The organism is Streptomyces sp. NPDC015661 (genome assembly GCF_043077765.1).
In the GTDB taxonomy this organism is placed as follows: Bacteria; Actinomycetota; Actinomycetes; order Streptomycetales; family Streptomycetaceae; genus Streptomyces.
This window is the reverse complement of record NZ_JBIBST010000001.1, coordinates 392,556-448,289: the sequence shown is the minus strand read 5'-3', so window position 1 is coordinate 448,289 and position 55,734 is coordinate 392,556. Positions and strand designations below refer to the sequence as shown.

The following is a 55,734-nucleotide window of genomic DNA, read 5'->3' as shown; positions in this document are numbered from 1 at the left end:
AGCTGCACGCCCTGTGCCTGGCGGCGGCCGCGCACATCGTCGAGGAGAACCGGTTCGCCGAGCTCGGGATCACCGACCCGAAGCTGGCGGGTCTGGTCGCCGAGTCCTGGCGGCGCCGCGCCGAACTCCCCTCCCTGTACGGCCGCTTCGACCTGCGCTACGACGGCACGGGCCCGGCCAAGATGCTGGAGTACAACGCCGACACGCCGACCTCGCTGGTGGAGGCCGCGAGCCCGCAGTGGTTCTGGATGGAGGAACGGTTCCCCGGCGCCGACCAGTGGAACTCCCTCCACGAGCGGCTCGTCGACGCCTGGCGGCGCCAGGCCCACCTGCTGCCCCCCGGCCCCCTCCACTTCGCCCACTCGGACGGCGACGAGCTCGGCGAGGACCTGATGACGGTCGCGTATCTGCGCGAGACCGCCCAGCAGGCCGGGCTCGACACCGAGGCGCTCTCCGTCGAGCGGATCGGCTGGGACCGGCTCTCGCGCCGCTTCGTCGACGACCGGCTCCGCTTCATCCGCAGCTGCTTCAAGCTCTACCCGTGGGAGTGGCTGACCACGGACCGCTTCGGGCGGCACGTCCTGGACACCCTCGACAACGGCGGCGGCACCGGCACCACCTGCTGGATCGAACCCGCCTGGAAGATGCTGCTCTCCAACAAGGCGCTCCTCGCGATCCTGTGGGAGCTGAACCCGGGCCACCCCCATCTGCTGCCCGCCTACCTCGACGGGCCGCGCGAACTCGCCGCCACCACCGGCTGGGTCGCCAAGCCGCTGCTCGGCCGCGAGGGCGCGGGCGTCACCCTGCACGAGGCCGGTACGGAGCCCTTCGTGCGGGACGGGGAGGCCTGCTGCTACCAGGAGCTGGCCCCGCTGCCCGACTTCGACGGCAACCGGGTGGTGCTCGGCGCGTGGGTCGTCGAGGACGAGGCGGCGGGGCTCGGCATCCGGGAGTCGGCGGGACTCGTCACCGACGAGTACGCCCGCTTCCTCCCGCACGTGATCCTCTAGCCCGGCCTACTCGGGGACGTACTCCCGCAGCGGCGCCGGCTTCAGACCGGCCGCCTCCGCCGCGTCCAGGGCCCGCTTCAGGTCCTGCGTCACCGTCTCGTTGAAGTGCAGCAGGATGATGTCTCCGGCCTTCAGGGACGGCGTCGGCGGGGTCCACTGGCCCCAGGTCGTGAGGTCGTACGTCCACGTGACCAGGGCCTTCGCACCGCAGGCGCGGGCCGTGGTCCGGGTCGTCGCGTCGTACGTGCCGTACGGCGGGCGCAGCAGCCGCGGCCCGTCGCCGAACTGCGCGAGGTGCTGGTCGCGGGCCCCGCACACCTCCGCCTTCTGGCCGGCGGCGTCGAGGGTGGTCAGGTCGGGGTGGTTGACGGTGTGGTTCTCGACGCGGGAGCGGCCCTGGTCGAGCAGGGTGTGGAAGTAGCCGGAGTCGTACGAGTAGGCGCCGGGCAGCAGGAAGAGCGAGGCGGGCACCCGTCGGTCGAGCAGCAGCCGCGCGGCGGCGGGGTCGTGGTACCAGCCGTCGTCGATGGTGATGAAGACGACCGGGTCGGTGGTCTCCACGTGGGAGACCACCGGGACGGGCTCGGGCCAGGCCGCCTCCGGGGCGGCGTGCGCGGGTCCGGTGACCGCGCCGAGGAGCGCGAGCGGGACGAGGGCGGCGAGCGCGGCACGCACGGCGTGACGCAGACGGAGTCTCGGCATGGCGGCATCATTGGCCTAGACCAAGTCCGGTGTCAATGAGTCGAGTTGACCGCCCGCGGCCCTTCCTTCACCGCCCTCGAAACGGACTCCGTCAGTCCGACAGAACCCCCCTCAACTGCTCCAGACCCCAGTCCAGATCCTCCTTCGAGATGACCAGCGGCGGAGCGATCCGGATCGTCGAACCGTGCGTGTCCTTCACCAGCACCCCACGCTCCATCAGCCGCTCCGAGATCTGCCGGCCCGTCCCCTTCGTGGGCACGATGTCGACGCCCGCCCACAGCCCGCGCCCGCGCACCGCCTCCACCGCGCCGCCGCCCACGAGCAGCCCCAGCTCCGCGTGGAGATGCTCGCCCAGCTCCGCCGCCCGCTCCTGGAACTCGCCCGTCCGCAGCATCGCGATCACCTCCAGGGCCACCGCGCAGGCCAGCGGGTTCCCGCCGAACGTCGAACCGTGCTCACCCGGCCGGAACACCCCGAGCACCTCGCGGTCGGCCACCACCGCCGACACCGGCACCACTCCGCCGCCCAGCGCCTTCCCCAGGATGTACACGTCCGGCACCACCCCCTCGTGCTCGCACGCGAACGTCCGCCCCGTCCGGCCCAGGCCCGACTGGATCTCGTCCGCCATGAACAGCACGTTCCGCCGGCGGGTCAGCTCCCGCACCCCCGCCAGATAACCGGCCGGCGGGACCAGGACCCCCGCCTCGCCCTGGATCGGTTCGAGCAGCACCGCCACCGTGTTCTCGGTGACCGCCGTCTCCATCGCCGTCAGATCCCCGTACGGCACGATCTCGAACCCCGGCGTGTACGGCCCGAAGTGGTCCCGCGCCTCGTGGTCCGTCGAGAAGCTCACGATCGTCGTCGTCCGGCCGTGGAAGTTGTTCGCCGCCACCACGATCTTCGCGTGCCCGTCCGGCACGCCCTTCACCTCGTACCCCCACTTCCGGGCGGTCTTCACGGCCGTCTCGACCGCCTCCGCCCCCGTGTTCATCGGCAGCACCGCGTCCTTGCCGCACAGCTCCGCCAGCTGCGCGCAGAACTCGGCGAACCGGTCGTGGTGGAAGGCGCGCGACGTCAGCGTCACCCGCTCCAGCTGCGCCTTCGCCGCGTCGATCAGACGCCGGTTGCCGTGCCCGAAGTTGAGCGCCGAGTACCCGGCGAGCATGTCGAGATAGCGACGGCCCTCGACATCGGTCATCCAGGCGCCGTCCGCCGAGGCGACGACGACCGGCAGGGGGTGGTAGTTGTGAGCGCTGTGCGCGTCCGCGGAAGCGATCGCGTCTTCTGTCCTCGACACGGGATCTCCGTTCGTCCTGCGGCTCGGGGGAGGCTCGTCCCCAGGAGGCTGTGGCCCCTTTCTTATCGTCGCTCGGATGCCGGACAGGGAAACCTCGGCGACGGCGCGCCAGCCGAGCGGGTGCCTGGTCGGCCAGGCCGGGCTCGCGGCTCCCTGATCCAGCCCGGCCGACCGGGCACCCGCTACCCTGGAAACACGCACGGCGACTGGCGTACGGGGAAGCGACCCCGGGGGAGCCGTGCGCGCTCCACCACACGAGGTGCCGCTCGCCTGGGCATCACGGGCCCCAGGTCCCGTGCGCACCTCCGCCCCGGGACCGTTCCGCCGAACGCCCGGAGGACACCACCATGACCACCCCGCAGCAGCACCCCGCTCTCGCCGCCGCCGACCCCGAGCTCGCCGCCCTCGTCGGCGCCGAGGAACGGCTCCAGGCCGAGACCCTGCGCCTCATCCCCAGCGAGAACTACGTCTCCGCCGCCGTGCTCGAAGCCTCCGGCACCGTCCTCCAGAACAAGTACAGCGAGGGCTACCCCGGTCGCCGCTACTACGAGGGCCAGCAGAACATCGACCAGGTCGAGACCCTCGCCATCGAGCGCGCCAAGGCCCTCTTCGGCGTCGACCACGCCAACGTCCAGCCCTACTCCGGCTCCCCGGCCAACCTCGCCGTCTACCTCGCCTTCGCGCAGCCCGGCGACACCGTCATGGGCATGGCCCTGCCCATGGGCGGCCACCTCACCCACGGCTGGGGCGTCTCCGCCACCGGCACCTGGTTCCGCGGCGTCCAGTACGGCGTCCGCCAGGACACCGGCCTCATCGACTTCGACCAGGTCCGCGAACTCGCCCTCAAGGAGCGGCCGAAGGTCATCTTCTGCGGCGGCACCGCCCTGCCCCGCACCATCGACTTCGCCGCCTTCGGCGAGATCGCCCGCGAGTCCGGCGCCGTCCTCGTCGCCGACGTCGCCCACATCGCCGGCCTCATCGCGGGCGGTGCCCACCCGTCCCCGGTCGGCCACGTGGACGTCATCTCCACCACCACCCACAAGACCCTCCGCGGCCCCCGCGGCGCCATGCTCATGTCCACCGAGGAGCACGCCAAGGCCCTCGACAAGGCCGTCTTCCCCGGCCTCCAGGGCGGCCCCCACAACCAGACCACCGCCGCCATCGCCGTCGCCCTCCGCGAGGCCTCCCAGCCCTCCTTCCGCGACTACGCCCACGCCGTCGTCGCCAACGCCAAGGCCCTCGCCGAGGCGCTCCTCGCCCGCGGCTTCGACCTGGTCTCCGGCGGCACCGACAACCATCTGATCCTGATCGACCTCACCCCCAAGCAGGTCCCGGGCAAGATCGCCGCGAAGGCCCTCGACCGGGCCGGCATCGTCGTCAACTACAACACCGTCCCCTACGACACGCGGAAGCCCTTCGACCCCTCCGGCATCCGCATCGGCACCCCCTCCCTCACCTCCCGCGGCCTCACCACGGAGCACATGGACCAGGTCGCCGACTGGATCGACCGCGCCGTCACCGCCGCCGGCACCGGCGACGAGGACACCCTCACCGCCGTCCGCGCGGAGGTCGCCGCCCTGATGGCCGCCTTCCCGGCCCCGGGCCTCCCTGTCTAACGACCGGCCCGACCGGGCGCCGTCCCCGCGACGCGCAGGGCCTCCGCCCGGTCCGGTATGCCCTCCAGCCGGAGGATCAGGGCCCCCGCGCTCCCCGTCCACAGGAGCGTGGGGCCCGCCGACCGCACCGCATGGGTCCACACCGAACCGTCCCCCGACTCCAGCGGGAACGTCAGCCGGTGCGGGCGGGCGAACCAGTACGCCGACGTCCCGTCCGGCAGCGTCACCCCCTCCGGCTGCACCGGCACCTGCTTGACGAAGCCAAGCTCGAGCCGGCCCGGGAACTCGTCGAGCCGCACCGTCCGTCCCCCGTTGCGCCAGCACAGGCTGATCACCGCCCGGCCCCGCTCCGCCGCCCCCGTCACCGCGACCGCGTCCGGCGCTCCGAGGGCGCCGGGTATCAGCGGCTCGAAACCCGCCCTGCGCCCGGCCTCCGCCAGGGCCACCGGCTCGGGACACCCCGGCACCGCCCCGCCCGGCGACACCCGCCCGCCCTCGGGGTCGTACCGCACGGAGACCCCGCCGAAGCCGAACCAGTCCGCCACCGCCGCCCGCACGGGAGGTGTCAGCACCAGCACGATCAGCACGCCGGTCAGGCCCGCGACCAGGGCCCGCCACCGCGCCCGCGCCCGGGCCCGCACCCGGCCCCCCGCACGCGCCCACCACGGACGCCGGACCGGCGGCGGCACCCGCTCGGCGAGGAGCTGGGCGAGCACCCGCTCGGCCATCGTCTCGCCGTCCACGTCCGGCACCCGCAACCGCCGCCCCAGCCCCCGCAGCTCGCCCGGCAGCCCCGCCTCACCCGGCCCGTCCGGCACCCGCCCGTCCGGCTCCCGCCCGTCCGGCAGCCGCTCGCCCGGCTCCCGTCCGTTCGGCACCGGCCCGTCCGGCAGCCGCTCGCCCGGCACCCGCCCGTTCGGCACCGGCCCGTCCGGCTCCCGTCCATCCGGCAGCCGCTCGCCCGGCACCCGCCCGTTCGGCACCGGCCCGTCCGGCAGCCGCTCGCCCGGCACCGGCCCGTCCGGCAGCCGCTCGCCCGGCACCGGCCCGTCCGGCAGCCGCTCGCCCGGCACCCGTCCGTCCGGCACCGGCCCGTCCGGCACCGGCCCGTCCGGCACCCGCCCGTCCCGCAGCCGCTCGCCCGGCTCCCGTCCATCCGGCAGCCGCTCGCCCGGCACCTGCCCGTCCGGCACACGCTCCTCACCCACGCCCCTCACCTCCCTCCGATTCCGACTCCGCCGCCACCAGCACCCGCCCCAGCTTTCTCAGCGCCCGGCTCAGACGGGACTTCACCGTGCCCCTCGGCCAGCCCAACGCCAGGGCCGTCTCCGTCTCGTCCAGCTCCAGGAGATACCGGTGGATCACCACTTGCCGCTGCTCCTCCGCGAGGCCGTCCAGGGCCTCCCACAGCCGCCGGCTCCGCTCCCGCTCCTCGGCCGCGACGGCCGGGTCCGCCGACTCCGGTATCCGCGGCTCGCCGCCCAGCAGATCCGCCTCCCGCCCCGCGACGGCACGCTGCCGACCCGCCGAGCGCACTGTGTTCCTGGTCTCATTGACGACGATCCGCAGCAGCCAGGGACGGAACGCCGCACCCTCCTTGAAACTCCCCAGCGACCGGTACGCCTTGAAGAAGGCCTGCTGCACCACGTCCTCGGCCTCCGCGCCGGCGCCGCACGCCACGGCCGCCCTCAGCGCCACCGCCGTGTGTGCGCGGACCAGCTCCGCGTACGCCTCCGGCTCCCCGGCGCGCACACGGGCGATCACCGCGGCCTCGTCCTCGACCAGGCCCCCCTCCCGCGTCCTCACACTCTTGATACACCGGCAGTCGGGGATCGGTTCCCACACCTGAGAGAATGATGTGCATGGCCTCTGACAGTCCCCGTGTGCTCTCCGGAATCCAGCCCACCGCAGGCTCGTTCCACCTCGGCAACTACCTCGGCGCCGTCCGCCAGTGGGTCGCCCTGCAGGAGACCCACGACGCCTTCTACATGGTCGTCGACCTGCACGCGATCACGGTCCCGCAGGACCCCGCCGAGCTGCGCGCCAACACCCGGCTCGCCGTCGCCCAGCTGCTCGCCGCCGGTCTCGACCCCGAGCGCTGCACGCTCTTCGTCCAGAGCCACGTGCCCGAGCACGCCCAGCTCGCCTGGGTCATGAACTGCCTCACCGGCTTCGGCGAGGCGTCCCGCATGACCCAGTTCAAGGACAAGTCCGCGAAGCAGGGCGCCGGCAACGCGAGCGTCGGCCTCTTCACGTACCCGATCCTCCAGGTCGCGGACATCCTGCTCTACCAGGCCCACGAGGTCCCGGTCGGCGAGGACCAGCGCCAGCACATCGAGCTGACCCGCGACCTCGCGGAGCGCTTCAACGGCCGCTTCGGCGAGACGTTCACGATCCCCAAGCCGTACATCCTCAAGGAGACGGGGAAGATCTTCGACCTCCAGGACCCGACGATCAAGATGAGCAAGTCGGCCTCCTCGCCGAAGGGCCTCATCAACCTCCTGGACGACCCGAAGGCCACGGCCAAGAAGGTCAAGAGCGCCGTCACCGACACCGACACGGTGATCCGCTTCGACCCGGAGAACAAGGCCGGCGTCTCCAACCTGCTCAGCATCATGTCCACGCTCACCGGCACCTCCGTCGAGGACCTGGAGAAGAGCTACGAGGGCAAGATGTACGGCGCGCTGAAGACGGATCTCGCCGAGGTCATGGTGGACTTCGTCACGCCGTTCCGGGCCCGCACGCAGGAATACCTGGACGACCCGGAGACGCTGGACTCGGTCCTGGCCAAGGGAGCGGAGAAGGCGCGCGCGATCGCCGCGGAGACGCTGGCGCAGACGTACGAGCGGATCGGCTTCCTGCCCGCCAAGCACTGAGTCCAAGGACCCTGGCCGAAAGGGTGGTGCAGGCCGCACACTGGCGGCTGCACCACCACACAACGACTCGACGACGGACGACGGAGGAGAACGACGTGGGGACCGTAACGCTCGGCGTTTCGATCGCGGTCCCGGAGCCCTACGGCAGCCTGCTCCAGGAGCGGCGCGCCGGCTTCGGGGACCCTGCCGCGTACGGCATCCCCACGCACGTCACCCTGGTCCCGCCGACCGAGGTCCCCGAGGAGCGGCTGCCGGAGATCGAGGCGCACCTCGCGGGTGTCGCCGCCGACCAGCAGCCGTTCCCGGTGCGCCTGGCGGGCACCGGGACCTTCCGCCCGCTCTCCCCGGTCGTCTTCGTGAAGCTGGCGGAGGGCGTGCCCCTCTGCAACGCCCTGCAGCAGCGGATCCGGGACGAGGCCGGCCCCCTTGTGCGCGAGCTGCAGTTCCCGTACCACCCGCACGTCACCGTGGCGCACGGCATCTCCGAGGAGGGGATGGACCGGGCGTTCGAGGAGCTCGCCGGCTACGAGGCGGCCTGGACCTGCCGCTCCTTCGCGCTGTACGAGCAGGGCCCGGACGGGGTCTGGCGGAAGCTGTACGACTACGAGTTCGGCAGCGGCCGCCCGATCGCCGCGGTCCCCGCGCAGGGCGGCAGCCCGGTCGACACACCGGAACCCACGCCCACCGCCTAGCGGAGGTCCGTCACAGCGGCGCGCAGGCCCACCGCCTAGCGGAGTGCGTCACACCGGCGCGCAGGCCCACCGCCCGGCGCGGAGTGCGTCACAGCGGCGCCCACGCCCACCGCCCGGCGCGGAGTGCGTCACAGCGGCGCCCACGCCCACCGCCCGGCGAGGGGTATGTCACAGGGGCACCCGCCCCACCGCCAGGCGAGGGGTCCGTCACAGCGGCGCCCACGCCACCGTCCAGCGGCGTCCGTCACACCGGCAGGCGCCGGAACAGCGGCCTCGGCACGTGCCGTACGGCCGCCATCACCATCCGCAGCGCCCCCGGCACCCACACCGTCTCCGAGCGCCGCCGCAGCCCCAGCTCGATCGCGCCCGCGACCGCCTCCGGGGTCGTCGCGAGCGGCGCCTCCGCCAGCCCCTCCGTCATCTTCGAGCGCACGAACCCGGGCCGTACGACCATGACGTGCACGCCCGTGCCGTGCAGCGCGTCCCCGAGGCCCTGCGCGAACGCGTCGAGCCCCGCCTTCGACGAGCCGTAGATGAAGTTGGCGCGGCGGGCCCGCTCGCCCGCCACCGAGGAGAGCACCACCAGCGAGCCGTGCCCCTGCGCCTGGAGCGCGCCCGCGCACACCAGACCGGCCGAGACGGCGCCCGTGTAGTTGGTCTGCGCGACCCGGACCGCGGCGAGCGGCTCGGACTCGTCGCGGGCCTGGTCGCCGAGGACCCCGAAGGCGAGCAGCACCATGTCGATGTCGCCCTCCGTGAAGATCTTCCCGAGCCGCTCCTCGTGCGACTCCGTGTCGAGCGCGTCGAACGGCACGGTGTGCACGTCCGCCCCGAGCACGCGCAGCGAGTCGGCGGCGGCCGTGAGCGCGGGCGAGGGGCGGCCGGCCAGCCAGACCGTACGGGTGCGGCGCGCGATCAGCCGGCGGGCGGTGGCGAGCCCGATCTCGGAGGTGCCGCCGAGGACGAGCAGGGACTGCGGGGCACCGAAGGCGTCCTTCACGGGAACTCCTTGAGCTTCTAGAGACGGAGACGGCGGGCCAGGTCCGAGGTGAGGACGGACCGGGGGTCGAGCGCGGCGCGCAGCGCCCTGAACTCGTCGAGCCGGGGGTACATCGCGGCGAGCGTCTCCGGCCGGACCCGGGAGTCCTTGGCGAGGTAGACCCGGCCGCCGGCGCCCACGACCTCCTCGTCGAGCGCGTCGAGGAAACGGCCGAGGCCGGGGAGGCCGGTGGGGAGGTCGAGGGCGAGGGTCCAGCCGGGGAGCGGGAAGGAGAGCCAGCCGGGGTCGCCCGCGCCGAACCGTTTCAGGACGGCGAGGAAGGAGGGGCAGCCGCGGTCCGCGATCCGCCGCACGATCCGCCGCAGGGTGTCCTCCTCCCCGTACGGGACGACGAACTGGTACTGGACGAAACCGCCGGGCCCGTAGATCCGGTTCCAGTGCGGGACGCCGTCGAGGGGGTGGAAGAAGGCCGGAAGCGACTGGAGACGGCCGGCCGCGGCGCGGGGCGCCCTGCGGTACCAGAGCTCGTTGAAGAGCCCGACGGACGTGCGGCCGAGGAGTCCGCCGGGGACGTACGGCGGCGGGGCGGGCAGCCGGCCGGGCCGGAAGGCGAGCGGATCGCGGCGGGCCCGGTGGCGGCGGGGGAGCGCGTCGTACGGGGCGTGGTCGCCGCGTGTCAGGACGGCGCGGCCGGTCGCGGCGCCCCGGGCGAGCAGGTCGATCCAGGCGACGGAGTAGCGGTACGCGTGGTCGGTGGCCGTGAGCCGGGCCATCAGCTCGTCGAGGTCGGGGACGCGCTCGGTGTCGACGCGCATGAGGGAGGTCTCGACCGGCAGCAGCCGCAGGGTCGCGGAGAGGATCACGCCGGTCAGACCCATGCCGCCGGTGGTGGCGTCGAAGAGCGGGGTCCCGGGGAGCACGGTCCTGATCTCGCCGTCTCCGGTGAGGAGTTCGAGCGCGGTCACATGGCGGCCGAAGGAACCCGAGACGTGGTGGTTCTTGCCGTGGACGTCGGCGCCGATCGCGCCGCCGACGGTCACGTACCGGGTGCCGGGGGTGACGGGGACGAACCAGCCGAGCGGCAGCAGCGCCTCCATCAGCCGGTGCAGGCTGACGCCGGCCTCGCAGACGACGAGCCCGGCGGTGGTGTCCACGGCGAGGATCCGGTCGAGGCCGGTCATGTCGAGGACGGTGCCGCCGGCGTTCTGCGCGGCGTCGCCGTAGGCGCGGCCGAGGCCCCGGGGGACGGCCCCGCGGGGGCCGCAGGCCCGGAGCGCCTCGGCGACCTCGGCGAGCCCGCGGGGCCGCTGCACGCGCGCGAGGGTGGGGGCGGTGCGGCCCCAGCCGGTGATCGCTTCGCAGTCGTCGTCCAGGACGTGGGTCTCGACAGCCATGAGGGCGACCGTATAGCCGTGGTTATGGCTTATGCCGGTATTGCATGGCGGTTCGTCGAAATGGGTGATTAAAGGAGTGTCAGGAAAGAGACCTCGCGCCCTCGGCCGCGGCCCGCGCGAAAGTCACGTTGACCGACTCGAACGGCGAGGCCCGACAGGGGGCAACACGGATGCGCGACGCACAACGGGCCGAACCCGAGCGGCCGGGCGGTGCCGCACCCTCAGGGCCGGCCGGCCCGGCCGCGACCGGCTCCCCGGGCATGCCGCCGCACGCCGCCACCGGACACCACCCCGCCGCGGCACACCCGGCCACGACCGTGCCGACCGACGAGCCGTGGGACGACGCGGCCGCGCCACCGCACGAGCCGCCCGCTCACGCCTTCGACGTCCCGGTCGCGCCACCGCACGAGCCAGCCGTTCGCGCCTTCGACGTCCCGGTCGCGCCACCGGACGAGCCAGCCGCTCACGCCTTCGACGTCCCGGTCGCGCCACCGGACGAGCCAGCCGCTCACGCCTTCGACGTCCCGGTCGCGCCACCCGAGGAGCCGGGCTGGGTCCTGGCCGAGCGGCGGCTGCTCGCCGCTCTGCGGGGGTGTGGGCATCGGCCCGGGGTGGCCGTCGCCGCCCGAGGCCTCTCCTTCAGCGGCGAGCACGGCGCCCTCTGGCTCGCCGCCGGACTCGCCGCCGCCGCCCTCGACCGCCCGCGCCGCCACGACTGGCTGCGCGGTACCGCCCTCGTCGCCACCGCGCACCTGGCCAGCATGGGCGTCAAGCGGCTCGTACGGCGGCCCCGGCCGGCCCCGGGCGGGTACGAGCCCCTGGTGCGTACGGCCGGCCCGCACTCCTTTCCCAGCTCCCACGCCACCTCCGCCGCCGCCGCGGTCGTCGCCTTCGGCGTGCTCCACCCCACCGCCGGCCGGCTCGCCGCCCCGGTGGCCGGCGCGATGTGCCTCTCCCGCCTGGTCGTCGGCGTCCACTACCCGAGCGACGTCGCCGTCGGCGTCCTGCTCGGCGCCGCCACGGCCGCCGCGGGCCGCCGTCTCCTGGCCCCCGCCACCCCCACGCGCGCGCGTGGGGAGGGTCTCTCGTGACCGAGCGGGCCGGGGCCGCCGTTCTCGACGCCCCTCCACCGTCCACCGCACGCCCGCGCCGGCACGCGGTGGACGGGTGCTCGGTCTTGTCCGGACGGCCCGGCCCCGGCAGTGGGTCAAGAACGTCCTCGTCCTCGCCGCCCCCGCCGCCGCCGGCCGGCTCGGCTCCTGGCAGACCGGCGCCCGACTCGCCCTCGTCTTCGCCCTGTTCACGGCCGCCGCCTCCGCCGTCTACCTCCTCAACGACGCCCGTGACGCCGAGGCCGACCGCGCCCACCCGGCCAAATGCCGTCGCCCCGTGGCCTCGGGCCAGGTGCCCGTCGCCCTCGCCGCGGCCACCGGGACCCTCCTCGGCCTCGGGTCCGCCGTCGCCGCCGCGCTCCTGTGCGGCCCGCTGACGGCCGCCCTGCTCGTCGCGTACCTCGGCATGCAGGTCGCGTACTGCGTCCGCCTCAAACACGTCCTCGTCGTCGACCTCGCCGTCGTCGCCACCGGCTTCCTCATGCGGGCGATGATCGGCGGGGTCGCGCTCGGCATCCCGCTCTCCCGCTGGTTCCTCATCACGACCGGGTTCGGCGCGCTCTTCATGGTCGCCGCCAAGCGGTACTCCGAGGCCGTGCAGATGGAGGGCGCCGACGGCGCCACGCGCGCGCTGCTCACCCGGTACACGACGGGGTACCTCCGGTTCGTCTGGCAGCTGGCGGCCGGCACCGCCGTCCTCGGCTACTGCCTGTGGGCCCTGGAGGCGGGCCCGGTGGAGGCGTCCCTGCCGTGGCGTCAGCTCTCCGTGGGCGCGTTCGTCCTCGGGGTCCTGCGGTACGCCGTCTTCGCCGACCGCGGCGCGGCGGGCGCGCCCGAGGACGTCGTGCTGCGCGACCGGCCGCTCGCCGTCATCGGCCTCGCATGGGCCGTGCTGTACGGGATGTCGGTCGCGGTTCTGTGAGCTCCGGCAGGGGATTCTCGTATCCGGGCGATCCGACCAACCGGGCGATCCGACCATCCGGCCGATCCGACCACCCGGGTGATCCGACGGAGCGAGGAGTGGACGTACGACATGGACTGGCTGAGCAAGCTGCCCGTCATCGGCCCATGGGTGACCCGCCTCATGCGGACCCACGGCTGGCACGCGTACGAGACCCTCGACGAGGCGCACTGGACGCGGCTCGCCGCCGCGATCACCTTCATCTCCTTCATCGCCCTGTTCCCGCTGATCACGGTCGCCGCCGCGGTCGGCGCCGCGCTCCTCACGCCGGATCAGCTCGACCGGATCGAGGAGAAGATCAGCGACCAGGTGCCCGGGATCTCGGACCAGCTCGACATCGGCGGGCTCGTCGCCAACGCCGGGACCGTCGGACTCGTCGCCGGCGCCGTCCTGCTCCTCGCCGGCATCAGCTGGATCGGCTCCATGCGGGAGTGCCTGCGCGCGGTCTGGGGTCTCGACCCGGTCGAGGGCAATCCGATCCTGCTCAAGGGCAAGGACGCGCTGATCCTCGTCGGCCTCGGCGGTGTCGCGCTCGCCTCGCTCGCCGCGTCCTGGCTCGGCTCCACCGCGGTCGGCTGGAGCGCCGACCGCCTCGGCATCTCCGGCGAGGGGGCGGGCGGCTACCTGCTCCAGGGCGCGGCCGTCCTCGTCGCCGTCGTCGCCGACTTCCTGATCCTGCTGTACGTGCTGACGCTGCTGCCGGGCGTCGAACCGCGCCGCCGCGACCTGGTGGTGGCGGCGCTGATGGGCGCGGTCGGCTTCGAGCTGCTGAAACTGCTGCTCGGCGGCTATATGAAGGGGGTCGCGGCGAAGTCGATGTACGGGGCGTTCGGCGTTCCGGTCGCCCTGCTCCTCTGGATCAACTTCACCGCGAAGCTCCTGCTGTTCTGCGCGGCGTGGACGGCTACGGAGTCACGTCGGAAGAGGACGGAGCCGACCCCCGAGGGTCAGGAGTCTCCTGAGGCTCCCCGGACTCCTGGGGCTCCTGAGACTCCTGGGACTCCTGAGACTCCTGGGCGTCCTGGGCGTCCTGGGACTCCTGGGCGTCCTGGGAGTCCTGGGACTGGGAGTCCCGAAAGTCCTCGGAACGCCGGCGGCGCGTCGCCGACGCGGCCCGCGGCCAGCGGCGGTTGACCAGGAAGACGGCCGCGGCCAGCAGGACGAGGACGCCGCCCGCGATGGCCAGCGCGATCCCGATGCCGCCGGACCTGTCGGCGGCCGCCGCGTGGACGGGCTCCTTCGGGGCGTTCTTGCCGGGCGCCGGAGCCGTGCCGTCGTCGGGGGTGGCGGACGCCGTGCGCTCCGAGCGCGGCGGCACGAGCTCCCCGACCGGCGTCACCTTCCCGGCGGCCGCGAAGCCCCAGTCGAGCAGCCGGGCGGCCTCCAGGTAGACCGCGTGCTGCTCCTTCGAGGAGGGGTTCATGACGGTGACGAGCAGGACCTTGCCGTTGCGCTCGGCGACGCCCGTGAAGGTCGCGCCCGCGTGCGTCGTGTTGCCGTTCTTGACGCCGGCGATGCCCTGGTAGGGGGCGACGCCGATGTCGCCCGTGAGGAGCCGGTTGGTGTTCTGGATCTCGAAGGTCTCGCGCTTCTTGCCCGGCTTGGCCTCGCCGGGGAAGGCGGCGCGGGGCGTGGCGGCGTACTCGCGGAAGTCCGGCTTCCGCATGCCGTTGCGGGCGATGAGCGTCAGGTCGTACGCGGAGGAGACCTGGCGCGGGGCGTCGTAGCCGTCCGGGGAGACCACGTAGGTGTCGAGGGCCTGGAGATCGGCCGCGTGGTCGTTCATGTCCGCGACGGTCTGGTTGAGGCCGCCGTTCATGCTGGTCAGCACGTGGACGGCGTCGTTGCCGGAGCGGAGGAAGACCCCGAGCCACAGATCGCGGACGCTGTAGGTCTGCTTCTCCTTGATGCCGACCAGGCTGGAGCCCGCCCCGATGCCGGCCAGGTCCTGGTTGGTGACCAGGTGGTTCTGCGTCCTGTTGGGGAACTTCGGCAGCAGGGTGTCCGCGAAGAGCATCTTCAGCGTGGAGGCCGGGGCGAGCCGCCAGTGCGCGTTGTGCGCGGCGAGGATCTCGCCGCTCTCCGCGTCCGCGACGATCCAGGAACGGCCGGACAGTTCCTTCGGCAGCACCGGGGCACCGGGCAGCAGCTGCACCTGCGTCCCCGGCTTGCCGAGCAGCGCACCGCCGACACCGGACATCACGGCGGGAGGCTTGGGCTGCTTGTCCTTCCCGTCCTTTCCGTCCGCGTGGGCCGCGGGCGCGGCGGTGACGAGCGGCAGGAGCACGGCAGCGGCGACCGCCCAAGCGGTCTTCTTCGAAGCAGACACGGTCGAGAACGTACAGGTACGGCCGACCGAACCGAACCCCGGCAGGCGGTTCGCCCGCCCCCGTCCACCCGGAAGCGGGGGCCGTGAGACGGACGGTGATACTGGGGTCATGAAGCTCAGCCGCCGTGTCTCCTGGTTCCTGCTCGCCTTCGGTGTGTGGTCCTGGTTCATCTGGGTCACCTTCGTCAAGAACCTCTGGAACGACGGGAGCGGCCTCGCCTTCGACGACGCGGGCGACCCGACGGCCTACTTCTGGGTTCATCTGCTGCTTGCCGTCACGTCCTTTGTCCTGGGGACGGTGATCGGCGTGATCGGGTTGCGCGGGGTGCGCGCCGCGCGTCGCGCGGGCGCCTAGAAGAGGGGTTCCGGGGGCGTGGTCGTCTTTCTGCTGGTCCTGGTCGTGGTGCTCGCGCTGCTCGGCGCGGTCCACTGGTACGTGTGGCGGCGGCTGGTGCGCGACGTCACGGCGCCCGGCGGGCTGCCGCGCCGGCTCGGTACGGCCGCCGTCGTGGCCCTGCCGCTGCTCTCGATCGCCGCCCTCGTCTCCTCGCGGGCGGGCGCGCCCTTCCCGGTCCAGCAGGCGGTCGCCTGGCCCGGCTTCCTCTGGCTCGCCGTGCTCCTGTACCTGGTCCTGGCGCTGCTCGTCGGCGAGGCCGTCCGGCCGCTCCTGCGCGCCTGGACGGGGCGTCGTGCGACCGAGGCCGCCCCGGCGGAGCCCGTATCCGTACCCGCGCCCGCCCCCGCGTCCGCGTCCGTGACGCCGCAGGCGGAGCCCGCGCCCGCCCCCGCGTCCGCGTCCGTGACGCCGCAGGCGGAGCCCGAGCCCGCTCCCGCCCCCGCGTCCGTGACGCCGCAGGCGGAGCCCGAGCCCGCTCCCGCCCCCGCGTCCGTGACGCCGCAGGCGGAGCGCGAGCCCGCCCCCGCCCCGGCGTCCGTGACGCCGCGAGCGGAGCAGCCCGAGCCCGAGCCCGTGGAGCCCGCCCCCGAGCCCACCGATCTCTCCCGGCGGCTGTTCGTCTCCCGGGTCGTCGCCGGGTCCGCGGCCGCCGTCGCCGTCGGGACCGTCGGGTACGGCACGTACGGGGTACTGCGCGGGCCGCGGGTCAAGCGGGTCACCGTCCCGCTCGCCAAGATCCCGCGTGCCGCGCACGGTTACCGGATCGCCGTCGTGTCCGACATCCACCTCGGGCCGATCCTGGGCCGCGCCCACACCCAGCGGATCGTGGACTCGATCAACGCGGCCCAGCCCGATCTGATCGCGGTCGTCGGCGATCTCGTCGACGGGACCGTGGAGAACCTCGGCCCGGCCGCCGAGCCGCTCGCCCGGCTCCGTGCCCGCCACGGTTCCTTCTTCGTGACCGGCAACCACGAGTACTTCTCGGGGGCCGACGCCTGGGTCGACCACGTCCGTGAACTCGGCCTGCACCCGCTGCGCAACGCGCGCGTGGAGATCCCGGCCGGCTTCGACCTCGCCGGCGTCGACGACGTGGCGGGGGAGAGCGAGGGCCAGGGCCCCGACTTCGCGCGGGCCCTCGGCGACCGCGACCGGGCCCGGGCCGCGGTGCTCCTCGCGCACCAGCCGGTCGTCGTCCACGACGCCGTACGCCACGGCGTGGACCTGCAGCTCTCCGGCCACACCCACGGCGGCCAGCTGTGGCCCGGCAACTACCTCGCCGAACTGGCCAACCCGACCGTCGCCGGGCTGGAGCGGTACGGGGACACCCAGCTGTACGTCTCCCGGGGCGCGGGCGCCTGGGGGCCTCCGGTGCGGGTCGGGGCGCCGTCCGACATCACGATCGTCGAACTCGCCTCGAAGCAGGCCTGATCGGGACTTGTCACTCCCCGCGCCTGGGTCGATACGTGCTGCTCATCGACTTAAATTCTCATATCCCGGACATATACCTGTCCTGTGAAAGTTTTCTCTTCCCCTTGTGAAACCCGTGTGATGGGATGCAGCCATCGCGACGTTTTTCCGGGGGCCGTCGCATCAGGGGTGGTACCAAAAAAAGGAAGCACGGCAATGCGGTCGACGGTCCGTCTGCGGATCCTCATCACTTGTGGAGTACTGGTGGCCGCCGGAGTGGGGGGCTGGCAACTCCTGCCCTCCGACGGCGAGCGGACCGACCCGATCACTGTCGGCACGACCGACGAGGTCACTTCACTCGACCCGGCCGGCGCCTACGACGCCGGCTCCTGGGCCATGTACAGCAACGTCTTCCAGTCGCTGCTGACGTTCAAGCCGGGCCTCAGCCAGCCGGTTCCGGACGCCGCCGAGAGCTGCAAGTTCGTGGGCAACAAGCTCACCACGTACCAGTGCACGCTCCGCGACGACCTCACCTTCTCCAACGGCCGCAAGATCACCGCCGAGGACGTCAAGTACTCCTTCGAGCGGATGCTGCGGATCAAGACGGACGTCGGCCCGCAGCCGCTCTTCCCGACCCTGAAGAACGTCTCGGCCGAGGGCCGGACGGTCACCTTCCACCTGAGCGGCCGTGACGCCACGTTCCCGCTGAAGGTGGCCACGGGCGCCGGGTCGATCGTGGACAAGGACCAGTACCCGGCCAACAGGCTGCGGACGGGCCCCGCGGTCGACGGCTCGGGGCCGTACGTGCTCAAGGAGTACAAGGAGGGCGAGTCCGCCCGCCTGGAGCCCAACCCGCGGTACAAGGGCGCCGTCAGCAAGGCCGGCCACACGGTCCTCGTGAAGTACTTCGGCCAGTCCGCGGACCTCGCCGCGGCCTGGAAGGCGAAGGAGGTCCAGGTGACGCACCGGCAGCTGCCGCCGGACTTCCTCTCGACCCTGGACACCAAGGACGGGACCCGGGTCACCGAGGCGGAGAGCGCCGAGATCCGCAACCTCAACTTCAACGTCCGGTCCGGCTCGCCGATGGCGGACAAGGCCGTACGGCAGGCCGTCGCCGCCGTCATCGACCGCCCGGCGATCACCACGGGCGCGTACAAGGGCACGGTCGAGCCGCTGTACTCCCTCATCCCGCAGGGCTTCGTCGGCCACAGCACCGCGTTCTTCGACGTCTACCCGGAGCCGAGCGCGAAGAAGGCCAAGGCCCTGCTGAGGGCGGCCGGGGTCAAGACGCCGGTGACGTTCACGTACGGCTTCCGCAAGGACGCCACGTACGCCGCCGAGGCCGCCGAGATCAAGCGGCAGCTGGAGGAGACCGGCCTCTTCAAGGTCAAGGTCGTCGAGGCCGACTGGCAGAGCTTCCAGAAGGGGTACGCGAAGGGCAGCTACGACGCCTACCCCGTGGGCTGGCTCCCCGACTTCCCCGACTCCGACAGCTTCACCGCACCGCTCGTCGGCACCCAGAACACCCTGCACAACGGCTTCTCCAGCAAGCGGATCGACAGCCTGATCTCCTCGACGCAGCAGTACAGCGACCGGGGTCGGGCGACGAGCGACTTCAAGGAGATCCAGGACGAGGTCGCCGGCGACGTCCCGCTCGTCCCGCTGTGGCAGAAGAAGGACTACGTCCTCTCCACGGAGGCGGTCTCCGGCTCCCAGTACCTGACGGACGGCACCGGCATCTGGCGCCTGTGGGAGCTCAGCTGGATCTAGGCGGTCTCCGGAAGGTCCCGTACCGCACGGGACTTTCCGGACGCCCCCCGGGGCCTGTCCGGCAGGCCCCGGCCCACACCCCTACGGGGCCTCCTGCGGCTTCGGGCCCGTCTTCTTCTTGGGCTTGCCCGAGGCCGCCATTCCGGCGGCCGTCGGCATGAAGTCGGAGAGCAGCTCGTGCGTCTCCTTGACCAGCGGGCGCAGGATCCGGAAGCGGGAGAGCGAGATCGCGCGGGCGGTGACCGGCGCGAGGCGCTCCACCAGGCGCCGGCTGTTCGCCGCGCCCTCCGAGCGGTCGTACACCCAGAACAGCACGAGGCCCATCTGCTGGAGCCACAGCAACTGCGGGAGGGCTTCCTTCAGTTCCGGGTCGACCTTGACGGAGGCTCCGGAGATGACCCGACGGTGCACCTCGATCGCGGCTTCGCGCGGGCCCTCCGACTCGGGGGAGAAGGGGCTGAGCGGGCTGTCCGGGTCGGCGGCGTTCTTGAAGAACTGGGCCGCGAACTCGTGGTACGGCTCCGCGATGTCGAGCCAGCCGAGGTAGACCCCGCGGATCCGGGCGGTGAGGTCCTTCTCGGGGCCGCTCAGGAGGGGCTCGACGGCCGCCTGGTGTTCCTCGGCGATCCGGTCGTAGAAGCCCTGGACGAGGTGTTCCTTGGAGGAGAAGTAGTAGTACGCGTTGCCGACGGAGACCCCGGCCTCCTGGGCGATGGCCCGCATGGTCGTCTTGTCGTAACCGCGCTCCTTGAACAGCCGGAGCGCGGTTTCGAGGATGAGCGTGCGGGTCTGCTCGCTCTTGGGGGCCTTCTTCTCTTCCGTCACGGGGCCGAGCCTAACGGGGCGGACCGGGCACCTCGCAGTGCCCGTCCCCGCAGGGCCCGCCGTCCGGCCCGGGTCTCCTGAGGGCCTCGCGCCACTTCGCGGCCGCCAGGACGGTCGCCCGGGCGAAGGGCTGTCCCGCGGGGGTGGAGAGCCAGTGGGCCTTGGCCCGGTGGTCGGCCAGGGCCCAGAGGCAGACGATCCAGGCGGATGTCTCGCGGTAGACCTGGCCCCGGTCCCCGACCACGGTGATCTCCCGCAGCGTCGCGGCGTGGTCGAGGGCCGGGAAGAGGCGCCGTGCCTGCTGCGATCCCGCCGGTACGAGGTCGAGCGGGACGAGCTGCCGCTGGCGCAGCAGCCAGTGCCTGAGGTGCACGCAGAGCGGGCAGTCGGCGTCGTACAGCACGGTCAGTCGTCCCACGGGGGTCGTGGGCATCGCCGGGGCCGGCGCCATGGTCAGGCCTGCGGCGCGGGCGGGGCCCAGGGGCCGCCCTTGGGGGTCGTGGTCCAGCCCTGCGGGCCGACCGGGGGCACCTGCTCGCGCTCCATGACCCCGCGGCGGCGGATCTTGTTGAGCACGTACACGTTCCCCAGGTGCATCACGCCGAGGACGAGCAGGACGACTCCGAGCTTGACGGAGAGGGCCTCGAAGAGCGCCCGGGCGTCGAGGACGGCGGCGTCCTGGCTCAGGTAGAGGGCGACGAAGCCGAAGTTGACGAGGTAGAAGCCGACCACCAGGAGGTGGTTGACGGCGTCCGCGAGCTTCTCGTTCCCGTGCAGGACGTCGGAGAGGAAGATCCTTCCGTTGCGGCTGAGCGTGCGGGCGACCCAGACGGTGAGGGCCACGCTGATCAGCAGGTAGACGATGTACGCGACGACAGTGAGGTCCATGCCCCACCCTCCCTTGAACGCGTTCAAAAGCTGGCAGTCATGACTGTAGACCTCCTCTTGAACGTGTTCAAGTCGCTGGGTAAAGAGGTGGCCCGCCGGTGACCCGGCGCCTAGGGTCGGGCGTGTGACGCTCTCTCATGACCTGGCCGGCACCGGCCCCTCGACCGTCGTCCTGCTGCACTCCGGGGTCTGCGACCGCCGGATGTGGGACGGACAGTTCCGCGCGCTGGCCGGGGCGGGACACCGTGTCGTCCGCTGCGACCTCCGCGGCTTCGGCGACAGCCCGATCGACGCCCCGCACACCCACGCCGAGGACGTGCGCGAACTCCTCGACCACCTCGGCGCCGAGCGCGCCGCCGTCGTCGGCTCCTCCTTCGGCGGCCGCGTCGCCCTCGAACTCGCCGCCCTGCACCCCGGACGCGTCTCCGCCCTCGCCCTGCTCGCCTCCGGCATCCCCGGCATGGCACCGAGCGACGAGCTGCGCGCCTGGGGCGCCCGCGAGGACGCGCTCCTCGAAGCGGGCGACCTCGACGCGGCCGTCGAGCTCAACGTCGACACCTGGCTCGGCCCCGAGGCCGGAGAGGCCGCCCGCGCCCTCGTACGCGACGGACAGCGGCGCGCCTTCCACCTCCAGCTCGCCGCCCCCCAGGAGCACCACCCCGTCGCCCCCGAGGTCACCCGCGACGACCTCGCCCGGATCGGGGCCCCCGCCCTCGTGGCCGTCGGCGCCCACGACCTGCCCGACTTCCGGGCCGTCGCCGACGAGCTGGGAAACCTCCTGCCCGCCGCGCGCCGTGTCGACCTCGACTGGGCCGGCCACCTCCCCGCCCTGGAACGCCCGGAGGAGACCGCCCGGTTGCTCCTCGCCTTCCTGGCGGAAGAGGCGGACGGGGAGCTCAGCCCCGGCGTATCTGCGCGGTGATCGTCGGGTCGGTGATCCGGTCGTCGGCGGCGAGCAGCAGCGCCTTCGACAGGATCACCGACAGCAGCCCGCCGTCCTCCTCGAACGGCAGGAACACCTTCCCCCGCTCCCGCCCGCGGTCGGCCACGATGCACAGATAGCTGTCGTCCGGCTCCATCAGCACGTTCCCCGAGCCCAGATGGATCCGGTACGCGCGCAGCTCGCCGCGCACCCGCAGGAAGCGGTCGGTCAGCTCCACCCGGTCCGCGATCCGGGTCCGGGGCAGCAGCCGGGCCAGCGTCTCGCGCCGGATCAGCGCCGACTCCGTGAGCGCGCCGAACGACCAGCTCTCCCAGTACCCGTCGTACGCCCGGTCCTCCCCGCGGTCCCGCCAGTTCGGGTCCGCCCCGATCGACGCCACCCCCACGAACAGGTCGACGTCCCGCAGCGCCTCCGACAGCACCAGCGCCGGTACGTCGGCGAGCGCGGCCGCCTCCCAGGCGCCCCGCGCGCCCGTCCTCCGCTCGAACCGCACCTGGTCCGTGGAGCAGAGCCGCGCCACCCCGTCCCGGCTCGCGCCCTCGTCGGCCAGCTCCACGAAGAACCGGGCCCGCCAGCGCGTCCCCTCGCCGGCCGGCAGCTCGCCCGGCGCGGGCAGCTCCTTCACCAGCTCCGAGGACCAGCCGTCCGAGAAGTACCCCAGGTGGTTCCCCGCCCAGCCGCGCTCGGCCATCAGCGCCCTGGCCTGCCCGTACCGCAGGACGTGCCCCGCGAAACGGTTGGAGTACGAGCCGGTCACCAGCTCCGCCGGAGTCAGCGGGTACACCTCGCGGAACACCTGCTTGAACGGCTGGCGCTCCTCCCGCTCCGTCACCGCCGCCCGCCACGCGGCGACCTCCTCGCCCGCGGCCCGCAGCGGATGCCACAGCCGCAGCCGGGCGCCCGGACCGACCGGACGCGCCGTCCCGTCCTCGCCCGCGAGCGCCCAGCCGCCGCCGGTGCGCTCCGGCAGGCCCGCCGTCCACGGCTCCTCGACGTCCTCCGTGATCTCCCAGAGCAGGGCGCGGGCCAGGGTCCCGGTCACCGGGTGGTCGACGTAGTACCGCTGCCAGTCCTCCGCGGGCCAGACCGTCCCCGCCGCGAGGTGCTCCTCAAGCCGGGACCGCTCGGCGGCGACCAGCGCCTTCAGCTCCCTGGCGCCGGCCCTGACCTCCTTCAACTCCTCGGCGCGCGCCTCCCGGACCTCCTTCGGCGCCGTCTTCAGGAGCCTCCCCTCCGGGCCCCTGAACGACAGCGCGACCGTGCCCGGCTCCCGTACCGCAAGCTCCGCCGTGTACGCCCCGAGCGGCACCTCCCGGATCCCGCGCCCGTCCAGGCCGAGCGTCGCGACCCCCCGCTCGCGGAGCATCGACGGGGTGAGCCCGGCGCGGGCGGCGACCGCCTCCAGGGCCTTGGCGATGCCCTTGTTCACCGTCCGGTTCCTCACCGACTTCGGCAGCCGTCCGAGCCACTGCACGGCCTCTTCGCCCCGGGCGCCCCCACACTCCCCGAGCACGGCGACGGCGGTCGTGGCCAGCGGCTGGCTGCGGCAGGTGCCGCCGAAGCCGCCCGTGCCCGTCCCCGCGTGGCGCGCGACGGCCCCCACCGCCGGCACCACCCACTCGGCGTCGATGCCGAGCGCCGCCCACAACAGGCCGCGGACCAGGTCCGTGTTGGGCCCGCTCGCGAGCCCCCAGGAACTCATGGACCAGGAGTCGAGCTCGCTCACGTGGTGCTCCTCCTGCGCGAGGAACCCCTCCAGGAGGCACCGCACCACCACGGGGCCCCGCTCGGCCCCGGCGAGCAGTTCGGCGGACCGGCGACGCCAGATCCGGGTGGCGCGCGGCTTGCCCAGGAGGGCGCAGTGCCCGAGGAACTCCGCCACGCCCGCCCCCGCGAGCAGCTCCCCGTGCAGTGCGCGCATCGCCGGCCCGTAGTCGTCGAGCGCGGCGAGCAGGTGCCGGGGGAGTCGGCCGGTCACCACCGCCGGCTCGCGGTTCAGGAGCGCGTCGATCCTGCCCCGTATCCCCTCGTACTCCGCGCCCCGGTGGTAGACGGTGTCGCGGTCCGTCAGGAGCCGGAGCGCCCGCAGCCGGGCCCGGTCGTACTCGCCGCCCTGCGAGGCCACCCGCTCGGCCGCCGCGAGGGCGATCGGCACGAGGTCGAAGAAGTCCTCCTGCACCTCGTGCGGGGCTCCCTCCGCGTCCTTCCCGACCAGTTGGGCGAGGAGCAGGTCGGACTCCTCCTCCGTCCAGTCCAACTCCCGCTCGCCCAGCTCCGCGAGGGCTGCCGAGGCCACCTCCAGGTATGCCGGGCGGAACGCCAGGCGCTGGAGCACGGGGGCGCACGCCCGCAGTCCCGCGGCGTCCAGCCCGTCCATGAACTGCTCGACCGGCCCCGGCCCTTCGGCGCGCTCGCGGCGCACCGCCTCCATCAGCCCGTCGCGCGGGCCCGTGATCCCCACCATGCCCCCGACGGTAGAGGACCCCACTGACAGCCCTACGTGAACCGCCTCACCCCCGGTACCAGCGCCGTCCCCACGCAGCAGCCGCCGACCACCACCGCGGCGGCCAGCAAGGGGACTTCGGGGCCCCACGCCGAGGCCGCGAGCGGGGCCAGGGCGTAGCCCAGGGGCATCGCGGCGAGGGAGAGCAGCCAGTCGTACGAGGTGACCCGGGCGAGGGCGTGGGCGGGCACGGCGCGCTGGACGGCGGTCTCCCACACGGGGGAGAGGAAGCCGAGCCCCGCCTGGGCGAGTCCGTACGCCGCGATCGTCAGCGGCGCGGGCGCGGCGAGGGCGAGCAGCACCAGCGGCAGCGCGTACGTGGCGAGGCCGAGGTTCGCGGTGAGGACGGGGCGCCGGGGGCGGACGCGGTCGGCGAGCAGGGCCCCGAGGAGGAATCCGACGGCGCCGACCTGGAGGAGGACGACCCAGGTGGTGCCGCCGCCGAGTCGCTGGACGGCGATCGCGGGCCCGAGGGTCATCAGGACGGCGGCGGCGCCGTTCCAGGCGCTGTGGCCGATGAGGCTGGTCCAGTACCAGTCGCGGGAGCGGACCTCCTGCCAGCCTTCGGCGAGGTCGGCGCGGAGCGAACGGCGGGGGATCGGGACGCGCTTCACCCGTACGGCCGTCAGGAGCAGCGCGCTGACGGCGAAGGTGGCGGCGTCCAGGACGAAGGCCCAGCCGGGGCCCACGGTCAGGACGAGGGTGCCGGCGAGCGCGGGTCCGGCGAGCCGGGTGGCGCTCTGGGCGACGCCCATCGCCGCGTTGGCCCGGTGCAGCGACTCCGCCGGCACCGTGCCCTTGATGAGCGGCGAGCCGGTCGGCATGGCGAAGGCTCCGGCCGCGCCGCCGAGGGCCTCGGCGACCGCGAGGACGGCGAGGCTGGGGGTGCCGCCGAGCAGCTGGATGCCGACGAGGAGCTGGGTGGCGCAGCGTACGAGGTCCGTGGTGAGCGCGACCGTGCGGGCGTCGAAGCGGTCGCCGACGACGCCTCCCACGGGGAGCAGGAGCAGCTTGGGGACCATCGCGCAGCCGAGGACGAGGGCGAGGGCCGAGGTGGAGCCGGTGGCCTCCAGGACGGCGAGGGCGAGGGCGGCGGGGATGGCGGCGTCGCCGAGGAGGGAGAGCGCGCGGCCGGTGAAGAGGAGGCGGAAGGAGCGCGTGCGCAGGGGGTGGGCGACGGGCGGGGACGCGACGGGGCGTTCGGAGGCGGTGACCATGGACGCAGAGTATTTCGGTGCCGAATAATTCGTCAACGAAATACTTCGAGAGGGGCGAATGCCTCCGCCGACGTACGATCACCCCATGGCGCACCCCGAGGAACAGCAGGAACCGCGCGACTGGACCGACGGGCACGTCGCCCGCTGGCAGCCCGTCCTGCCCGGCCTCGACCCCGTCGTCGAAGGCGCGGTCACCCGGATGAAGAAGCTCTCGGTCCATCTGCGCCGGGTCAGGGAGCAGTCCCTCGTCGACTTCGACCTGGAGCGCCACGAGTTCGACACGCTCCACAAGCTCGCGGGCCGTGGCGGCAGCGCCGCCCCCTCCGAACTCGCCCAGGACCTCGACCTGGCCCCCGCCTCCGTCTCCGGGCGCCTCGACGCCCTGGAGAAGCGCGGCTTCGTCCGCCGCACCCAGTCCACCACCGACCGGCGGCGGGTCGTCGTCGAACTCACCGCCTCCGGCCACGAGACCTGGCTCGGCGCGATGGACGTCCTCGGCCACGAGGAGGAACGGCTGCTCGGCGTCCTCGCCCCCGAGGAACGCGACCTGCTCAACGGCATGCTCCGCCGGATCATGGTCGAGGCCGAGGCGGGCGGCCCCGCCGCCCAGGGCTGGCACTCCTGAGTCCGACAGGAGCCCGAGTGCCCTGTCAGTGGCGGCCCCTAGCCTTTCCGGCATGGGAATGGTGACCTTCGTCGACGAGACGACCTCGGGGGCCCGCACGGCCGGCCCCCGCCTGCCCGTCAGGGAAGAGCGGCTCACCCTGCGGGAGTTGATCCGCCGCAGGGTCGACCACGAGACGACCGACGGAACGGCCTTCGCCCGGGCCGTCGAGGCCTTCGGCCGCAACGGCTTCCTCGTCCTGGTGGGCGACCGTCAGGTCGAGGAGCTCGACGAGACGGTGACCGTGGGCCCGGAGACGGAGGTCGTCTTCCTCAGACTCGTCCCGCTCGTCGGCGGCTGAACACCACCCGTCACATGGACAGCGAGCGCGCGTAGTTGAGCTGCCCCATGATGTGGTGGAAGGTGTCCGGGCCCGTCGCCGGGATCATCGTCGAGTGGTGGCGCCCGCCGCTGGTCACCGTGACCTGGATGAAGCCGGTCGTGGTCTTCTCCTTCATCAGCAGGAACAGCAGGCCGAGCAGGCAGAAGATGAAGAAGATGACCGCGAGGACGATCGCGACCGTCGGCATCTTCTCCTCGGTCCGCGACATGTCCATCGCGTTCCACACGGCGCCCTTGAGGGGCATGTTCCCGGCCGGCGTGATGATCTGGTCGCCGACCACGGTGATGTCACCGAGGCTCAGCACCGGCGCCCCGCCGCCCATCGGCGCGTGCTGCGGCGGCACCGGCACGCCCGCCGCCAGGGTCGGCTGGTAGGGCGGCGGCGTCTGCGGGTACCCGTACGCGGGCGCCCCGGGCGTCGCGTCCTGCGGATATCCGTAGGCCGGGCCCCCGGGCGTTCCGCCCTGCTGCCCCGGTCCCCACTTGTACTCACCGTCCGCGTAAGGGTTCGGCTCGCTCATCAGTCCCCGTCCTCCACGAAGAAAAAAGCCCGCTCCTGCACGCCGCAGCGTACAGAAGCGGGCTCATCAGCCGAACAGGGTGTCAGAAACGACGCGTGATCAGCGCGCGCTTCACTTCCTGGATGGCCTTGGTGACCTCGATGCCACGCGGGCACGCGTCGGTGCAGTTGAACGTCGTGCGGCAGCGCCACACGCCGTCCTTGTCGTTCAGGATCTCCAGGCGCTGCTCGCCCGCCTCGTCACGCGAGTCGAAGATGAAGCGGTGCGCGTTGACGATCGCGGCCGGACCGAAGTACTGGCCGTCGTTCCAGAAGACCGGGCAGGACGACGTGCACGCGGCGCACAGGATGCACTTGGTGGTGTCGTCGAAGCGCTCGCGGTCCTCGGCGGACTGCAGACGCTCGCGCGTCGGCTCGTTGCCCTTGGTGACCAGGAACGGCATGACGTCCCGGTACGCCTGGAAGAACGGCTCCATGTCGACCACGAGGTCCTTGAGGACCGTGAGGCCCTTGATGGCCTCGACCGTGATCGGCTTCTCCGGGTTGATGTCCTTGATCAGCGTCTTGCAGGCGAGCCTGTTCTTGCCGTTGATCCGCATCGCGTCGGAGCCGCAGATGCCGTGCGCGCAGGAGCGACGGAAGGTCAGCGTGCCGTCGACGTCCCACTTGATCTTGTGAAGGGCGTCGAGGACACGCTCCTTCGGGTCGATCTCGATCTGGAAGTCCTCCCAGACCGCGGCGTCCGACACCTCGGGGTTGAAGCGGCGGATCCGCATCGTGACCGTGATGTACGGGGAGGCGGCGGACTCCGCCTCGACCTTGTCCAGTACGGGGGTAGCCATCAGTACTTACGCTCCATCGGCTGGTAGCGGGTCTGGACGACCGGCTTGTAGTCGAGACGGACGGTCTCGGAGCCGTCCTCGCCGACCTCGCGGTACGCCATGGTGTGGCGCATGAAGTTGACGTCGTCGCGGTTCGGGTAGTCCTCGCGGTAGTGACCGCCGCGGGACTCCTTGCGCGCCAGGGCCGAGACGGCCATGACCTCGGCCAGTTCGAGCAGGTTGCCCAGCTCGATGGCCTCCAGGAGGTCCGTGTTGAAGCGCTTGCCCTTGTCCTGGATGGACACGTTCTCGTAGCGCTCGCGCAGTTCGGCGATCTTCTCGACGGCCGTCTTGATGGTCTGCTCCGTACGGAACACCATCACGTTGGCGTCCATCGTCTCCTGGAGCTCACGGCGCAGGTCGGCGACCCGCTCGTTGCCCGTGGAGTTGCGCAGCTTCTCGATCTGCGCGACGACGAAGGCCTCGGGGTCCTCGGGCAGCTCGACGAAGTCGCTCTTGGCGGAGTACTCGGCGGCGGCGATGCCGGAGCGCTTGCCGAAGACGTTGATGTCGAGCAGCGAGTTGGTGCCGAGACGGTTGGCGCCGTGCACGGAGACACAGGCGACCTCGCCGGCCGCGTACAGGCCCGGGACGACGGTGGTGTTGTCCGAGAGGACCTCACCCTCGACGTTGGTCGGGATGCCGCCCATGGCGTAGTGCGCGGTGGGCTGGATCGGGATCGGGTCCGTGTACGGCTCGATGCCGAGGTACGTACGGGCGAACTCGGTGATGTCCGGGAGCTTGGCGTCGAGCTGCTCCGGCGGGAGGTGCGTCAGGTCCAGGTAGACGTGGTCGCCCTCGGGACCGCAGCCGCGGCCCTCGCGGATCTCCGTGTAGATGGAGCGGGAGACGACGTCACGGGACGCGAGGTCCTTCATGACCGGCGCGTACTTCTCCATGAAGCGCTCGCCGTCCTTGTTGCGGAGGATGCCGCCCTCACCGCGGGCGCCCTCCGTCAGCAGGATGCCCATGCGCCAGATGCCCGTCGGGTGGAACTGGAAGAACTCCATGTCCTCCAGGGGCAGACCACGGCGGTAGCAGGCGGCCTGGCCGTCACCGGTCAGGGTGTGCGCGTTGGAGGTCACCTTGAAGAACTTGCCGGTGCCGCCGGAGGCGTAGATCACGGCCTTCGCCTGGAAGATGTGGATCTCGCCGGTGGCCAGCTCGTAGGCGACGACGCCCGCGGAGTGCTTGACCCCGTCGACCTCGGTGATCAGCTGGTCCAGGACGTAGAACTCGTTGAAGAACTCCACGCCCTCCTTGACGCAGTTCTGGTACAGCGTCTGGAGGATCATGTGGCCGGTGCGGTCCGCGGCGTAGCAGGACCGGCGGACCGGGGCCTCGCCGTGGTTGCGGGAGTGACCGCCGAAGCGGCGCTGGTCGATCGTCCCGTTGGGCGTCCGGTTGAACGGCAGGCCCATCTTCTCCAGGTCGAGGACGGCGTCGATGGCCTCCTTCGCCAGGATCTCGGCGGCGTCCTGGTCGACCAGGTAGTCACCGCCCTTGACCGTGTCGAAGGTGTGCCACTCCCAGTTGTCCTCCTCCACGTTCGCCAGCGCGGCGGCCATGCCGCCCTGCGCGGCGCCCGTGTGGGAGCGGGTGGGGTAGAGCTTCGTCAGCACGGCGGTGCGGCTGCGCTTCGTCGACTCGATGGCCGCGCGCATGCCGGCGCCACCGGCGCCGACGATGACGGTGTCGTACTTGTGGATCTTCATGACGTGGATTACCTCAGCCCCGTGCCTAGCGGATGTTCGGGTCGAAGGTGAAGATCACCAGCGTGCCCAGAAGGATGGTGAACACCGTGGCGGTGTACAGCAGGCCCTTGAGCCACAGGCGCGTGTTCGCCCGCTCCGCGTAGTCGTTGATGACCGTACGGAGACCGTTGGCGCCGTGCAGCATGGCGAGCCAGAGCATCAGCAGGTCCCAGACCTGCCAGAACGGGGACGCCCAGCGGCCGGCCACGAAGGCGAAGCCGACCTTGGTGACGCCGCCGTCCAGCACGAGCTGGATCAGCAGGTGGCCGATGACCAGGACGACGAGGACCACGCCGGAGAGGCGCATGAAGAGCCACGCGGCCATCTCGAAGTTGCCGCGGGTCGCGCGCGGGGTCTTGCCCGTGCGCTTGCGGGGGGCCTCGATGTACGGCGCGGGGTTGTCCACGTCGTAGTGCGCGCCGCCCTCGACGGGGCCGATCGCGGTGGAGGTGTCAGCAGACATGAGTGGCGTCAGCTCCCGAACAGTTCACGTGCGGCGTGGTTGAGGACGGGGTAGACGGCGCCCGCCATCAGCACGACCCAGACGCCCACGACGGTCCAGAGCATCTGCTTCTGGTAGCGCGGACCCTTGGACCAGAAGTCCACGGCGATGACCCGGAGGCCGTTCAGCGCGTGGAAAAGGATGGCGGCGACCAGGCCGTACTCCAGAAGAGCGACGATCGGCGTCTTGTAGGTCGCGACGACCTCGTCGTACGCCTCGGGGGAGACGCGGACGAGAGCGGTGTCCAGCACGTGTACGAACAGGAAGAAGAAGATGAGGACGCCGGTGACTCGATGAGCCACCCAGGACCACATTCCTTCCCGGCCGCGGTACAGCGTTCCAGCCGGCACGGAAAAACCCTCCGGGAGCGGGGATCGGGGTCGGCCGGCTTCTCTGTCGGTCTGACCCGGCCGGGTACGGTCCACCGGCCCCGGTCATCGTAGCGACGACTCGTCGGTTCGCTCGCGCGGGGTCCATCGGTGTGATCAAACAGGCACGGACGGCCTATCGCACAGGCCTGAATCGCCCTATTTCGGACGAATTCACGGTGTGGTGACGCCGAAGGTGAGGCGGGCCCGGGCGAGCCGGCGCAGTTCGTCGGCGGCCACCACCCGTTCCTCCTCCGGTTCGTTGCCGAGACGTGACCGGATACCGGCCAGTACGCGGTCGAGCCGCTCGTCGGGCCGCACCCCGTCCAGGCTGATCACGAAGGCGTGCCCGAAGCGGCTCTCGTACGCGGCGTGCGCGGCGCCCAGCGCCATGAGGGCCGCCGGCGGGGCGTCGGGGTGCGGGGCGGCGGCGGACTCGGCGGCGAGCGCCTCGTCCAGCTCGGCCCGTGACAGGTCGTAGGAGGCCTCGTCCGCGGCGGCGAGCAGCGCGTCGAGCGTCGGGTAGGGGCGGTGCGCGCTCACCCGTTCGGCCCAGCGTCGGCTCGCGCAGCAGTCGAACAGGAGTGCCTCCACGGCCCCGGCCGGCGCGGCGTTGAAGCGGACGAGCCCGGAGAGGTGCCGGGCCGTGCCCTGCTGGGCAGGTATCGCAGGCGTGTCCGTGGAGCCCGGTTTCCGGCAGGGGGCGTGGGTGTCGCTGGTCAGCGTGGACTCCGGTGCTCCGGGACGGGTGGGGTGGGCGTGACGCAACGTTATCGACGGGATGAGGGAAGTGTCCGACGGATGCGCGAATTTCACCCGGAAGGGAGAGTTTCGGAACGTGTGATGGACGATCGGGTTCCGGGCCTTCCCGGCGTCCCCCGATTGGTCGGACGGCCGTCCGTACGGGAGGATTCTCCATGATGCGTTACTCCCCACGGGGGCCTCGCCGGGGCCCCGCCCTTCTGGCGACCGCGGTGGCGCTGGCCACCGTGGCGGCCTGCTCGAACGGTTCTCCGTCAGGTCCGGGCGGCACCGGCGCCTCCGCGAGCAGCGCGCCCACGAGCGCCGTACCGCCGAGCCCGACGCCGACACCGACGCCGACGCCCACGAAGACCTACCCCCTCTCCGCGGCGCCCCGCACCATCCCCTCCGTCCGCGCCCACGAGGCCGCCCGCGGTCCCGGGTGGAAGCCCGCGCCCACGGGTGGGGTCGTCCTCGCCGCGAACAGCGAGGCCCTCGCCGACGAGGGCCGGCTGATCGCGGGGGAGCTCGGCATCCCGTACCGCGGTGCCGCCGCGGCCGGACCCGGGGACGTGGAGCTGGCCGTGGGCGGGACGGGCGCCCCCGAGTCGTACACCCTGACGGTCCGTGACGGCCGCGTCCGGATCGCGGGCCCCGACGAGGCCGGGGTCTTCTACGGCACCCGCACCCTCAAGCAGTCGGTCAAGGCCACGGGCGCGATGCCCGAGGGGACCGTCACCGACCGGCCCGCGAAGCCGCAGCGCGGACTCAACGTCGACATCGCCCGCAAGCCCTTCACCGCCGCCTGGCTGGAGGACCGCATCCGCGAGATGGGCGACCTCAAGCTCAACCAGCTGGGACTGCACTTCTCCGACGACCAGGGCTTCCGGATCGAGTCGCAGAGCCACCCCGAGGTCGTCTCGGCCCAGCACCTCACCAAGGCCGAGGTCCGCCGGATCCTCGCCCTGGCGGCGAGTCGGCACATCACCGTCGTCCCCGAGATCGACTCGCCGGGACACCTCGGCGCCGTCATCGCCGCGCACCCGGACCTCCAGCTCGTCAGCGCGAGCGGCCGGACCCCGCGCGGGGCCGTGGACATCTCGGACCCCGACTCGGCCCGGATCGTCGACGACCTGCTGCGCGAGTACGCCCAGCTGTTCCCGGGGGCCTGGTTCCACGTCGGTGCCGACGAGTACGTCGCCCTCATGGCGAAGAACCCCGAGGTGACCTATCCGCAGCTGGCGCGGGCCGCGCGCGCGAAGTACGGGCCCTCCGGCCGCGTCCAGGACCTCGCCACCGGCTGGCTCGACGACCGCGCGGCCGTCGTCCGGCCCGCCGGCAAGATCCCCAAGGCCTGGAACGACGGCTTCTTCACGGGCGGGGTGGCGACCGCGGCGAAGGACATCGAGGTCGAGTACTGGACGGGCAAGGAGATCGGCGCCCGGCAGCCCGTCTCGTACCTGAGCGCGGGCCGCAAGCTGGTCAACCTCAACGACCTGTACCTCTACTACGTCCTCGGCCAGCCCAACAAGTTCACGTACCCCACGGGCCGCCGGATCTACGAGGAGTGGACGCCGCTCGTCGTGCGCGGCAGGACCCCGGTGCCGGCGCGGTACGACTCCCAGATCCTCGGCGCCCGTTTCGCGGTCTGGGGCGATCTGCCGAGGGCCCAGACGCAGGACCAGGTGGCGGCCGGCATCCGCCTTCCGCTCGCGGCCCTCGCCCAGAAGGTCTGGGACCCGGCGAAACCGACGCTGACCTGGGAGCAGTTCAAGGCGCTGGCGGCGAAGGTGAGCTGATTTTTGTCGTGGACGCGATCGCTCCGGATCGCGTACGTTCCCCCGGCGGCGGCCGAGCGGCCGCCGCTTGTTCCTTTGGGGGGAACCCACCACATGCGCATGCTCAAAAATCCGAGCGGCCTCTCCAAGGCCGTCGTGGCCCTGCTCGCGGGCAACATCGTCTTCGACGTCGTTCTGGGACTGGTCGACGTCCGCAGTCTCGCGGGCGGGGACTGGGACTCCGCCGACCCGGCCGACCTGGGGGCCGGCAACCTGGTCGTGGCCTACAGCATGGCGTTCACGGTGTACGTGGCGACGGCCGTCGTCTTCATCATCTGGTTCCACCGCGTGCGGAACAACGCCGAGGTCTGGGCCTCCGACCTGCAGACCCGGACGCCGGGCTATGCCATCGGCGGCTGGTTCATCCCGATCGGCAACTTCTGGATCCCGCGGGCGGTCGCCGTCGAGATCTGGCGGGCCAGCCGCTGGGAGCCGTACGCCGCCGACGGCAAGGGGGAGCTGACGCTGCTCAACAGCTGGTGGGCGTTCCTCATCGGCGCCAACATGGTGAACTGGGTGTCCACCAAGATGTACGACGCGGCCGAGACCAACGAGGCCTACGACATCGCGACCGTCTGGTCCCTCGTGGGCTACGGCCTCGACATCGTCGCCGCCGTCCTCGCGATCCTGTTCGTACGCCGTCTGACCTCTATGCAGCACGCCAAGGCCACTGGCATGATTCCGGCCGCGCAGTGACGAAAAAGCGCCCCCCGGCGCAGTAGTGGAAGTACTGCGTCCGCATCGGGTGGCGAGGAGGCGTCCATGACGTCGGTGAACGGCCGGAGCCTGCTGGAACTGATCGACGGGGCCGACGAGCGAGGGCTGGCCGCGGCCGGACTCGCCTGCCTCGACCGCTGTCTGCCGCTGCTCGCCCCCGATCGGGCCGACGTCCTGCGCCCCGTGTGGGCGGCCGTCGCGCGCGGCGACGGGGGCGCCTGGGGCGAGGCCGTCGCCAAGGCCCGCGTCGAGCTGGACCCCGACGGTGCTGAGGGTGCGGAGGACGCCGGGGCCGTACGCGCGATGCTCGCCGAGGCCCCGGCGGCCTGGACCGCCGAGGCCCTGCGCGCCTGGGCCGGGGACTGCTCCGCCGCGGCGCTCGCCCTGCACGGGCGGTTCGACGCGGCCGGCGTGCCCGACGGCCTCGTCGAGCGCTGCCGGGCCGGGGACGCGGACGGCGCGGGCCCGCTGCTCGCCGGGGAACTCCGCCGCCAGCAGGCCGTCCTCGAGACGGTCGCCCACGGCCCGACCGGACTGCGCCGGGCACGTGAACTCTCGGTCGAGGGCGGCCGGGTGCTGCGCGCGGTCGTCTCCCGCCGGGCCCGCACCGCCTGACCGTCAGGCCTCCGGCGCCTCGATCGCGACCGAGGCGATGATCTCCGCGATCTCCCGCTCGGCTGTGGCCTTGTCCAGGCCGAGCCCGCTCAGCACGCCCTGCCCGTCCTCGTGCTCCAGGAGGGCGAGCAGGATGTGCTCGGTGCCGACGTAGTTGTGCCCGAGGCGCAGGGCCTCGCGGAACGTCAGCTCCAGGACCTTCTTCGCGTCCGCGTCGAACGGGATCAGGGCCGGGATGTCCTCGGTCCGCGGCGGCAGCGTCGGGGTCACCGCGTCGCGCACCGCCTTCTCCGTCACGTCGTGCCCGGTCAGCCACCGCATGGCGAGCGAATCGGGGTCGGCGAGCAGGCCGAGGACGAGGTGACCGGTCTGGATCTGCGCGTGGGAGGCCGCCCGGGCCTCCTCCTGCGAGGCCACGACCACGTTGCGGGCGCGCGGGGTGAAGCGGCTGAACCCGGAGTTCGGGTCCATCGTGGCGGCGTCCGGCTCCTTGGGGACGAAGCGCTTCTGGGCCGCCTGGCGGGTGACGCCCATGCTGCGGCCGATGTCGGTCCAGGAGGCGCCGGAGCGCCGGGCCTGGTCCACGAAGTGGCCGATGAGGTGGTCGGCGACGTCGCCGAGGTGGTCCGCCGCGATGACCGCGCCGGAGAGCTGTTCGAGGGCGTCCGGATGGACCTTCTTGATGGCTTCGATGAGTTCGTCGAGACGGACGGGGACGCTCATGCCGACTGGATTCGTCATGAGGCAACCTTAGGTTGACACTCCTCTACTGTCAATGGTCGGTTGACACCCGAAGGGTGTACTGCGCCCCGGGAAGCGAGACATCGCGAGAAAGAGTGAGAAAAGAAGGAAAGAAGAAGGGTGAAAAAGGGGGGAAATGGGAGACGACCGGGGCCGCCACCCCCCACAGGAGAGGCCCCGGTCGTCGTCCGCGGAGCCGCAGCACGGCTCCGTACTCCTCTCTGCGCCGCCGGTGCGGTTTCTGTCACACCCGCCCGGACCGCGCGGAGGTTGCAAGTTGCACAAAGACCCCGGACCGCGTGGACGTGACACCGCGACACCACGTAGCGTGCAGGTGCGCGAGGCTGCGTGGCGGTGGTGACCAGCCGCGATGATGCGGGGCGCGACCACGTCACCGACGAACAGGGTTTGGGGAGTGCTGGGGGACGACGCGGAGCTGACGGCCGCGGTGCTCGCTGCGCAGGACGGGGACGAGAACGCCTTCCGTACTGTGTACCGCGCCGTGCAACCCCGGCTGCTCGGTTACATACGCACACTGGTCGGCGAGGCGGACGCCGAGGACGTCGCCTCCGAGTCCTGGCTCCAGATAGCCCGCGACCTCGACCGCTTCGACGGCGACGCGGACCGGTTCCGCGGCTGGGCGGCCCGGATCGCCCGCAACCGCGCCCTCGACCACATCCGGATGCGCGGCCGCCGCCCCGCCGTCGGCGCCGACGAGACCGAGCTCGCCGACAAGCCCTCCGAGTCCGACACGGCCGGCGAGGCCCTGGAGGCGCTCGCCACCGGCGACACCATGCACCTGATCGCCCAGCTCCCGCAGGACCAGGCCGAGGCCGTCGTCCTGCGCGTCGTCGTCGGACTCGACGCCAAGAGCGCCGCCGACACCCTGGGCAAGCGCCCCGGTGCCGTGCGCACCGCCGCGCACCGGGGGCTCAAGAAGCTCGCCGAACTCCTCGGAGCCGACGGCGGGCCCGGCGGACAGGACGACGGTGCGGGAACCGCCGTCCCACTGGACGGCGTCCCTCCGCAACGCGGGCGCGCACCGGGGTCCGTGGCCCCCGGCGGTGTGACGCAATCACGTCCGCGTACGCAGAAGGACATGTGATGGCCGACGAGCGGTACCAGTGGCTCGATCAGGAGGCCGCGGAGCGGCTGCTCCGCGGTGAGCCGGTCGAGGCCGTCGACGACCGTGCGCGCGCCCAGGCCGAGCGCCTCGCCGAGGCCCTCGGAACGGCCCGTGTCCCCGCCGTCCCGCCGGCCGCGCAGACCGAACTGCCGGGCGAGGCGGCGGCGCTCGCCGCCTTCCGCGAGGCCACCGCCGAGAGGGCCGCCGCCAAGGCGGCCGCCGGCGCGCCCGCGTCCGATCTGGGCCGGGTCCGGCTCGCCCCCCTCACCGCCCCGGCGCGCCGCTGGGGCCGTTCCGTGCGGTACGGACTGGCCGCAGCGGTCGCCGCCGTCACGGTCGGCGGCGTCGCCGTCGCCGCCGGCACGGGCGTGCTGCCGCTGGTCGGACCGGGGCCCGCGAGCTCCGTCTCGGCGGGGGAGAGCACGGATCCGCTGGTCTCCAAGGAGCCCGGCATACGCCAGGACCCCGAGGCACCCCCGACGGAACCGGGCGGCGGCGACCCCACGCCCGGCTCGTCCCCCTCGGCCGACTCCGGGTCCACCGCCCCGACCCCCCACGTCCCGGACGGACGCGGCACGGCCGTCCCGGGTACGGGTACCCCGAGGCCCGGCAGGACGCCCACGGGCGGCGTCGACACCGGTTCGGCCGATTCCCGCGAGAAGGCCCTCACCGCCTGCCGCGACTACCGCACGGGGAAGCTCGACGCCGCCGGCCGGCAGCAGCTCACGAGCACCCTGCGCAAGGGCGAGACCCTGCGGGTCTACTGCGACCGGATCCTCTCCGGCGACACCGGTGCGCCCCAGGAAGGCGGCCAGAGCGGCTCCCAGGGCGACACCAGGGGCGACGAGGACAAGGACGACCCCGACTCCGACAGCGACGGCGGCTCGCAGGGCGGGTCCAAGGGCACCTCCAACGGCACCTCCAACGGCACCTCCAACGGCACCTCCAACGGCACCTCCAACGGCACCGGCAGCGGCTCCACCGACTCCGGGAACCGGGCCGGAAGCGTCCTCACGGAGGACCGGATCCAGGCCGGTGCCACCCTCGCTCTGCCCACCGGAATCACCGCCGAGGCACGCGTCCCGCTCGGGGTGTAACACTTCTCGGCCCGTCGGCGCAGTACGTAATGCCGACTGGTCATCGGCCGCGCAGAGAGCCGGGGTTCCCCCCGTACCTACGGCTCCGCGCACCCGGCGCGGGTGGGACACGTTCCCCCGGTCCCACCCGCGCCCCTTACTTCTCCCGCCGGCACTCGCCGCGGAGACTCCCGCGTCCTACCAGTGGACGACGACCTTGTCGCCGACCTTCACCTGGTCGAAGAGCGCGGAGAGCTTGGCCCGGTCCCGGACGTTGACGCAGCCGTGCGAGGCCCCGGCGTAGCCGCGGGCCGCGAAGTCCGCAGAGAAGTGCACGGCCTGGCCGCGGCTGAAGAACATCGCGTACGGCATGGGCGTGTGGTAGATCGTCGAGACGTGGTCGCGGCTCTTGGAGTCGACCTTGAAGAGGCCCTCACGGGTCGGCGTGTTCTCCGAGCCGAAGCGGACGTCCATCGACGAGACGACCTTGCCGTCGATCATCCAGGCCAGCGTCCGGCTCTCCTTGCTGATGCACATCACCCGGCCGGTCATGCACCGCGGGTCCGGGGTGTCCAGCTTGTTCGTCGTCGACGGCTTCAGCTCGTCGGCGGTCGGCTTGTGGGTCACGGAGAGCAGCTGCTGCCAGGTCTTCTCGTCCACCGAGCCCGTCTGCGGCAGCCCCCGGCGCGCCTGGAACTTCTTGACCGCGCCCGCGGTCATCGTCCCGTAGAAGCCGGTGGGCGCCCGGTCGAAGAAGTCGAGCTGCCGCAGCCGCGCCTGGAGCTCGCGCACCTGCTCGTTCTCGTCGCCGTCGCCCATGAGGGGCTTCGCCGAGGGCGTCGCGGAGGAGGGGTCGGCAGTGGGCGACGGCGGCTTGTCGTCCGTGGTCGGGGCCGTGGTGGGCGTCGAGCTCGGGGCCGTGGTCGCGGTCGAACTCGGCGCGGGACCCGTACCCGTACCGGGCCCGGTACCTGCCGCGTCCGGCGTACAGCCGGCGGCGAGAGCCACCGCCGCGGCCGCCAGGACCACTCTGCGTATGACGGAAGAAGAACGCTTCACCATTGCCCCCCGGGGTGTGTCGTGTGTACGTAGGGATGCTTCCCGGGCGCCTGCGGTTGCGCACCTGGGGAACAGAGTGCGCATCCTGTGAGGAAGGTCCCAGCGCGCCGCCCTCCATCGCCCCACTACAGTCCGTCGCGAGGGTCGGTACCGCTGAGTAGTCAGGTCTATCGGGAGGCACAACGCATGGCGCGCGAGTCGGAGTCGGGGCTGCCCATCGAGCCGGTGTACGGACCGGACGCCCTGGACGGATGGGATCCCGCCGGGAAGCTGGGCGAGCCGGGCTCGTACCCCTTCACGCGCGGTGTGTACCCCTCGATGTACACCGGGCGGCCCTGGACCATGCGGCAGTACGCCGGCTTCGGCACCGCGGTGGAGTCCAACGCCCGCTACAAGCAGCTCATCGCCAACGGCACCATGGGCCTCTCGGTCGCCTTCGACCTGCCGACCCAGATGGGCCACGACTCCGACGCCCCGATCGCGCACGGCGAGGTCGGCAAGGTCGGCGTCGCCATCGACTCGATCGACGACATGCGCGTCCTGTTCGACGGGATCCCGCTGGACAAGGTCTCCACGTCGATGACGATCAACGCCCCCGGCGCGCTCCTCCTCCTGCTCTACCAGCTCGTCGGCGAGGAGCAGGGCGTCCCGGCGGACAAGCTGACCGGCACCATCCAGAACGACGTGCTCAAGGAGTACATCGCCCGCGGCACGTACATCTTCCCGCCCAAGCCCTCGCTGCGGCTGATCGCCGACATCTTCAAGTACTGCAGGGCCGAGATCCCGAAGTGGAACACCATCTCGATCTCCGGCTACCACATGGCCGAGGCCGGCGCCTCGCCCGCGCAGGAGATCGCGTTCACCCTCGCCGACGGCATCGAGTACGTCCGCACCGCCGTCGCCGCGGGCATGGACGTCGACGACTTCGCGCCCCGGCTCTCGTTCTTCTTCGTGGCCCGCACCACGATCCTGGAGGAGGTCGCCAAGTTCCGCGCGGCCCGCCGGATCTGGGCGCGGGTGATGAAGGAGGAGTTCGGCGCGAAGAACCCCAAGTCGCTGATGCTCCGCTTCCACACCCAGACCGCCGGCGTGCAGCTCACCGCCCAGCAGCCCGAGGTCAACCTGGTGCGCGTCGCCGTGCAGGGCCTCGCGGCCGTCCTCGGCGGCACCCAGTCGCTGCACACCAACTCCTTCGACGAGGCCATCGCCCTGCCGACGGACAAGTCCGCCCGCCTCGCCCTGCGCACCCAGCAGGTCCTGGCCTACGAGACGGACGTCACCGCCACCGTCGACCCCTTCGCCGGTTCCTACGTCGTCGAGAAGATGACCGACGACGTCGAGGCCGCCGCGCTGGAGCTGATGGGCCGGGTCGAGGAGATGGGCGGCGCCGTCGCCGCGATCGAGCGCGGCTTCCAGAAGAACGAGATCGAGCGCTCGGCCTACCGGATCGCGCAGGAGACCGACAGCGGCGAGCGGGTCGTCGTCGGCGTCAACCGCTACACCATCGACGTCGAGGAGCCCTACGAGCCGCTCCGCGTCGACCCCGCCATCGAGGCCCAGCAGGCCCAGCGCCTCGCCGGGCTGCGGGCCGGGCGCGACCAGCAGGCCGTGGACGCGGCGCTCGCCGAGCTGAGGAAGGCCGCCGAGGGCACGGAGAACGTCCTCTACCCGATGAAGGACGCCCTCAAGGCCCGTGCCACCGTCGGCGAGGTCTGCGACGCGCTGCGCGCGGTCTGGGGCACCTACGTCCCCACCGACGCGTTCTGACCCATTCCACCTGTTAAAACTCAAAGCGGAGTGTCGTACCGGTGTGCGACACTCCGCTTCATGCTGGGTGTCACCGATCTTCCGACCTATCTCGCCGGGCTCGTCCTCATCATCCTCCTCCCGGGGCCGAACTCGCTGTACGTGCTGTCCGTCGCCGCCCGCAAGGGCACCCGCACCGGATACAAGGCCGCCGCCGGGGTGTTCACCGGCGACGCCGTCCTCATGACGCTCGCCGCGCTCGGTGCCGCCTCGCTGCTCCAGACCACCCCGTTCCTCTTCATGATCGTGAAGTACGCGGGCGCGGGCTATCTGACGTGGATGGCGATCGGCATGCTGCGGGCCGCCCTGGCGATGTGGCGCTCCCGGCACGAGGTCGCCTCGGCGCCGGACACCGAGCCGGACGCCGGCCCGTCCGAGCACCCGTACCGCCGCGCCCTGATCATCAGCCTCTTCAACCCGAAGGCGATCCTCTTCCTGATCTCCTTCTTCGTGCAGTTCGTGGACCCCTCCTACGCCTACCCGGCGCTCTCCTTCCTGGTCCTCGGCACCCTGCTCCAGCTCGGCAGCTTCCTCTACCTGACGACCCTCATATTCGGCGGGACGCGGCTCGCCGCCGCCTTCCGCCGGCGCAAGCGCCTCTCCGCCGGGGCCACCTCCGCCGCCGGCGCCCTCTTCCTCGGCTTCGCCGCGAAGCTCTCGCTCAGCAGCGCCGCTTGACCCTCACACCGTGTGAGGCCGTTCCGTAGGGGGCGTCATGTTCGCCATCGGAGACTTCGCCCGGCACGGGCGGGTGTCGGTCCGGATGCTGCGTCACTACGACGCCATCGGACTGCTGCGCCCGGCCCACGTCGACCCGCACAGCGGCTACCGCTTCTACTCGGCGGACCAGCTCGCCCTGCTCAACCGCGTCATCGCGCTCAAGGACCTCGGCTTCACCCTCGAACAGGTGGGGGCGATCCTCCGGGAGGAGCTCGGCGCGGAGGAGCTGAGGGGGATGCTGCGGCTGCGCCAGGCCGAGCTGGAAGCGGCCCTGGAGGCGTCGCGGGCCCGGCTCGCCCAGGTCGGTGCGAGGCTCCGTGCCATCGAGAGCGAGGGACGCATGTCCACGCAGGACGTCGTCGTCAAGAAGGTTCCCGCCGTCAGGGTCGCCGAGCTGAGCGCGGTCGCCGCGAGCTTCGGGCCGCAGGACATCACCCCGGTCATCGGACCGCTGTACGAGGAGCTGTGCGGCCGGCTGGAGAGCGCGGGCGTCACCGGATTCGGCCCGGGCATCGCGTACTACACGGACGCGGGCAGCGGCGACGGCGCGGTCGTCGTGCACGCCGCCATGGCCGTCCCCGAGGGCACGGCCGTGGAGGGTGTCGAGGTGCAGGTCCTGCCCGGCATCGAGGAGGCGGCGACCGTGGTTCACCGGGGTTCGATGGACGAGATCCTGCCGACCGCGCAGACGCTCGCCACCTGGATCGACACCAACGGCTACGCCTCCGCCGGCTACGCCCGTGAGCTGTACCTGGAGTGCCCGGAGGACCGGGCCCAGTGGGTGACCGAGCTCCAGGAGCCGGTCGTCCGCGCCTGATCGCACCGCTGCGGGCCCGGGACCCCCGCACGGGTTCCCGGGCCCGCCGTTCCGGTGGGGTCGAGGGGGTCTCCTACTTCCGCAGCGCCTTGCGCAGCCGCAGCGCGCGGCGCGCGAGCCGGCGGACCTTGGGGTGGCGCGGGATCGGCAGGCCGCCCGGCAGGTTGAGGACGGTGAGGCGGCGGCGGGTGAAGTGGTGCCGGGTGCGCTCGGCGAGCGGCCCCGAGAGGTGCCGTACCGCCTGCTCCCGCAGCTCCGGACGCAGCTTCGGCTGCATCGCGAAGCCGACCGCCGCGACCAGGTCGTTCAGCTCCTCCGTACCGACCTCGCCGCCGCCCTCCTCCGCGGCCTCCAGGGCCGGGACGACCGCGTCGACGACCGTGAGCGGGATCCGGTTGCTGTTCTGGAACGGGGTGAGCCGCTCCAGGAGGGCGCGCGTCCCGACCCGGGCGACCGGCACCCCGTAGAAGGTCGACGCCGTGAACAGCGCCGTGGAGAAGCAGCCGACGACGAGCGCCGGGCGCAGCTCGCGGTAGAGCACCTCGGCGAGGACCGGCCGGTCCTCGACGGTCAGGGTGGCGCCGAGTTCCTCCGCGGCCCGCGCGAGCGTCCGCGACCAGGCGTCCGGGGCCATCGGGTGCGGCTTGAAGACGAGCCGCCGGTGGCCGCGGGCGATCGCGCCCCGGACCATCCGCAGGTGCAGCTCCTCCTCCTCGGCGACGGTCAGCAGGTCAAGCGCGGCCAGGTACTGGCCGAGGAGCAGGGCGGGGCCCTCCCCGGCGTCGGCTCCGCCGGCCCCGCCGGCCCCGGCGGCGGGTCCCGCCAGCTCCTCCACGACCTTGGTGAACGCCTCCGTCGCCACCCGCTCCGGCACCGCCCCGAACTCGGCGAGCAGCAGCGGCGAGAGGCCCGGGACGAGGTCCAGGTGGAGCAGCCGGCCCACGCGCCCGCCGATCAGCGGGTCGATCTTGTTGCGGGTCGGCCCGTAGCTCATCAGCCCGTCCGCGTACACCGTGACCGGCGCGTCGGGCAGCAGCTGGGCGATGGCCAGCGCGGGCGTCACCTGGAGCGATTCCAGGGCGAGTTCGACGCGGTCGTCGCCGAGGCCCCAGAGCTTGCGCAGATGGCGCTGGAGCATCGGGAGGTCGCTCGGGCGCGGGGTCCAGCCGGACGGGTGGAGGGGGGAGATCGTCTCGTTCCACGACAGGACGGAGTCGAAGCGGCCGCGCAGCGCCCCGAAGCCCTCGGCCTCGTCCAGGGCCGGGGTCGTCTCCGGCACGGCCGCGTTGTTGGTGACGAGGAGGATCCGCCGGTCGGCGGGCCCGAAGCAGCCGCTGTCGAGGGCGGCGGCGAGCGTCACCGCGCCGTAGAGGGTGGAGGCGCAGAAGATCTGGGTGGTGCGGCGGGCGCTCACGCGGCCACCTCCGAGGAGCCGGTGTCCGCCGTGCGGACCGGTGCCGTCGGCGGCGGTGCGGGGCGGCGCCTGCGCAGCCGGCGCAGCATCGTCGCGCGGTCGCCGCCCATCGCGTCCAGGGCCTCGTCGAGGACGTCCTGCGGCATCCGCTGCAGCGCGCCCGCGCTCATCGACTTCAGCAGCCGTGCCACCTCGGGCTCGAACCTCTCGATGGAACCGATGTGATGGGAAATCACCGCGCAATACGTGCGGACGGCCTTGGGAAGAAGGAGATCCGCGTCCGTGTCCTGCGCCGTTTCCTCGATCACCTGGTCGAATGCGCGGATGAAATCCAATTGCCGGACGTCGCCGATCTGAGTGAGCGAGGTCGCCACCCCGCGCCGGTAGAACACACCGAGTTCTCCGATCGCGGCGAACGATTCCGCCTCGCGGTGGAGTTTCCAGATCCACGGCCGGTCCTCGGCCGTGCGGAGGCCGTGCGGGAAGTGCAGCAGACCCCGCTCCAGGAGCCGCCGGTGGTAGATCCCGGCCCAGGCGTACGGGTAGTCGACCGAGGTCGTCCGGTGCGACGGCAGGATCGCGTCGCGCGGGGCCAGCACCTCGCCGCGCCGGGGGACCGGCACCCGGCGCACCGCGCGGTTGCGGCCGGTGACCGTGACGTGGTCGGTGCGCAGGAAGTCGCACCGCAGCTCCTCGGCGGCGGCGACGAGCCGCCCGTAGTAGCCGGGCGCGAGCCAGTCGTCCCCGTCGAGGAAGGCGATGTACTCGCCGCGGGCGGCGTCCAGGCCGGTGTTCCGGGCGGTGGCGAGGCCCTCGTTGTGCTCGTGCCTGATCAGGACGGCACCCGGGATCTCGCGCGCGGCCCGTTCGAGGAGCTCCGGTGTCCCGTCCGACGAGCAGTCGTCGACAAGCAGGAACTCGAAGTCCTCGCGGGCGTTGGCCCGCAGGCTCGTGAGGGTGTCGGGGGCGTATGTCTGCACGTTGAAGAACGGCACGACGACGGAGAGCTTGACCACGCGGCCGACGCTAGGCGCCGCCCCGGCATTACCGCCGACCGCCGGGGGGTCTTTCGGTGAACACCAAGCGGCGGGCCGATTAACCGCCTTTACCCACAGGGAAAATCGGCCTCCCCGCGTCCGGAATACGACCCGCTTCAACGGGCGGAGAGGCTCTGTTCACCGTTTGTTGTGGCTCAGTTGGGCCGGAAAGCGGAATGCCCTTCTAGCGTCCTCGGCGTGCCAGCAAGTACCAGAGAAGCGGTACGGGTCGCCGTACTCGCCGACTCCGACACCCGGTGGAAATGGGGCGCCCTCACCGCGCGCCGCATCACCACGGCGACCGCCGAACCCACCGGCTTCGTCCTGCGCGGACGGGCCACGCCCACCGCGCGCCAGCTCGCCGAGACCGGGGTGTCCACGACCGCCCCGCGCGAGGTGACGGGCGCGGAGTTCCTGCGCGCCGTACGGGACGCGGAGACGCGCGGCGAGGGATACGACGTCCTCGTGCTCTCCCTGGTCGGCGGCACCGTCCGCGCCGTCCTCCAGGGTCTGGCCGACCTCGCCCTGGAGCGGCGCCCGGTGGTCGTCACCGGCTATGTCGGCGTCGTCTACGAGAAGCTGACCGACGGCCTCCTGCTGCGCCACGGCGCCGATGTGGTCCTCGCCAACTCCCGCCACGACGCGGAGCGTTTCCGCGCCGTGTACGAGGGCGTGGGCGCCGGCGCCGACTCGGTCGTGGAGGCCGCGCTGCCCTTCCTCGGCGGCGCCCCGCACACCCCCGAGGCCGGCCGCGACACCCTGGTCTTCGCGGCCCAGCCCTCCGTGCCCGCCACCCGCGCCGAACGGGCCTACGTCCTGAGGCGGTTGATCGGGCACGCCCGCCTCCACCCGGGCCGCGAGGTCCTCCTCAAGCTCCGCTCCAAGCCGGGCGAACACACCACGCACCTGGAGGAGTTCCCCTTCCAGAAGCTGGTGCGCGAGCTCGACCCGCCGGCCAACTTCCGTCTCGTGTACGGGCACATGGGCGAGGTCCTCGACCGCACGGACCTCCTCGTCACCGTCTCCTCGACGGCCGCCCTCGAAGCGCTGCACCGCCGGATCCCCACCGCGATCCTCACCGACCTCGGGGTCCGCGAGGCACTCGGCAACCACCACTTCGTCGGCTCCGGCCTGCTGACCTCCTTCGACCGGCTCGACAAGGGGGACGTGCCGGCACCCGACGAGACCTGGCTGGCCCGGCAGGGCGTCGCCTCCGACAGCCCGTACGAGGCCGCCTTCGACGCGGCCCGCGACCGGGTCGCCGAGCTCCTCGCGCTTCCCGCGCTGCCCCCGATCAGCCCCTACTACACCGCGGAGACGGCGCCCGGCTACCTGCCCGGGATCCTCGCCCGCCACCGCCTGGACGTCACCGCGCCCGAGCCCCGCGAGAGCGGATTGCGCCGGGTCGTCCGGGAGGCCGCGCGGGGCGCGTACCGCCACGGCGTGCAGCGCGTGGCCCCTGTCATCCGCCGCCTGGGAGAACTCTGATGAGCGCCACCACCACGCCGGACGTGAACCCGGCCCCGAAGCCCGGCAGCCCGATCGTGCTCGCCGTGATCCCCGCCCGGGGAGGCTCGAAGGGCGTGCCCGCGAAGAACCTCGCCCCCGTGGCCGGTGTCCCGCTCGTCTCCCGCGCCGTCCACGCCTGCCTCGGCGCCCGCGCCGTCACCCACGTCGTGGTCTCCACCGACGACGCCGCCATCGCGGCCGCGGCCCGCGGCGCCGGTGCCGAGGCCGTCCGGCGGCCCGCCGAGATCGCGGGCGACACGGCCACCAGCGAGGCCGCGGTGCTGCACGCGATGGACGCCTTCGAGGCCACCCACGGCCGCCCGGCGGACGTGGTCCTCCTCGTCCAGTGCACCAGCCCGTTCCTCACCTCCGCCGAGGTCGCCGAGACCGCCGAGCGGATCACCTCGGGCGCCGCCGACACCGCCTTCACGGCCGCCCCGTCCCACGGCTTCCTCTGGCGCGAGACCGAGGCGGGCGCCGAGGGCGTCAACCACGACAAGGCGTACCGCCCGCGCCGCCAGGACCGGGTGCCCGAGTACCTGGAGACCGGCGCCGTCTACGCGATGGACGCGGCCGGCTTCCGTACCCACGGGCACCGCTTCTTCGGCCGCACCGCGCTCGTCGTCACCGACCCCGCCCGGGTCCTGGAGATCGACGACCCGCACGACCTCGCCCGCGCCAAGGCCCTCGCGCCGCTCCTCGACGAGCCCGTCACGCCCGGCTTCGCCGACGTCGACGCCGTCGTCCTCGACTTCGACGGCACCCAGACCGACGACCGGGTCCATCTCGACGCCGAAGGACGCGAGTTCGTCTCCGCGCACCGCGGCGACGGGCTCGGCATCGCGGCCCTGCGCCGCGCCGGACTGCCCGTCCTCATCCTCTCCACCGAACAGAACGCCGTCGTCGCCGCCCGCGCCCGCAAGCTCAAGATCCCCGTCCTGCACGGCATCGACCGCAAGGACCGCGCCCTCAAGGAGTGGTGCGAGGCCGAGGGCATCGACCCGCAGCGCGTCCTCTACGCCGGCAACGACGTCAACGACCTGCCCTGCTTCCACCTCGTCGGCTGGCCCGTCGCGGTGAGCAGCGCCCACGACTCCGTACGGGCCGCCGCCCGCGCGGTCACCGTCACCCCGGGCGGCTCCGGAGCGATCCGTGAGATCGCCGCCTGGCTCCTCGGACCCGAGCTGAACACCCCCAACCCGTAAGGAACCGCACCATGAGCACCCGTCTGCGCACCCTCGGCACCAAGACCGCCGGCCCGGGTCGGTCCGTCTACGTCTGCGGCGAGATCGGCATCAACCACAACGGCGACCTCGACAACGCCTTCAAGCTGATCGACGTGGCCGCCGAGGCCGGCTGTGACGCCGTCAAGTTCCAGAAGCGCACCCCGGAGATCTGCACCCCGCGCGACCAGTGGGACATCGAGCGCGACACCCCCTGGGGCCGGATGACGTACATCGACTACCGCCACCGCGTGGAGTTCGGCGAGGACGAGTACCGCGCCATCGACGAGCACTGCAAGGAGCGCGGCATCGACTGGTTCGCCTCCCCGTGGGACACCGAGGCCGTCGCCTTCCTGGAGAAGTTCGACGTCCCCGCCCACAAGGTCGCCTCCGCCTCCCTCACCGACGACGAGCTGCTCCGCGAGCTGCGCGCCACCGGCCGTACGGTGATCCTCTCCACCGGCATGTCGACGCCGAAGCAGATCCGCCACGCGGTCGAGGTCCTGGGCAGCGACAACATCCTGCTCTGCCACGCCACCTCCACGTACCCGGCCAAGGCCGAGGAGCTCAACCTGCGCGTCATCCAGACGCTCCAGGAGGAGTACCCGAACGTCCCGATCGGCTACTCCGGCCACGAGACCGGCCTCCAGACCACCCTCGCCGCCGTCGCCCTCGGCGCCACCTTCGTCGAGCGCCACATCACCCTCGACCGCGCCATGTGGGGCTCCGACCAGGCCGCCTCCGTCGAGCCGCAGGGCCTCCAGCGCCTCGTCCGCGACATCCGCACCATCGAGACCGCGCTCGGCGACGGCGTGAAGAAGGTGTACGAGTCGGAGCTCGGCCCGATGAAGAAGCTCCGCCGGGTCCAGGGCGCCGTCGCCGCATGACCGGGCAGCTGGCGTTCGTCGAGAGCCCGGTCCAGCTCCTCAACGTCCTGGAATGGGCACACACGCGGAACACGGGTGTGCCCGCTACGGAGGCGGACGCCACCCCGCCCCTCACCGTCGTCGTCCTCTCACCGACCGACCCCATGTCGCGGGGCCAGCTGCGCCGCATGGCCCAGCTGGCCCGCGACCAGGGCCTCACCGTCCACTGGCAGGAGGCCCGCGGCGGCAGCGGCGCGCTCGTCCGCACCCTGCGCGAGCTCGCCCGGCCGCTGCGCTCGGCGGAGCGGGTGATCATCGGGGATCCCTTCTCCCGGTACGTCCAGCTCCTCCTGACGCTCTTCGCCCCCCGGCACCTCACGGTCGTCGACGACGGCACCGCGACCATGGAGTACGCCGCCCAGCTCGGCCGCGGCGAGCGCCTGGTGCGCTGGCACCGCAAGGGCAACCTCGGCCCGCGCGAGCTGGTCCTCGCCCCGGTGACCACGATCGCCCGGCGGAAGCTCGCCCCCACCCGGGGCCGCACCGTCGAGATCTTCACCTCGCTGCCCGTGGAGGCCCCGCCCGGCGTCACGGTCACCGAGAACACGTACGCCTGGACCCGGGACACCTTCGGCCCGCCGCTGCTCACCGGCGGCGCGGACCTGGTCGGCACCTCGCTCGTCGAGACGGGCGTCGTCGACGCCGACCACTACGCGCGCGTGGTGAGCGAGCTCGCGCGCGCCCACGGCGCCACCCGCTACTTCGCGCACCGCCGGGAGAGCGCCGAGAAGCTGCACCGGATCGCGGTCGAGACGGGCCTCCAGGTCGTCCGGCCCGACCTTCCCCTGGAGCTGATCGCCCGGCGCGGCCCCATCGGGCGCACGGTCGTCAGCTTCCCGTCCACGGTCGTGCACACCCTGCCCCTGGCCCTCGCCGGCACGGGGGTGAAGGTCGCCGTCATCGACATAGCGCCCGAGTGGCTGCGGGCGACCGCCTCACCGCGCGCCCAGGGCTTCCTGTCCGGGATCACGGGCACCGCGGCCCACGAGGTCGACCGGCTCACCACGCGGGCGACCCATCCGACCGATCGGCTCGAATTCGGCTGAGCGTACCCACTGGGAGTGACCTTCATGCCTGGGAAACCGAGATTCTTTCCCCTAAGGGGCTGAAATTCTCGTGATCAACGGGCAGTTGACCTCTCCACGGGCCTACCCTTCAAAGGGTGAACCAGTTGAAGTCCCGTGAGCCAGGCTCCGTCACCCTGCCCGGAACGCTGTCCGACTCCCTGCGCGCCGAACTCGTCGCCTTCCGCAGGGACTTGCACATGCACCCCGAGCTCGGGAACCAGGAGTTCCGTACGACCGCCGCGCTCAAGGCCCGCCTGGAGGCGGCCGGCCTCGCGCCGAAGGTCCTGCCGGCGGGCACCGGGCTCATCTGTGACATCGGCACCCCGGAACGGCGCCGGGGCATGCTGGCGATCCGCGCCGACCTCGACGCGCTGCCCATCCCCGACGTCAAGACCGTCGCCTACCGCTCCACCGTGGCCAACCGCGCCCACGCCTGCGGACACGACGTCCACACCACCACCGTCCTCGGCGCCGGCCTCGTCCTCGCCGAGCTCGACCGCCGCGGCCTGCTGCCGAACGCCGTGCGGCTGATCTTCCAGCCCGCCGAGGAGGTCCTGCCCGGCGGCGCCGCCGACGCCGTCGAGGCCGGGGTCCTGGACGGCGTCGGCCGGATCATCGCCGTCCACTGCGACCCCCGGGTCGACGCCGGGAAGATCGGGCTCCGGGTCGGCCCCATCACCTCCGCCTGCGACCGCCTGGAGATCACCCTCGACGGCCCAGGCGGCCACACCGCCCGCCCGCACCTCACCACCGACCTCGTCACCGCCGCCGCCCGGGTCGCCACCGACGTCCCCGCCGTCCTCGCCCGCCGCGTCGACGCCCGCTCGGGCCTCTCGGTCACCTGGGGCCGCATCGAGGCCGGCCACGCGCCGAACGTCATCCCGCAGCACGCCGAGCTCTCCGGCACCGTCCGCTGCCTCGACCTGCCCGCCTGGCGCGACGCCCCCGACCTGGTCCACGCGGCGATCGACGAGATCGCGACCCTGCACCGGGCCAAGTCGACCGTCACCTACGTCCGTGGCGTCCCCCCGGTCGTCAACGACCAGGCCGTCACCGAACTGCTCCGCGACGCCATGACGGCCCGCCGCGGACCGCAGGCGATCGAGGACACCGAGCAGAGCCTCGGCGGCGAGGACTTCTCCTGGTACCTGGAGTACGTCCCCGGCGCCATGGCCCGCCTCGGCGTCCGCACCCCCGGCGACACCCGGGTCCGGGACCTGCACGCCGGCGACTTCGACGTGGACGAGCGGTGCATCGAGGCCGGGGTGGAACTCTTCACGGCCGCCGCCCTGCTCGACGCGGCGCCGAAGCCCTGACGGTCGCCACGCCCGGGCGGGGCGACCCGTGATCATCGCCACGTCCCGGCGGTGATCAACGCCACGCCGCAAGCGTTGAAATCCGGCCGGACGGCACACTCGGCCGTCCGGCCCACCGCCCGGCGTGTCTCTGTTCCGGGGTCTCGCCAACGCCCGTACCGGGCTGTATAACCGGCGGTACCGGGCCGAACGCCCCCGGTCGCCTCGGCTGGCCGGTTCGCGACGATCCGATAACGACTCATGAACGGGTCTTTAACTGACATCTACGCGCGTTACGATCGCCGCGAAACCAGCGCCGGAAGAGGCGCTTTCGGTCAGTCTTGAAGGGACCCTCCTCTTGCGCCGGATCACCAGGATCACGACCGTGGGCATCGCCTCCGCGGCGCTCGCCCTGTCCGTCACCGCGTGTGGCAAGTCGTCCACCGGCTCGAGCTCCAGCTCGGCCTCGGCCTCGGGCGCGGCCGTCAAGGCCGCCATCGCGTACGACATCGGCGGCCGTGGCGACCAGTCGTTCAACGACGCCGCCTACGCCGGCCTGAAGAAGGCCGAGTCCGAGCTCGGCGTCAAGGGTGCCGAGGCCGAGCCCTCGCAGGGCGAGAGCGACGCCGACAAGGTCGCGCGCCTCACCTCGCTGGCCCGTGCCGGCAACAACCCGGTCATCGGCGTCGGCTTCTCCTACGCCCCGGCCATCGCGAAGGTCGCCAAGTCCTTCCCGAAGACCACGTTCGGCCTCATCGACGACACCTCGGTGACCGCCCCGAACATCGCCAACCTCGTCTTCAACGAGGAGCAGGGCTCCTACCTGGCCGGCGTCGCCGCCGCCAAGGCGTCCAAGACCGGCACGGTCGGCTTCATCGGCGGTGTCGAGGTTCCGCTGATCAAGAAGTTCGAGGCGGGCTTCACCCAGGGCGTCAAGGACACCAACCCCAAGGCCAAGGTGCTCACCCAGTACCTGACCCAGCCGCCGAACTTCGACGGCTTCTCGAAGCCCGACCTCGGCAAGGCCGCCGCGCAGGGCCAGCTCGACAAGGGCGCCGACGTGATCTACGCCGCCGCCGGTCTGGCCGGTTCCGGCTCGATCGAGGCCGCCGCGACCGCGGGCAAGTGGGCCATCGGCGTCGACTCCGACCAGTACAACCAGGCGGGTCTGGCCAAGTACAAGGACCACATCCTGACCTCGGTCACCAAGGACGTCTCCGGCTCGGTCTACAACGTGATCAAGTCGGTCAAGGACGGCAAGCCGGAGTCCGGTGAGATCCGCTACGGCCTCGCCACCAACGGCGTCGGCCTGGCCGACTCCAACCCGGCCTACGCGAAGATGACCGACCTCATCGCCGCCGTGGACGCGGCGAAGAAGAACATCGTCGACGGCAAGATCACGGTCAAGACCGCTCCGTAAGGACACCCAGGTCACGACCTGAGCCCGGGCCCGGCGTCCGGTGGCACCCCCACCGGACCCGGGCCCCGGCCCCATTCCCGTACAGGTTTTGGTTTTTCGGCAGCGCTACGCGCGTAGATGTCCCCCTGGCACGATAACTTCGCCCCGCCCTGCCCTCCCGCTCCCACTCCTTCCGGCCAAGGAGAGTGCGTCATCAACGCGTCCAGCCCCCCTGCCGTAGAACTGCACGGCATCACCAAGCGATTCCCCGGCGTCGTCGCCAACAAGGACATCGCCATCACGGTCCGCAAGGGCACCGTGCACGCCCTCATCGGCGAGAACGGTGCCGGCAAGTCGACCCTCATGAAGATCCTCTACGGCATGCAGAAGCCGGACGAGGGCACCATCGCCGTCGACGGCGAGCAGGTCACCTTCTCCAGCCCCGGTGACGCCATCGCGCGCGGCATCGGCATGGTGCACCAGCACTTCATGCTCGCCGACAACCTCACCGTCCTGGAGAACGTCGTCCTCGGCGGCGAGAAGCTCTACGGCATCGGTGCCAAGGCCCGGAAGAAGATCAAGGAGATCTCCGACGCGTACGGCCTCGGGGTCCGCCCCGACGCCCTCGTCGAGGACCTCGGCGTCGCCGACCGGCAGCGCGTGGAGATCCTCAAGGTCCTCTACCGCGGCGCCAAGATCCTCATCCTCGACGAGCCGACCGCCGTCCTCGTCCCGCAGGAGGTCGACGCGCTCTTCGACAACCTGCGCGAGCTCAAGTCCGAGGGTCTGACCGTCATCTTCATCTCGCACAAGCTGGGCGAGGTCCTGAAGGTCGCCGACGACATCACCGTCATCCGCCGGGGCACCACGGTCGGCACCGCCGACCCGAAGACCGCCACCACCAAGCAGCTCGCCGAGCTGATGGTCGGCAGCGAGCTGCCCTCGCCGGAGACCCGCGAGTCGACGGTCACCGACGTCCCGATGCTCAAGGTCGAGAACCTGACGCTGCTGGAGAGCGGCGCCGCAGGCGCCCCGCTGACCACCGCGGCCCCGGCCGACCCGTCGGCCGCCGTCACCGTGCACGAGGAGGTCGCGGTCGGCCGCAAGCTCCTCGACGCCATCTCGCTCACCATCCACAAGGGCGAGATCCTCGGGATCGCCGGTGTCGAGGGCAACGGCCAGACCGAGCTCATCGAGGCCCTGATGGGCATGGCCACCCCCGACGCGGGTGTCATCACGCTCGACGGCGAGGACATCTCCAAGGTCTCCGTGCGCAAGCGCCGCGAGGGCGGCATCGGCTACATCCCCGAGGACCGCCACCGCCACGGCCTGCTCCTTGAGGCCCCCCTCTGGGAGAACCGCATCCTCGGCCACGTCACCGAGGCCCCCAACTCCAAGCGCGGCATCCTCGACCCGAAGGCCGCCCGCAAGGACACCGAGCGGATCGTGCGCGAGTACGACGTCCGCACGCCCGGCATCGAGGTCACCGCGTCCTCCCTCTCCGGCGGCAACCAGCAGAAGCTGATCGTCGGCCGCGAGATGAGCCACAACCCCAAGTTCCTGATCGCCGCCCACCCCACCCGCGGTGTGGACGTCGGCGCGCAGGCGCAGATCTGGGACGCGATCCGGGACGCCCGCCGCGCGGGCCTCGCGGTGCTGCTGATCTCCGCCGACCTCGACGAGCTGATCGGCCTCTCCGACACCCTCCGGGTCATGTACCGAGGCAAGCTGGTCGCCGACGCCGACCCCGCCACCATCACGCCCGAGCAGCTGGGTTCCGCCATGACCGGCGCGGCCACCGGCCGGCTCGAAGGCACCGAGCAGTCCGAAGACGGTGACGCCCGATGATGAAATTCGACAAGGACAAGCTGATCATCGGGGCCGCCGGCCCGGTGCTCGCCCTGGTCACCTCCTTCGTGCTCACCGTCCTGGTGCTGCTCGCGACGGGCCTGGACCCGATCGAGCCGATCCGGCTGATGATCGACAACGCCGGGTACTCCGACGTCCAGGTCCTGATCATCAACTACACCGGAATCCTCTACCTGGCGGCGCTGGGCGTGGCCATCGGCTTCCGGATGAACCTCTTCAACATCGGCGTCGAGGGCCAGTACCGCCTCGCCGCGATGGTCTCGGCGCTGGTCGGCGCGGCCGTCGACCTGCCCGGTCCGCTGCACATCCTGCTGATCGTGGTCGTCGCCATCGCGACCGGTGCCGTCTGGGCCGGTATCGCGGGTGTCCTGAAGACCACCCGCGGTGTCTCCGAGGTCGTCTCCACGATCATGCTCAACGCCATCACCACCTCCCTGGTGGCCTGGCTGATCCTGCCGAAGAACTTCGGCGTCCAGCCCGCGGGCTCCAACGACCTCACCACCGGTCAGATCCCCGAGTCCGGCTGGTTCCCCGGCATCGACATGGGCGAGGGCGGCGAGATCTACGGCTTCACCTTCGTCGCGCTCGCGCTCGGCGTCGTCTACTGGTTCGTCATCAACCGCACCCGCTTCGGCTTCGACCTGCGCGCCACCGGCGAGAGCGAGTCCGCGGCCCAGGCCAGCGGCGTCGACGCCAAGAAGATGATCATCACCGCGATGCTGATCTCGGGCGGCCTCGCCGGTCTGGCCGGCATGCCGATCCTGCTCGGCGAGTCGCACACGTACAGCCTGGCCTTCCCGGTCGGCGTCGGCTTCACCGCCATCACCGTCGCTCTGCTGGGCCGCAACCACCCGGTCGGCATCCTCTTCGCCGCCCTCCTCTTCGCGTTCCTCGAAAAGGCGTCCTCCAGCCTGGACATCGCGGGGTACCCGAAGGAGATCACGCAGATCATGCAGGGCATCATCGTGATCGCCGTGGTCGTCTCCTACGAGCTCGTCCGCCGTTACGGCACCCGCCGCCAGCAGCAGAAGGTCGGCGAGGAGCTCGCCGCCGGCGGCGCCATCAAGACCGACAAGGAGGTCTCGGCATGAGCACCGGCACCGTCGCCAAGCCGAGCGCCGCGCCGAAGAAGGCCGGACGCCGCAAGCTGACCTGGCCCTGGATCCTGCTGATCGTCGCGGCCGGCCTCGTCCTCTTCTCGCTCGTCCGCGTCGTCTCCGGGGCGGACGACCTCACCTCCGTCGGCCAGATCTCCGGCGCGCTCCAGCTCGCCGTGCCGATCGCCATGGCCGGTCTCGGCGGTCTGTGGGCCGAGCGCTCGGGCGTCGTGAACATCGGCCTCGAAGGCATGATGATCCTCGGCACCTGGTTCGGTGCCTGGGCCGGCTACCAGTGGGGCCCGTGGACGGGTGTCGTCGTCGGCATCCTCGGCGGCGCGGTCGGCGGCCTGCTGCACGCGATCATCACCGTCACGTTCAACGTGAACCACATCGTCTCCGGTGTGGCGATCAACATCCTCGCGGTCGGCTTCACCCAGTACCTGTCGAACTTCACCTTCGCCGAGGCCGAGGGCGGCTCCTCCAAGCAGTCCCCGCGCATCGACCCGATCACCGACATCACCATCCCGGGGCTCTCCGACTGGCTGATCGACCTCCAGCAGAAGCACTGGTTCCTGATCTCGGACCTCGCCGGCATCCTCGGAGGCCTGGTCACCCACCTGTCGCTGCTGACGATCGTGGCCGCCCTGCTGATCCCGGCCACCTGGTGGATCCTCTGGCGGACGTCCTTCGGCCTGCGCCTGCGCTCCTGCGGTGAGAACCCGGTCGCGGCCGAGTCGCTCGGCGTCAACGTCTACAAGTACAAGTACATCGCCGTCGTCGTCTCCGGCGGCCTCGCCGGCCTCGGCGGAGCGTTCCTCGCGATCGTCTCCACCGGCATCTACCAGGAGGGCCAGACCGGCGGCCGTGGTTACATCGGTCTCGCTGCGATGATCTTCGGCAACTGGATGCCCGGCGGCATGGCGCTCGGCGCGAGCCTCTTCGGCTTCACCGACAGCCTCAAGATCCGCGGCGGCGCCGAGAACGTCCACGCGCTGCTGCTGCTCGTCGCGCTGCTCCTGGTGATCGCCGCCGCGTGGCAGCTGTACAAGAAGAAGTACATGTCCGCGGTCGTCTCCGGGATCTTCTCCGCCGGCTTCTTCATCTGGTACTTCGTCACCGACGAGGTCCCGAGCCAGTTCGTCGACGCCGCCCCGTACATCACCACCCTGCTCGTGCTGGCCCTCTCGGCCCAGCGCCTGCGGATGCCGAAGGCGGACGGTCTGCCGTACCGGAAGGGCCAGGGCAAGTGACGCCCGCCGCCACCGAGCCCGACTGGGACCTGCTCCGGGAGACCGCCCGCGAGGCGATGTCCCACGCGTACGCCCCGTACTCGGGCTTCCCGGTCGGCGCGGCGGCCCTCGTGGACGACGGTCGGGTGATCTCCGGCTGCAACGTGGAGAACGCCTCGTTCGGCCTGAGCCTGTGCGCCGAGTGCGGGCTCGTCTCGCAGCTCCAGGCGACCGGTGGCGGCCGCCTCACGCACTTCGTGTGCGTGGACGGCCGGGGCGAGTCCCTGGTCCCGTGCGGACGCTGCCGGCAGCTGCTGTACGAGTTCGGGGGACCCGAGCTCGTCCTGGAGACCCCGGCCGGGTTCCTGACCATGGCCGAGATGCTCCCGCAGGCTTTCGGCCCCGACCACCTCGTCAAGTAAGACCTCGGAGCGGCCCTT

At 72.1% G+C, this 55,734-nt stretch carries 52 protein-coding genes, 1 pseudogene and 1 riboswitch (1 of these 54 cut by a window edge); of the genes and pseudogenes, 31 read left to right on the top strand and 22 right to left on the bottom strand.

Annotated features, from left to right (window positions below):
- Positions 1–1,010 carry the 3' portion of a glutathionylspermidine synthase family protein gene (locus ACF07V_RS02135; RefSeq protein ID WP_392150976.1) on the top strand. Its footprint begins 175 nt before the window's first position, so 1,010 of the gene's 1,185 nt are visible here — the last part of the coding sequence; its start codon lies beyond the left edge, outside the window; it ends in the stop codon at positions 1,008–1,010.
- A 6-nt stretch (positions 1,011–1,016) separates the two neighbouring features.
- Here the strand turns inward: ACF07V_RS02135 and ACF07V_RS02130 are convergent, their stop codons facing one another.
- Complete coding sequence (locus ACF07V_RS02130; RefSeq protein WP_392150975.1) at positions 1,017–1,712, bottom strand: polysaccharide deacetylase family protein; 696 nt, start codon at positions 1,710–1,712, stop codon at positions 1,017–1,019.
- Between the two features lie 91 nt (positions 1,713–1,803).
- Positions 1,804–3,009, bottom strand: coding sequence for an ornithine--oxo-acid transaminase (rocD, locus tag ACF07V_RS02125; RefSeq protein ID WP_392150974.1), 1,206 nt, complete (start codon positions 3,007–3,009; stop codon positions 1,804–1,806).
- A gap of 192 nt (positions 3,010–3,201) precedes the next feature.
- Positions 3,202–3,292, top strand: a riboswitch (ZMP/ZTP riboswitch).
- A 64-nt stretch (positions 3,293–3,356) separates the two neighbouring features.
- On the opposite strand from rocD, the gene glyA reads away from it, so the two are divergent.
- Complete coding sequence (gene glyA / locus ACF07V_RS02120) at positions 3,357–4,625, top strand: serine hydroxymethyltransferase (RefSeq protein ID WP_392150973.1); 1,269 nt, start codon at positions 3,357–3,359, stop codon at positions 4,623–4,625.
- On the opposite strand, the gene ACF07V_RS02115 is transcribed toward glyA, so the two are convergent.
- The gene (locus ACF07V_RS02115; protein WP_392150972.1) at positions 4,622–5,833 is read right to left on the bottom strand and encodes a hypothetical protein; all 1,212 of its coding nucleotides are present in this window, start codon (positions 5,831–5,833) and stop codon (positions 4,622–4,624) included. The two genes, glyA and ACF07V_RS02115, sit on opposite strands and share 4 nt — an antisense overlap.
- Complete coding sequence (locus ACF07V_RS02110) at positions 5,826–6,431, bottom strand: RNA polymerase sigma factor (protein ID WP_392150971.1); 606 nt, start codon at positions 6,429–6,431, stop codon at positions 5,826–5,828. Before ACF07V_RS02110 ends, ACF07V_RS02115 begins: the two co-directional genes overlap by 8 nt.
- A gap of 56 nt (positions 6,432–6,487) precedes the next feature.
- On the opposite strand from ACF07V_RS02110, the gene trpS reads away from it, so the two are divergent.
- Together trpS and ACF07V_RS02100 are read left to right on the top strand one after the other, a co-directional pair.
- Positions 6,488–7,501, top strand: a complete 1,014-nt coding sequence (trpS, locus tag ACF07V_RS02105) for a tryptophan--tRNA ligase (RefSeq protein ID WP_392150970.1) — start codon at positions 6,488–6,490, stop codon at positions 7,499–7,501.
- Positions 7,502–7,596: 95 nt separating this feature from the next.
- Complete coding sequence (locus ACF07V_RS02100; RefSeq protein WP_392150969.1) at positions 7,597–8,193, top strand: 2'-5' RNA ligase family protein; 597 nt, start codon at positions 7,597–7,599, stop codon at positions 8,191–8,193.
- A 244-nt stretch (positions 8,194–8,437) separates the two neighbouring features.
- Here ACF07V_RS02100 and ACF07V_RS02095 read toward each other — a convergent pair whose 3' ends face one another.
- Together ACF07V_RS02095 and ACF07V_RS02090 are read right to left on the bottom strand one after the other, a co-directional pair.
- Positions 8,438–9,193 carry a decaprenylphospho-beta-D-erythro-pentofuranosid-2-ulose 2-reductase gene (locus tag ACF07V_RS02095; RefSeq protein ID WP_392150968.1) on the bottom strand — a complete coding sequence of 252 codons (756 nt, stop codon included), beginning with the start codon at positions 9,191–9,193 and terminating at the stop codon, positions 8,438–8,440.
- Positions 9,194–9,210: 17 nt separating this feature from the next.
- Positions 9,211–10,587 carry an FAD-binding protein gene (locus ACF07V_RS02090; RefSeq protein ID WP_392150967.1) on the bottom strand — a complete coding sequence of 459 codons (1,377 nt, stop codon included), beginning with the start codon at positions 10,585–10,587 and terminating at the stop codon, positions 9,211–9,213.
- 557 nt (positions 10,588–11,144) lie between these two features.
- On the opposite strand from ACF07V_RS02090, the gene ACF07V_RS02085 reads away from it, so the two are divergent.
- The 3 genes from ACF07V_RS02085 (at position 11,145) to ACF07V_RS02075 (ending at position 13,794) form a co-directional block, all read left to right on the top strand.
- Positions 11,145–11,678 (top strand): phosphatase PAP2 family protein, encoded by a 534-nt coding sequence (locus ACF07V_RS02085; protein ID WP_392151362.1) that lies wholly within the window; start codon positions 11,145–11,147, stop codon positions 11,676–11,678.
- A 76-nt stretch (positions 11,679–11,754) separates the two neighbouring features.
- Entirely contained in the window at positions 11,755–12,621 is an 867-nt protein-coding gene (locus tag ACF07V_RS02080) for a decaprenyl-phosphate phosphoribosyltransferase (protein ID WP_392150966.1), read from the top strand.
- A 111-nt stretch (positions 12,622–12,732) separates the two neighbouring features.
- Positions 12,733–13,794, top strand: a complete 1,062-nt coding sequence (locus ACF07V_RS02075; protein ID WP_392151361.1) for a YhjD/YihY/BrkB family envelope integrity protein — start codon at positions 12,733–12,735, stop codon at positions 13,792–13,794.
- A 340-nt stretch (positions 13,795–14,134) separates the two neighbouring features.
- On the opposite strand, the pseudogene ACF07V_RS02070 reads toward ACF07V_RS02075, so the two are convergent.
- Positions 14,135–14,860, bottom strand: a pseudogene (locus ACF07V_RS02070) (D-alanyl-D-alanine carboxypeptidase family protein); the annotation flags it as partial.
- 238 nt (positions 14,861–15,098) lie between these two features.
- On the opposite strand from ACF07V_RS02070, the gene ACF07V_RS02065 reads away from it, so the two are divergent.
- The 3 genes from ACF07V_RS02065 (at position 15,099) to ACF07V_RS02055 (ending at position 18,563) form a co-directional block, all read left to right on the top strand.
- A complete protein-coding gene (locus tag ACF07V_RS02065) occupies positions 15,099–15,344 on the top strand; it encodes an SCO4848 family membrane protein (protein ID WP_392150965.1) in 246 nt (81 codons plus the stop codon).
- Positions 15,345–15,362: 18 nt separating this feature from the next.
- Positions 15,363–16,814, top strand: coding sequence for a metallophosphoesterase (locus ACF07V_RS02060; protein ID WP_392150964.1), 1,452 nt, complete (start codon positions 15,363–15,365; stop codon positions 16,812–16,814).
- A 195-nt stretch (positions 16,815–17,009) separates the two neighbouring features.
- On the top strand, positions 17,010–18,563 hold the full coding sequence (locus tag ACF07V_RS02055) for an ABC transporter substrate-binding protein (protein WP_392150963.1): 1,554 nt from the start codon (positions 17,010–17,012) through the stop codon (positions 18,561–18,563).
- An 81-nt stretch (positions 18,564–18,644) separates the two neighbouring features.
- Here the strand turns inward: ACF07V_RS02055 and ACF07V_RS02050 are convergent, their stop codons facing one another.
- Genes ACF07V_RS02050 through ACF07V_RS02040 form a run of 3 tightly spaced genes read right to left on the bottom strand, consistent with a single transcriptional unit; the run spans position 18,645 to position 20,276 of the window.
- Positions 18,645–19,388, bottom strand: a complete 744-nt coding sequence (locus ACF07V_RS02050; protein WP_392150962.1) for a TetR/AcrR family transcriptional regulator — start codon at positions 19,386–19,388, stop codon at positions 18,645–18,647.
- 10 nt (positions 19,389–19,398) lie between these two features.
- Positions 19,399–19,821, bottom strand: a complete 423-nt coding sequence (locus ACF07V_RS02045; RefSeq protein ID WP_392150961.1) for a thiol-disulfide oxidoreductase DCC family protein — start codon at positions 19,819–19,821, stop codon at positions 19,399–19,401.
- Positions 19,822–19,841: 20 nt separating this feature from the next.
- On the bottom strand, positions 19,842–20,276 hold the full coding sequence (locus ACF07V_RS02040; RefSeq protein ID WP_392150960.1) for a hypothetical protein: 435 nt from the start codon (positions 20,274–20,276) through the stop codon (positions 19,842–19,844).
- Between the two features lie 124 nt (positions 20,277–20,400).
- Between ACF07V_RS02040 and ACF07V_RS02035 the strand changes: the two genes are divergently transcribed.
- Positions 20,401–21,198: an alpha/beta fold hydrolase gene (locus ACF07V_RS02035; RefSeq protein ID WP_392150959.1), complete on the top strand. Its 798-nt coding sequence runs from the start codon at positions 20,401–20,403 to the stop codon at positions 21,196–21,198.
- Here the strand turns inward: ACF07V_RS02035 and ACF07V_RS02030 are convergent.
- Both ACF07V_RS02030 and ACF07V_RS02025 read right to left on the bottom strand, forming a co-directional pair.
- Positions 21,173–23,683: a DUF4132 domain-containing protein gene (locus ACF07V_RS02030; RefSeq protein WP_392150958.1), complete on the bottom strand. Its 2,511-nt coding sequence runs from the start codon at positions 23,681–23,683 to the stop codon at positions 21,173–21,175. The two genes, ACF07V_RS02035 and ACF07V_RS02030, sit on opposite strands and share 26 nt — an antisense overlap.
- Before the next feature lie 32 nt (positions 23,684–23,715).
- Complete coding sequence (locus ACF07V_RS02025; protein ID WP_392150957.1) at positions 23,716–24,939, bottom strand: MFS transporter; 1,224 nt, start codon at positions 24,937–24,939, stop codon at positions 23,716–23,718.
- A gap of 85 nt (positions 24,940–25,024) precedes the next feature.
- Here ACF07V_RS02025 and ACF07V_RS02020 point away from each other — a divergent pair, with 85 nt between their 5' ends.
- The gene (locus ACF07V_RS02020) at positions 25,025–25,564 is read left to right on the top strand and encodes a MarR family winged helix-turn-helix transcriptional regulator (RefSeq protein WP_392150956.1); all 540 of its coding nucleotides are present in this window, start codon (positions 25,025–25,027) and stop codon (positions 25,562–25,564) included.
- A 52-nt stretch (positions 25,565–25,616) separates the two neighbouring features.
- Entirely contained in the window at positions 25,617–25,904 is a 288-nt protein-coding gene (locus ACF07V_RS02015) for a hypothetical protein (RefSeq protein WP_392150955.1), read from the top strand.
- Positions 25,905–25,914: 10 nt separating this feature from the next.
- Here the strand turns inward: ACF07V_RS02015 and ACF07V_RS02010 are convergent, their stop codons facing one another.
- The 6 genes from ACF07V_RS02010 to ACF07V_RS01985 all read right to left on the bottom strand — a co-directional run bounded on the left by ACF07V_RS02010 (position 25,915) and on the right by ACF07V_RS01985 (position 30,738).
- Entirely contained in the window at positions 25,915–26,466 is a 552-nt protein-coding gene (locus tag ACF07V_RS02010; protein WP_392150954.1) for a hypothetical protein, read from the bottom strand.
- 82 nt (positions 26,467–26,548) lie between these two features.
- Positions 26,549–27,307, bottom strand: a complete 759-nt coding sequence (locus ACF07V_RS02005; RefSeq protein ID WP_041130880.1) for a succinate dehydrogenase iron-sulfur subunit — start codon at positions 27,305–27,307, stop codon at positions 26,549–26,551.
- Positions 27,307–29,061 (bottom strand): succinate dehydrogenase flavoprotein subunit, encoded by a 1,755-nt coding sequence (gene sdhA, locus ACF07V_RS02000; protein WP_392150953.1) that lies wholly within the window; start codon positions 29,059–29,061, stop codon positions 27,307–27,309. The genes ACF07V_RS02005 and sdhA overlap by 1 nt, the downstream gene beginning before the upstream one ends.
- Positions 29,062–29,086: 25 nt before the next feature.
- Positions 29,087–29,563, bottom strand: coding sequence for a succinate dehydrogenase hydrophobic membrane anchor subunit (locus ACF07V_RS01995; RefSeq protein ID WP_041130882.1), 477 nt, complete (start codon positions 29,561–29,563; stop codon positions 29,087–29,089).
- Positions 29,564–29,571: 8 nt separating this feature from the next.
- Positions 29,572–29,952 carry a succinate dehydrogenase, cytochrome b556 subunit gene (gene sdhC, locus ACF07V_RS01990; RefSeq protein WP_041130883.1) on the bottom strand — a complete coding sequence of 127 codons (381 nt, stop codon included), beginning with the start codon at positions 29,950–29,952 and terminating at the stop codon, positions 29,572–29,574.
- A gap of 192 nt (positions 29,953–30,144) precedes the next feature.
- The gene (locus ACF07V_RS01985) at positions 30,145–30,738 is read right to left on the bottom strand and encodes a 2-oxo-4-hydroxy-4-carboxy-5-ureidoimidazoline decarboxylase (RefSeq protein ID WP_392150952.1); all 594 of its coding nucleotides are present in this window, start codon (positions 30,736–30,738) and stop codon (positions 30,145–30,147) included.
- 149 nt (positions 30,739–30,887) lie between these two features.
- Here ACF07V_RS01985 and ACF07V_RS01980 point away from each other — a divergent pair, with 149 nt between their 5' ends.
- The 3 genes from ACF07V_RS01980 (at position 30,888) to ACF07V_RS01970 (ending at position 33,881) form a co-directional block, all read left to right on the top strand.
- Positions 30,888–32,510, top strand: a complete 1,623-nt coding sequence (locus tag ACF07V_RS01980) for a glycoside hydrolase family 20 protein (protein ID WP_392150951.1) — start codon at positions 30,888–30,890, stop codon at positions 32,508–32,510.
- 93 nt (positions 32,511–32,603) lie between these two features.
- Positions 32,604–33,245 (top strand): DUF4328 domain-containing protein, encoded by a 642-nt coding sequence (locus ACF07V_RS01975; protein ID WP_392150950.1) that lies wholly within the window; start codon positions 32,604–32,606, stop codon positions 33,243–33,245.
- Between the two features lie 66 nt (positions 33,246–33,311).
- Entirely contained in the window at positions 33,312–33,881 is a 570-nt protein-coding gene (locus ACF07V_RS01970) for a hypothetical protein (RefSeq protein WP_392150949.1), read from the top strand.
- Positions 33,882–33,884: 3 nt separating this feature from the next.
- Here the strand turns inward: ACF07V_RS01970 and ACF07V_RS01965 are convergent, their stop codons facing one another.
- Positions 33,885–34,622, bottom strand: coding sequence for a Clp protease N-terminal domain-containing protein (locus tag ACF07V_RS01965; RefSeq protein ID WP_392150948.1), 738 nt, complete (start codon positions 34,620–34,622; stop codon positions 33,885–33,887).
- Positions 34,623–35,037: 415 nt separating this feature from the next.
- Between ACF07V_RS01965 and ACF07V_RS01960 the strand changes: the two genes are divergently transcribed.
- Both ACF07V_RS01960 and ACF07V_RS01955 read left to right on the top strand, forming a co-directional pair.
- Positions 35,038–35,727 (top strand): RNA polymerase sigma factor, encoded by a 690-nt coding sequence (locus tag ACF07V_RS01960; protein WP_392150947.1) that lies wholly within the window; start codon positions 35,038–35,040, stop codon positions 35,725–35,727.
- On the top strand, positions 35,727–36,845 hold the full coding sequence (locus ACF07V_RS01955) for a hypothetical protein (protein ID WP_392150946.1): 1,119 nt from the start codon (positions 35,727–35,729) through the stop codon (positions 36,843–36,845). The genes ACF07V_RS01960 and ACF07V_RS01955 overlap by 1 nt, the downstream gene beginning before the upstream one ends.
- Positions 36,846–37,022: 177 nt before the next feature.
- Here ACF07V_RS01955 and ACF07V_RS01950 read toward each other — a convergent pair whose 3' ends face one another.
- On the bottom strand, positions 37,023–37,886 hold the full coding sequence (locus tag ACF07V_RS01950; RefSeq protein WP_392150945.1) for a peptidoglycan-binding protein: 864 nt from the start codon (positions 37,884–37,886) through the stop codon (positions 37,023–37,025).
- A 183-nt stretch (positions 37,887–38,069) separates the two neighbouring features.
- Between ACF07V_RS01950 and ACF07V_RS01945 the strand changes: the two genes are divergently transcribed.
- From ACF07V_RS01945 to ACF07V_RS01935, 3 genes are read left to right on the top strand one after another with little or no spacing between them, the layout of a single operon-like run.
- Complete coding sequence (locus ACF07V_RS01945; RefSeq protein WP_392150944.1) at positions 38,070–39,650, top strand: methylmalonyl-CoA mutase; 1,581 nt, start codon at positions 38,070–38,072, stop codon at positions 39,648–39,650.
- Between the two features lie 60 nt (positions 39,651–39,710).
- On the top strand, positions 39,711–40,367 hold the full coding sequence (leuE, locus tag ACF07V_RS01940; protein WP_392150943.1) for a leucine efflux protein LeuE: 657 nt from the start codon (positions 39,711–39,713) through the stop codon (positions 40,365–40,367).
- A 37-nt stretch (positions 40,368–40,404) separates the two neighbouring features.
- Positions 40,405–41,226 carry a MerR family transcriptional regulator gene (locus tag ACF07V_RS01935; protein ID WP_392150942.1) on the top strand — a complete coding sequence of 274 codons (822 nt, stop codon included), beginning with the start codon at positions 40,405–40,407 and terminating at the stop codon, positions 41,224–41,226.
- Between the two features lie 73 nt (positions 41,227–41,299).
- Here ACF07V_RS01935 and ACF07V_RS01930 read toward each other — a convergent pair whose 3' ends face one another.
- Positions 41,300–42,640 carry an alpha-2,8-polysialyltransferase family protein gene (locus ACF07V_RS01930; protein ID WP_392150941.1) on the bottom strand — a complete coding sequence of 447 codons (1,341 nt, stop codon included), beginning with the start codon at positions 42,638–42,640 and terminating at the stop codon, positions 41,300–41,302.
- Positions 42,637–43,656 carry a glycosyltransferase family 2 protein gene (locus tag ACF07V_RS01925; RefSeq protein ID WP_392150940.1) on the bottom strand — a complete coding sequence of 340 codons (1,020 nt, stop codon included), beginning with the start codon at positions 43,654–43,656 and terminating at the stop codon, positions 42,637–42,639. Before ACF07V_RS01925 ends, ACF07V_RS01930 begins: the two co-directional genes overlap by 4 nt.
- A 219-nt stretch (positions 43,657–43,875) precedes the next feature.
- Here ACF07V_RS01925 and ACF07V_RS01920 point away from each other — a divergent pair, with 219 nt between their 5' ends.
- The 10 genes from ACF07V_RS01920 to ACF07V_RS01875 all read left to right on the top strand — a co-directional run bounded on the left by ACF07V_RS01920 (position 43,876) and on the right by ACF07V_RS01875 (position 55,716).
- Entirely contained in the window at positions 43,876–45,165 is a 1,290-nt protein-coding gene (locus ACF07V_RS01920) for a DUF6716 putative glycosyltransferase (RefSeq protein WP_392150939.1), read from the top strand.
- A complete protein-coding gene (locus ACF07V_RS01915; RefSeq protein WP_392150938.1) occupies positions 45,165–46,391 on the top strand; it encodes a cytidylyltransferase domain-containing protein in 1,227 nt (408 codons plus the stop codon). Before ACF07V_RS01920 ends, ACF07V_RS01915 begins: the two co-directional genes overlap by 1 nt.
- Before the next feature lie 11 nt (positions 46,392–46,402).
- Positions 46,403–47,296, top strand: coding sequence for an N-acetylneuraminate synthase family protein (locus ACF07V_RS01910; RefSeq protein WP_392150937.1), 894 nt, complete (start codon positions 46,403–46,405; stop codon positions 47,294–47,296).
- Positions 47,293–48,381 carry a hypothetical protein gene (locus tag ACF07V_RS01905; RefSeq protein ID WP_392150936.1) on the top strand — a complete coding sequence of 363 codons (1,089 nt, stop codon included), beginning with the start codon at positions 47,293–47,295 and terminating at the stop codon, positions 48,379–48,381. Before ACF07V_RS01910 ends, ACF07V_RS01905 begins: the two co-directional genes overlap by 4 nt.
- A gap of 116 nt (positions 48,382–48,497) precedes the next feature.
- Positions 48,498–49,718: an amidohydrolase gene (locus tag ACF07V_RS01900; RefSeq protein ID WP_392150935.1), complete on the top strand. Its 1,221-nt coding sequence runs from the start codon at positions 48,498–48,500 to the stop codon at positions 49,716–49,718.
- Positions 49,719–50,055: 337 nt separating this feature from the next.
- The gene (locus ACF07V_RS01895; RefSeq protein ID WP_392150934.1) at positions 50,056–51,117 is read left to right on the top strand and encodes a BMP family protein; all 1,062 of its coding nucleotides are present in this window, start codon (positions 50,056–50,058) and stop codon (positions 51,115–51,117) included.
- A gap of 117 nt (positions 51,118–51,234) precedes the next feature.
- The gene (locus tag ACF07V_RS01890; RefSeq protein ID WP_392150933.1) at positions 51,235–52,944 is read left to right on the top strand and encodes an ABC transporter ATP-binding protein; all 1,710 of its coding nucleotides are present in this window, start codon (positions 51,235–51,237) and stop codon (positions 52,942–52,944) included.
- Complete coding sequence (locus ACF07V_RS01885; protein WP_392150932.1) at positions 52,941–54,056, top strand: ABC transporter permease; 1,116 nt, start codon at positions 52,941–52,943, stop codon at positions 54,054–54,056. Before ACF07V_RS01890 ends, ACF07V_RS01885 begins: the two co-directional genes overlap by 4 nt.
- Positions 54,053–55,315 carry an ABC transporter permease gene (locus tag ACF07V_RS01880; protein WP_392150931.1) on the top strand — a complete coding sequence of 421 codons (1,263 nt, stop codon included), beginning with the start codon at positions 54,053–54,055 and terminating at the stop codon, positions 55,313–55,315. The genes ACF07V_RS01885 and ACF07V_RS01880 overlap by 4 nt, the downstream gene beginning before the upstream one ends.
- Complete coding sequence (locus ACF07V_RS01875; protein ID WP_392150930.1) at positions 55,312–55,716, top strand: cytidine deaminase; 405 nt, start codon at positions 55,312–55,314, stop codon at positions 55,714–55,716. The genes ACF07V_RS01880 and ACF07V_RS01875 overlap by 4 nt, the downstream gene beginning before the upstream one ends.
- Positions 55,717–55,734: the final 18 nt, after the last annotated feature.

What these genes read in the sequence shown, in the direction of transcription:
- ACF07V_RS02130 (WP_392150975.1), bottom strand. Translation starts at nt 1,712, where the DNA reads ATGCCGAGACTCCGTCTGCGTCACGCCGTGCGTGCCGCGCTCGCCGCC.
- glyA (WP_392150973.1), top strand. Translation starts at nt 3,357, where the DNA reads ATGACCACCCCGCAGCAGCACCCCGCTCTCGCCGCCGCCGACCCCGAG.
- trpS (WP_392150970.1), top strand. Translation starts at nt 6,488, where the DNA reads ATGGCCTCTGACAGTCCCCGTGTGCTCTCCGGAATCCAGCCCACCGCA.
- ACF07V_RS02090 (WP_392150967.1), bottom strand. Translation starts at nt 10,587, where the DNA reads ATGGCTGTCGAGACCCACGTCCTGGACGACGACTGCGAAGCGATCACC.
- ACF07V_RS02075 (WP_392151361.1), top strand. Translation starts at nt 12,733, where the DNA reads ATGGACTGGCTGAGCAAGCTGCCCGTCATCGGCCCATGGGTGACCCGC.
- ACF07V_RS02065 (WP_392150965.1), top strand. Translation starts at nt 15,099, where the DNA reads ATGAAGCTCAGCCGCCGTGTCTCCTGGTTCCTGCTCGCCTTCGGTGTG.
- ACF07V_RS02055 (WP_392150963.1), top strand. Translation starts at nt 17,010, where the DNA reads ATGCGGTCGACGGTCCGTCTGCGGATCCTCATCACTTGTGGAGTACTG.
- ACF07V_RS02045 (WP_392150961.1), bottom strand. Translation starts at nt 19,821, where the DNA reads ATGCCCACGACCCCCGTGGGACGACTGACCGTGCTGTACGACGCCGAC.
- ACF07V_RS02040 (WP_392150960.1), bottom strand. Translation starts at nt 20,276, where the DNA reads ATGGACCTCACTGTCGTCGCGTACATCGTCTACCTGCTGATCAGCGTG.
- ACF07V_RS02030 (WP_392150958.1), bottom strand. Translation starts at nt 23,683, where the DNA reads ATGGTGGGGATCACGGGCCCGCGCGACGGGCTGATGGAGGCGGTGCGC.
- ACF07V_RS02025 (WP_392150957.1), bottom strand. Translation starts at nt 24,939, where the DNA reads ATGGTCACCGCCTCCGAACGCCCCGTCGCGTCCCCGCCCGTCGCCCAC.
- ACF07V_RS02020 (WP_392150956.1), top strand. Translation starts at nt 25,025, where the DNA reads ATGGCGCACCCCGAGGAACAGCAGGAACCGCGCGACTGGACCGACGGG.
- ACF07V_RS02015 (WP_392150955.1), top strand. Translation starts at nt 25,617, where the DNA reads ATGGGAATGGTGACCTTCGTCGACGAGACGACCTCGGGGGCCCGCACG.
- ACF07V_RS02010 (WP_392150954.1), bottom strand. Translation starts at nt 26,466, where the DNA reads ATGAGCGAGCCGAACCCTTACGCGGACGGTGAGTACAAGTGGGGACCG.
- ACF07V_RS02005 (WP_041130880.1), bottom strand. Translation starts at nt 27,307, where the DNA reads ATGGCTACCCCCGTACTGGACAAGGTCGAGGCGGAGTCCGCCGCCTCC.
- sdhA (WP_392150953.1), bottom strand. Translation starts at nt 29,061, where the DNA reads ATGAAGATCCACAAGTACGACACCGTCATCGTCGGCGCCGGTGGCGCC.
- ACF07V_RS01995 (WP_041130882.1), bottom strand. Translation starts at nt 29,563, where the DNA reads ATGTCTGCTGACACCTCCACCGCGATCGGCCCCGTCGAGGGCGGCGCG.
- ACF07V_RS01980 (WP_392150951.1), top strand. Translation starts at nt 30,888, where the DNA reads ATGATGCGTTACTCCCCACGGGGGCCTCGCCGGGGCCCCGCCCTTCTG.
- ACF07V_RS01975 (WP_392150950.1), top strand. Translation starts at nt 32,604, where the DNA reads ATGCGCATGCTCAAAAATCCGAGCGGCCTCTCCAAGGCCGTCGTGGCC.
- ACF07V_RS01970 (WP_392150949.1), top strand. Translation starts at nt 33,312, where the DNA reads ATGACGTCGGTGAACGGCCGGAGCCTGCTGGAACTGATCGACGGGGCC.
- ACF07V_RS01965 (WP_392150948.1), bottom strand. Translation starts at nt 34,622, where the DNA reads ATGACGAATCCAGTCGGCATGAGCGTCCCCGTCCGTCTCGACGAACTC.
- ACF07V_RS01955 (WP_392150946.1), top strand. Translation starts at nt 35,727, where the DNA reads ATGGCCGACGAGCGGTACCAGTGGCTCGATCAGGAGGCCGCGGAGCGG.
- ACF07V_RS01950 (WP_392150945.1), bottom strand. Translation starts at nt 37,886, where the DNA reads ATGGTGAAGCGTTCTTCTTCCGTCATACGCAGAGTGGTCCTGGCGGCC.
- ACF07V_RS01945 (WP_392150944.1), top strand. Translation starts at nt 38,070, where the DNA reads ATGGCGCGCGAGTCGGAGTCGGGGCTGCCCATCGAGCCGGTGTACGGA.
- leuE (WP_392150943.1), top strand. Translation starts at nt 39,711, where the DNA reads ATGCTGGGTGTCACCGATCTTCCGACCTATCTCGCCGGGCTCGTCCTC.
- ACF07V_RS01935 (WP_392150942.1), top strand. Translation starts at nt 40,405, where the DNA reads ATGTTCGCCATCGGAGACTTCGCCCGGCACGGGCGGGTGTCGGTCCGG.
- ACF07V_RS01915 (WP_392150938.1), top strand. Translation starts at nt 45,165, where the DNA reads ATGAGCGCCACCACCACGCCGGACGTGAACCCGGCCCCGAAGCCCGGC.
- ACF07V_RS01910 (WP_392150937.1), top strand. Translation starts at nt 46,403, where the DNA reads ATGAGCACCCGTCTGCGCACCCTCGGCACCAAGACCGCCGGCCCGGGT.
- ACF07V_RS01905 (WP_392150936.1), top strand. Translation starts at nt 47,293, where the DNA reads ATGACCGGGCAGCTGGCGTTCGTCGAGAGCCCGGTCCAGCTCCTCAAC.
- ACF07V_RS01890 (WP_392150933.1), top strand. Translation starts at nt 51,235, where the DNA reads ATGTCCCCCTGGCACGATAACTTCGCCCCGCCCTGCCCTCCCGCTCCC.
- ACF07V_RS01885 (WP_392150932.1), top strand. Translation starts at nt 52,941, where the DNA reads ATGATGAAATTCGACAAGGACAAGCTGATCATCGGGGCCGCCGGCCCG.
- ACF07V_RS01880 (WP_392150931.1), top strand. Translation starts at nt 54,053, where the DNA reads ATGAGCACCGGCACCGTCGCCAAGCCGAGCGCCGCGCCGAAGAAGGCC.